Below are 56,226 nucleotides of genomic sequence, written 5' to 3'. Positions count from 1 at the left end.
GTTCCTGATCTTTCACCTGATGCGCCCGAACGTGCTGCCGCTGGACGACCTGGGCCTGCTCAAGGGCATCAGCGTCAACTACTTCAGCGGCGAGCCGGTGTCGCGGGCCGAGGCGCGCGAACTGGGCGAAGGCTGGGCCCCCTACCGGTCGGTGGCCACCTGGTACCTGTGGCGCAGCCTGGACCCGCTGCCGGTCGACTATTGAGAACCCGTTGGGATTGGGCACAATCGCGCCCAAGGAGTGGCTGAATGAGCAAGCGACATTTCCTGGACTTCGAGCAACCGATCGCGGAGCTGGAATCCAAGATCGAGGAACTCCGCTTCGTGCAAAGCGAATCGGCGGTGGACATCTCCGAGGAGATCGACCGCCTGGACAAGAAGAGCCTGCAGCTCACGAAAGAGATCTACCAGCAGCTGACGCCCTGGCAGGTCACGCAGATCGCACGGCACCCGCAGCGCCCGTACACCCTGGACTACGTGAACGAGATGTTCACCGACTTCCAGGAACTGCATGGTGACCGCGCTTTTGCCGATGACCTGTCCATCGTCGGCGGCCTGGCGCGCTTCAATGGCCAGGCCTGCATGGTGCTGGGTCACCAGAAGGGCCGCGACACGAAGGAGCGCGCCGCGCGCAACTTCGGCATGTCGCGCCCCGAGGGCTACCGCAAGGCGCTGCGCCTGATGAAGCTGGCCGAGAAGTTCGGCCTGCCGGTCTTCACCTTCGTCGACACGCCGGGCGCCTATCCCGGCATCGGCGCCGAGGAACGCGGCCAATCCGAGGCGATCGGCCGCAACATCTTCGAGATGGCGCAGCTGGAGGTGCCGATCATCACCACCATCATCGGTGAAGGCGGCTCCGGCGGCGCGCTGGCCATCAGCGTGGCCGACCAGGTGCTGATGCTGCAGTTCTCGGTTTATTCGGTGATCTCACCGGAAGGCTGCGCGTCCATCCTCTGGAAGACCGCCGAGCGGGCCTCGGACGCCGCCGAGGCGCTGGGCATCACCGCGCACCGCCTGAAGGCGCTGGGTCTGGTCGACAAGATCGTCAGCGAACCGGTGGGCGGTGCCCACCGTGACCTCAAGCAGATGAGCTCGCAGCTCAAGCGCGGCCTGGTGGATGCGCTGCGCCAGGTGTCCGACCTGTCGGTGCCCGAGCTGCTGGAACGCCGCTACCAACGCCTCAAGTCCTACGGCCGCTTCACCGACACCACCGACCGCTGAGGGCCGTCCCGCCTGTGTGGCGGTGGCCCTGAGCGGCGGCCGCGACAGCACGGCGCTGTGCCACGCCACCGTGCGTGCCGCCCGGGCGCTGGGTCTGACGGTGGTGGCCCTGCATGTCCACCATGGCCTGCAAGCCGAGGCCGACGACTGGGTGCGCCACCTGGAGCGGCAATGCCGGCGCTGGCAGCGCGCCGGCTGGCCGCTGCGCCTGCGGGTGGCGCGGCTGACCGACCGTCCGCCCGCGGGGGCCAGCATCGAGGCCTGGGCGCGCCAGCGGCGTCACCAGGCCCTGGGCCGCATGGCCGCGGAAGAGGGCGCCACACTGCTGCTGCTGGCTCACCACGCACGCGACCAGGCCGAGACGGTCTGCCTGCAGGCCCTGCGCGGCGCCGGCCCGGCGGGCCTGGCGGCCATGCCTCGGAGCGTGGTGCGCGACGGCCTGACCTGGGCCCGCCCCTGGCTGGGCTGCTCTCCGCAGGCCATCGAGCACTACGTCAGGCGACACCGCCTGGGTCACATCGAGGACCCCAGCAACCGCGATCCGCGCTTCGAGCGCAACCGCCTGCGTCTGCAGGTGTGGCCTGCGCTGGTCCAGGCGTTTCCGGCGACGGAACAGGCCCTGGTTGACGTGGCGCGCCAGGCCTGGGAAGCGGCCGAACTGATCGACGAGATTGCTGCGGCCGACCTGGAGGCGGTGCGCCGTGCGCCCCACGGGCTGGCCCTTGCGGCCTGGCTGGCGCTCAGCCCGGCTCGGCGGCGGGCCAGCCTGCGCCGCTGGCTGAAGGAGCAAGGGGCCGGCCACGCCAGCGATCGCTTCGTCGACCGCCTGCTGGCGGAACTGCCGCAGACGCGCATCGGACGCTGGCCGGTCGACGACCCGCTGGAGTTGCGCCTCTATCGGGGCACGCTGAGTCTGTCCCGGCGCTCGTCCGCCAGCATCACTGCCTCGGACGCGCCAGTCTGGCCCGTGGCCATCGATCACCGCTGGTGTCCGTTGCCCGCCGGCCAAGGCTGGGTGCGGCTGCGGCCGGTGGAGGAGGGCGGTCTGCCCTGCTCACGCTTGGCCGGCAGCCACTGGCAGGCCCGCCAGGGCGGCGAGCGCTTCGCGCTGGGGCCCGGCCGACCGGCGCGCAGCCTGAAGAAGCAGTTCCAGACCCTGGGCATTCCCGCCTGGCAGCGCCAGGGACCCTTGTTGTGGTCCGGTGCACAACTGCTGTGGGTGCCCGGCCTGGGCGTGGAAGCGCAGGCCCGCGCTGCGGCGGGCGAGCCACAGCTGAGCCTGGAGTGGTCGGCGGACGAGCCGGATGCTGCAGCGCAGCAGCTAGAATAGGGGGTTTTTCGCCCGCCGCCGGCGTGCGCAGATCCCGCTTCGACCCACTCTTCCAATCCTTCCATGGCTTTGATCGTTCACAAGTACGGCGGCACGTCGATGGGCTCGACCGAGCGCATCCGCGGCGTCGCCAAACGCGTCGCCAAGTGGGCACGCGCCGGCCACCAGATGATCGTCGTTCCGTCGGCGATGAGCGGCGAAACCAACCGCCTGCTGGCCCTGGCCAAGGACGTGTCGCCAGCCCAGCAGACCGCGGCCATGCTGCGCGAACTGGACATGATCGCCTGCACGGGCGAACAGGTCTCGGTGGGTCTGCTGTCGCTGGCGCTGCAGGCCGAGGGCATGCAGGCCGTGAGCTACACCGGCTGGCAGGTGCCGGTGCGCACCGATTCGGCCTACACCAAAGCCCGCATCCAGAGCATCGACGACGCCCGCGTGCGCGCCGACCTGGCCGCCGGCCGCGTGGTGGTCATCACGGGTTTCCAGGGCGTGGACGAGGACAACAACGTCACCACGCTGGGCCGTGGCGGCTCGGACACCTCGGCCGTCGCGGTCGCCGCCGCGCTGAAGGCCGACGAGTGCCTGATCTACACCGATGTCGACGGCGTCTACACCACCGACCCGCGCATCGTGCCCGAGGCCAAGCGGCTGCACTCGATCAGCTTCGAGGAAATGCTGGAGATGGCCAGCCTGGGCTCCAAGGTGCTGCAGATCCGCTCGGTGGAGTTCGCCGGCAAGTACCGGGTGCCGCTGCGCGTGCTCTCCAGCTTCACGCCCTGGGACATCGACATCACTGAAGAGGCCGCATCCGGCACCCTGATCACCTTCGAGGAAGACGAAAAAATGGAACAAGCCGTTGTCTCGGGCATCGCCTTCAACCGCGACGAAGCCAAGGTCACCGTGCTGGGCGTGCCCGACAAGCCCGGCATCGCCTATTCGATCCTGGGCCAGGTGGCCGAGGCGAACATTGACGTCGACGTGATCATCCAGAACGTCTCGCACGACGGCAAGACCGACTTCTCGTTCACCGTGCACCGCAACGACTACCAGCGCACGCTGGACCTGCTCAAGACCAAGGTGCTGCCGGCCACCGGCGCCGCCGAGGTGCTGGGCGATGCCAAGATCTGCAAGGTGTCGATCGTCGGCATCGGCATGCGCAGCCACGCCGGCGTGGCCAGCACGATGTTCCGCGCGCTGAGCGAGGAGGGCATCAACATCCAGATGATCACCACCTCCGAGATCAAGACCTCGGTCGTGATCGACGAAAAGTACATGGAACTGGCCGTGCGCGCGCTGCACAAGGCCTTCGACCTGGACGCCTCGATCGAACCCACCGCCGAGAGCGCCGACTGAGGCCAATAATCAGGTTAGAATGCCAGCTTAGGTTGGAGACGTGACCGAGAGGCCGAAGGTGCTCCCCTGCTAAGGGAGTATGGGGTCAAAAAACTCCATCGAGGGTTCGAATCCCTCCGTCTCCGCCAACCAACGGCAAAGGCCCCGCATGAGTGATCGTGCGGGGCCTTTTTCCTGGGCGTGTCCTGGGCGTTCAGCCCGGAGGCGTGCAGGGACCTGGATCGGTGTCAGTCGGGGCCCGGCAGCCGGGCCCGCAGGTCCAGCAGTTCCTGGCGCACCGCGTCGGGGAAGCCGCGACGCCCGCCGCGGCGGTCGCACAGCAATTCGTCCAGGGCGGCAGCGGCCGCCACGGGATCGGGCCAGAGGGTGCTGAGCAGATTGGCCAGGCGCGGAAATCGCAGCGCCAGTTCGATCGGCCGGTCGTTGATCTCGAAGGACTGGATCCAGCGCACCGCACCGAAGGACAGCCGCAGGTCGCTGATCTCCAGCGCACGCCGTTGCCCGCTCGGCTCGTCCGGGCCGGGGTCTGTGGGCGTGTTGCCGCGGGAGGTGGAAGACAGGTGCACCGCCATGCTGGCGATGCTGCGCCGCTCGGCGGGGCAACGAAAAGCCCCTAGCTTGCGGCTCCCCCTAGATCGGCATCTGCGGCCGCTCCAAGAGTTTACATAATATACATTGTCGCGCTTATAGACGCGCGACGGAGTGGCGGCTCCAGGGTGGCCGATGCGCCACCCTCCAGGGCTGGCGCCCAGGCGGGCCGGCTCAGCTCAGCTCGTCCGCGTCGCAGGCCTCGGTGTCGTCCAACTCCACCGAGCGGTCGAACGCCGCCTGGTCGTCGATGACGATCTTCGGAATCAGGGGCTTGTCCAGCGGGCGGCAGACCCGGCGCTGCAGACGGTTCAGGCGCTCGGAGCGCTCGACCGCCTGGATGATGGCCTCGGGGTTCATCATCATGGTGAACGGGTTGCTGCGGGTCTGGGTGGAACGCATGGGACTCTCCTGGCGGGGGCCCCGTGGAACCGGAGCCGATGACCCAGACTGTAGAGAGGACCCTCGGCCGACAGTAGTCGGCGGCCCGACAAAGGGCTTGTCAGCGTTTGCCTGACAAGCGCGTCCGAAGCACGCCGTCGCCGGCGCTCAGCGCGCCGCGCCCGCCCGTTGGCGCTGCAGGCGCTCGAGCGTGGCGATCATCCAGTCGCGGTCGGCGCCGCGGGCGAAGTCCGCGGCATCCAGACCCAGGTTGTTGCGCGCGCCCAGGTCTGCGCCGCGCTCGACCAGCAGCATCACCGAGCGCTCCTCGCCGTAGCGTGCCGCCATCATCAGTGGCGTGCTGCCGTTGGCCGAACGCGCATTCACCGGTGCCCCCTTGTCCAGCAACAGGCGCACCGCGGCGACACTGGGGCCGGTGGCGGCGTAGTGCAAGGGCGACCAGCCCTCCTGGTGGATGGCCGCACCGCGGTCGATCAGACGCTGCATCCGGTCGATCTGGCCCTTCAGCGCCGCCATCATCAGCGGCGTTTCGCCCACCGCGTTGCGCTGGTCCAGCTGGATGCCGGGCCAGGCCAGCAGCAGATCGAACACCTGCGCGTTGTCCTCGCGCACCGCCAGGTACAGCGCGCACTGGCCCTGCTCGTTCAGCACATTGGGGTCCAGACCGCGCTGCAGCGCGGCTCGCACCCCGCTGACATTGTCGACATTCACGGCACGGAAGAAATCGACGTAGACATCGGCGCGCGCCGCGGGCGCGCCCAGCAGCAGCAGGGCCAGCGAACAGACGAGTCCGGCACGTCGCCAGGCGATCATGGATGCTCCTGCGGCAGCTGAACGCCAAACAGGCGCTCGAAGTTGCGGGCGCTGGCCTCGGCGATGGCCGCCACCTCGACGCCCCGCTCGCGGGCGATCTCGGCGGCCACATAGGGCACATAGGCCGGCGTGTTGGTCTTGCCGCGGTACGGCACCGGTGCCAGGTAGGGACTGTCGGTCTCGATCAGCAGACGATCCAGCGGCAGCATGCGGGCCACCTCGCGCAGCTCGCCCGCATTGCGGAAGGTCACGATGCCCGACAGCGACACGTGAAAGCCCAACTCCAGCGCCGAGCGGGCCACGGCCACGGTCTCGGTGAAGCAGTGGAACACCCCCCTCGCCCGCCCCTGCCCTTCCTCGCGCAGGATGGCCAGGGTGTCCTCGGAGGCACTGCGGGTGTGGATGATCAGCGGCAGGTCGGCGGCCAGCGCCGCCCGGATGTGCACCCGGAAGCGCTCGCGCTGCCAGGCCATGTCGGCGATGCTGCGGCCGTTCAGGCGGTAGTAGTCCAGCCCGGTCTCGCCGATCGCCACCACCCGCTCGTCACCGCGCGCCAGGCGCAGCAGCTCGTCGACGTCGGGCTCATGCACGTCCTCGTTGTCGGGGTGCACGCCCACGCTGGCCCACAGGTGCGGCGCGGTGTGCGCGATCGCGCTGACCTCGGGGAACTCCTCCACCGTGGTGCAGATGACCAGCGCCCCCCGCACCTGGGCTGCGCGCATGTCGCGCAGCACCTCGGGCAGGCGCTCGCGCAGCCCCGGAAAGCTCAGGTGGCAATGGGAATCGACAAACATGGGCAAGGGACGGGCTGCGCGCCGCGGCAGGCGCGGCTCAGATGGTCTGGGTCGGCTTGGACGAGGAGATCGAGGTGCCCAGCAGCTCCTCGATCTTCAGTTTCAGCAACCGGGTTTTCTCGTCCGAAGGGAATCGGACACCCACGCCCTGGGTGCGGCCACCGGGGGTGTTGGCCGGGGTGATCCAGCCCACCTTGCCGGCCACCGGGTAGCGCTGCGGGTCACCGGGCAGCGACAGCAGCAGATAGATGTCGTCACCCAGCTGGTACTCGCGGGTGGAGGGCACGAACAGGCCGCCTTCGCTGAACAGCGGAATGTAGGCGGCGTACAGCGCGCCTTTCTCGCGAAAGACGAGCTGGATCACGCTGGGGCGTGTGCCGGCGGCCGCTGCGGCGCGCGGTTCGTTGTCGCTCATGGGCGCAGTGTAGCCGGGCGCTGCGCTGCCGCACGGCGCGGGGACACGGCCGCCGCCGGGGCCAGCGCCGCCTGCCCCTGCAGCACCAGCGACTCGATCAGCAGACCGGCGTTCCAGGGGTGGTCCTGCTGACGCACCGCCTGGGCGAGCGCGCGCGACCAGGGCACCAGGGCCTCCAGCCGCAGCCGGGCAGGCAAGGCCTGGCGGTCGAAGTAGCGCGGCTCGCCGCCCACCGCCACCGCCATCGCGTCATGGCAGAGCTGCTGGAGCTGGCGCAAGGCGTCCGGCGGTGCCAGGGCGCTCAGGCTCTGGGCGTCGCCCTGGGCCACCTGGCGGGGCAGCGCGCGCCAGGCGTCAGCGCGCCAGCCCTGCTGCGCCGCCTGCCAGGCGCTCAGCGCCTGCCCTTGACAGGCGCGCAGCAGGTCGTCGGCGTCGTTCAGGCCCTGCTGCGACAGCCAGGCGCGCACCGGGGCATCTTCCGGGCTGGGCAGGCGCCAGCTCTGGCAGCGGCTGCGGATGGTGGGCAGCAGTTGGCCGGCGTCTTCGGTGCACAGCAGCAGGCGCAGACCGGCCGCCGGCTCTTCCAGCGTCTTGAGCAGGGCGTTGGCCGAGACCTCGTTCATCGCATCGGCCGGCGACAGCAGCAGCACCTTGCCGCGACCCCGGCCGCTGGTGGTGTGGCTCCAGTCGATCGCCTGGCGCACCTGCTCGACGCGGATGTCCTTGCTGGGCTTGCGCTTGCCGGCCTTGCCTTCGCCGTCGCCCTCCTCGCCGGCGGTCAGGCCCAGCGCCAGTTGCCAGGTCTCGGGCAGCACTGGCCGCAGGTCGGGGTGGGTCTGCTGGTCGGCCAGGTGGCAGCTGCCGCACTGGCCGCAGGGCCGCGGTCCGCCGGATTCACACAGCCAGGCGCGCGCCAGGCGCCAGCCCAGGGCCAGCAGGCCGTCGCCGAAGCGGCCTTGCAGGATCAGCGCATGGCCGCGCTGCTGCGCCAGCAACTGCGCCAGCGGGGCGTCCAGCCAGGGCATGGCCAGGGGTTCGAGGGTCATGTCAGCAGCGCTCAGCCAGGCAGGCCAGCACGGCCTGCCGGACCGTGTCGATCGGGTGGCCGGCGTCCAGGCGCACCAGGCGTGCCGGGGCTGCGGCGGCGCGGGCCGCGTAACCGCTGCGCACGCGGGCGAAGAAGTCGATGTCCTCACGCTCCAGGCGGTCGGCCTCGCGGGCCGCCGCGCGGCGCTGCGCGGCCACGTCGGGTGCCACATCGAACCACAGCGTCAGGTCCGGGTCCCTCCCCTGCTGCACCCAGGCCTCCAACTGGCCCAGCTGCGCCAGGTCGAAGCCCCGTCCGGCGCCCTGGTAGGCGAAGGTGGCGTCGGTGAAGCGGTCGCACAGCACGGTCTGGCCGGCGGCCAGCGCGGGCAGGATCACGCTGCGCAGGTGGTCGCGGCGGGCGGCAAACACCAGCAGCGCCTCGGTCAGGCCGTCCATGGGCCGGTGCAGGAACAGCTCGCGCAGCGACTCGGCCAGCGGCGTGCCGCCGGGTTCGCGCGTCAGGCGCACCTGGTGGCCGCGCTCGCGCAGCCACTCGGCGGCGGCCTCGATGTGCGAGGACTTGCCGGCGCCGTCGATGCCTTCGAAGGTGATGAATCGGGCGCCGCCACTCATGGGCTGCGCCGTCTCTGGAACTCGTTCACCGCGCGATTATGGTCGCTCAGTGAGTCGCTGAAGACGCTGCTGCCGTCGCCGCGCGCGACGAAGTACAGCGCCCGGCTGGCGGCGGGGCGGGCCACCGCCCGCAGCGAGGCCAGGCCCGGCATGGCGATCGGCGTGGGCGGCAGGCCGCGCCGGGTGTAGCTGTTGTAGGGCGTGTCGGTCTGCAGGTCGACCTTGCGCAGGTTGCCGTCAAAGCGCTCACCCAGGCCGTAAATCACGGTGGGATCGGACTGCAGAGGCATGCCGATGCGCAGGCGGTTGACGAAGACCGCCGCCACCATCGGCCGATCGGCCTCGCGACCGGTTTCCTTCTCGACCACCGAGGCCAGCACCAGCAGCTCCTCCGGGCTGGTCAGCGGCAGCTCGGGCATGCGTTCGGCCCAGGCGCTGTCCAGTCGGCGCTGCATTGCCTCGCGGGCGCGGCGCAGCACCGTCAGGTCGCTGACGCCGCGGCTGTAGACGTAGGTGTCCGGGAACAGCCGGCCTTCAGGCGAATCGGTGGCCAGGCCCAGCGCGGCGGCCACCTGGGCATCGCTCATGCCGGCGGTTTCCGGGCGCAGGTGTTCGGCCTGGGCCAGCGCCTGGCGCACCTGGCGCCAGTTCCAGCCCTCGATCAGGCGCACGGTCTGCATCGTCTGGTCGCCCCGGACCATCATCTCGAGCAGTTCACGCGGCGAGGTGGGCTGCTCAAGCGCATAGCTGCCGGCGCGGATGCGCCGCGCATCCCCCGAGCTGCGGAACCACCAGTACAGCGCCTGGGCATTCGTGTCGACGCCGGCGGCCACCCAGGCCTGGGCCACCTCGCGCGGCGAGGTGCCGGGCTCGATCGACACCTCCACCACGGCCTGCCGCAGCGCCAGCGGCTGGTGCAGCCACCAGGCCAGCGCCCCCCCGACGGCCAGCGCCACCAGGGCCAGTGCGGCCAGCAGATTACGGATCCATCTCATCAGGCGCGGGGCCTCGAATTCCAAGCCCGCCACCGGGCCATTTCGGGTGGCGATGATAATCGTCCGCATGAACGCGACGCCCACCTCCTCCGCCCCCGCCAACGGCGTTCAGCGCCTGGACGACTGGGCCCTGATCCACGCCAGCGGCGACGATGCCGGCAGCTTCCTGCAAGGGCAGCTGAGCAACGATGTGCTGGGCATGCAGCCGGGCGAAGCCCGCTGGGCCGGCTACTGCACCGCCAAGGGGCGGCTGATCGCCACCTTCCTGGTCGTGCGTCAGCCCGGCGGCGGCTACCTGCTGGCCTGCAGCGCCGACCTGCAGGCCGCCGTGCTCAAGCGCCTGCGGATGTTCGTGCTGCGCGCCAAATGCCAGCTGAGCGAACCGGCCTGGCGCGTCTGGGGGCTGCTGGGGGCCGCTGGCGTGCAAGCCGCAGGTGTGCCGCTGGAGCCGATGCGCGCCAGTGCCACCTCGAACGGCCTGGTGGTGCGGCTGCCCGACAGCCAGGGCCAGCCGCGCTGGCTGGCGGGCCTGTCCGAAGAGCATCCGCCGCTGGGCGAGCCCCTGCCGGCTGGCCTGTGGTCCTGGCTGGAGGTCTGCAGCGGCGTGCCCCGGGTGACGGCCGCGACCGCCGAGGCCTTTGTGCCGCAGATGGTGAACCTGGAACTGGTGGGCGGCGTGAGCTTCAAGAAGGGCTGCTACCCGGGCCAGGAGGTGGTGGCGCGCAGCCAGTACCGGGGCACGCTGAAGCGGCGCGCCCTGCTCTGGCACGGCGAAGCCCCGATGGCCGCCGGCCAGGAGGTGTTCTCGGCGGCCGATCCCGGCCAGCCCGCCGGCATGGTGGTGCTGGCCGCGCCGGCACCCACCGGCGGCTGGGACGCGCTGGTGGAGACCAAGCTCGACGCCGTGTCCGCCCCGCTGCACCACGGCGCGCCGGACGGCCCGGCGCTGGCCGCCCGCCCCCTGCCCTACGCGCTGCCGGCGGATGCCGCCTGATCGGGCCGGCCCGGTGCCCGGCACCGCCTGGTTCATCTACTATCGGGTGGCGCCGTCGCGCAGCGCCGAGTTGATGGCTGCGGCCCGCGGTCTGGTCGCCGAGGCCTGCGCCGCCTTCCCCGGGTTGCAGGGCCAGCTGATGCAGCGCCCGCTGCCCGACGCCGCGACCGGCGAGCTGACACTGATGGAGATCTACCACCTGCCCCCCGCGCTCAGCGCCCTGGACGAGGCCGCGCTGCGCGAGTGGCTGTCCCGCCGGGCCCAGGAACGCCTGGGCCACGCCCTGGCGGGCAGCCGCCACCTCGAGGTCTTCGTGCCATGTGCCTAGTGGCCCTGGCCCTGGACGCCCACCGGCGCTTCCCGCTGGTGCTGGCGGCCAACCGCGACGAGTTCTTCGAGCGCCCGGCCGCGCGCCTGGCCTGGTGGACACCGGAGGGCGGCGGCCCGGCGGTGCTCAGCGGGCGCGACCTGTCCGCCGGCGGCACCTGGCTGGGCCTGACTGCCGAGGGCCGCCTGGCCGTGGTCACCAATGTGCGCAAGCCGGTGGCGCCCGATCCGCAGGCGCCCTCGCGCGGTGGCATCGTGCTGCGCTGGCTGCGTGGCGACCAGCGGCCCGAGCAATTCTGGCCGTCGGTGGCGCTGTCGGGCCACCAGCCCTTCAACCTGCTGGCGGCCGATTTCCGCGAGGGCCTGAGCTTCTGGGCCAGCAGCGAGCAGGCCAGCCCGCGCCGCCTGGAGCGCGGCGTCGCCGGGCTCAGCAACGGGATGCTGGATGAGCCCTGGCCCAAGGTCCGGCGCCTGAAGGAGCGTATGCACGACGCGATCGACGTGGCGGCCTCGGTGGACGACCTGGCCAGCCGCCTGATGGCGGCCCTGGCCGATCGCCAGATCGCGCCCGACGATGAACTGCCCGACACCGGCATCGGCACCGAGCGCGAGCGCTGGTTGTCTTCGGCCTTCATCCGATCGCCCGATGGCCACTACGGCACCCGCTGCTCCACGCTGGTGATCACCGAGCGCCAGCCCAAGCACCTGGTCACCCATGTGTTCGAGCGCACCTTCACGTCGGGGCCCGGCCTGGCGCTGCTGCGCCACTCCACCTTGCACGACTGGCCGCCGAAGTACCGCCTGGACGATGACACCGAGCCTGAACGATCGGTGCGCGTGTCGCCGGTGGCCGAAGGCCAGCTGGCCGAACACCGGCCCGAGGCGGAACCCGTGCGCAAGCGCCGTGTGCGCAGCCTGCTGCGGCCGGCCGACAAGCTCTGAGCGCCGCGCGCGGGCCAGCGCCTGCGCCAGGTCGTTGGAGGCGCCCCTACAGCGGGCAGACCATCTCGATGTGGGCGATGCCCGCCTCCTCGAACTCCGGCCCGCGCGGCACGAAGCCGGCGCGCCGGTAGAAGCCCGCCGCGCTGGTCTGGGCATGCAGCAGCACCTCCCGGTCGCCGCGCTGGCGCGCCGCAGCCATCAGCGCATCCAGCACGTGGCGGCCGATCTGGCTGCCGCGCATCGGGCGCTGCACCGCCATGCGGCCGATCTTGGCCACGCCGGGCACGTGCTCCAGCAGCCGCCCGGTGGCCAGCGGCAGGCCGAAGCGGTTGAAGGCCACGGCATGCAGGCAGGCGGCATCGGCCGCGTCCCACTCCATGTCGGCGGGGATGCGCTGCTCCTGCACGAAGACCTGCTGGCGGATCGCACCGGCCTCGCGGCCCAGTTCGTCCCAGGTGCCCACGCGCACCTCGACCATCGCCTCGCCGGCCTCGAAGCCCTGCAGCACACGGCGCAGGTCGGGCGGCACCGGCAGCGACTTCTTCGCCACCGGGTCAGCGAAGACATAGACCAGCTCGCCGCTGACCAGCAACTCCTCGCCGCGGAACACGCCGCTGACCCAGCGCATCGACGAGTTGCCGATCTGCTCGCAGCGGATGCCGGTCTCGATCGCGTCGTCGTACTCGGCCGAGGCGTGGTACTCCAGCGTCGCCTTGCGCACGTACAGATCGCCGCCCAGGGCGTCCATGGTGGCGTGGTAGGGCAGCGCCAGCGCGCGCCAGTAGCCCGCCACCGCGGTGTCCATGTACATCAGGTAGTGGCCGTTGAAGACGATCTTCTGCAGGTCCACCTCGGCCCAGCGCACGCGCTGGCGGTCCAGAAAACGGAAATCGGCGCGTTTCATGCGTTCCAGGCCTTTCGCAGGGCATCGGCCGCCACCTGCTGGGCCTGGCCGGCCTCCTTCAGGATGCGGCCCATCTTGATGAAGTCATGGGTCAGGCCCCGGTACAGCTCCAGCTCGACCGGCACGCCGGCCAGACGCAGCCGGTCGGCGTAGGCCAGACCTTCATCGACCAGCGGGTCGCACTCGGCCAGCAGCACGCAGGCCGGGGCCACGCCGTCCACGTCGGGGGCCAGCAGCGGGGCGAAGCGCCAGTCGCTGCGGTGGTGGCGGTCGATGTAGTGGTCGAAGAACCAGGCGATGGCCGCCGCATCGAGCAGAAAGCCATTGGCGAACAGGGTGTGCGAGCCGGTGTCGGCATGCGCGGTGGTGCCGGGCGTGATCAGCAGTTGCAGGGCCAGCGGCAGGCCGGCGTCGCGGGCCTGCAGCGCCGCCACCGCGGCCAGCGTCCCGCCGGCGCTGTCGCCGCCGACGGCGATGCGGGTACCGTCCAGGCCCAGGCTGGCAGCGCCCTCGTCGATCAGCCAGCGCAGCGCGCTGACGCAGTCGTCCACCGCGGTGGGAAAGCGGTGCTCCGGCGCCAGCCGGTAGTCCAGCGACAGCACCGCGCCACCGCTGCGCAGCGCCAGCTGGCGGCACAGGCTGTCGTGGGTCTCCAGCCCGCCGATCACGAAGCCGCCACCATGCAGATACAGCAGCAGCGGCAACCGCTCGGTCGAGGGCGCATACAGGCGCGCGGCCAGCAGGGCCCCACCGGCGCCGGGCACCTGCAGATCCTCCACCCGCGGCAGCGGCGCGCGCGGCGGCTCCAGCACCTCGGCGCCAGCAACATAGGCACGCCGGGCGTCTTGCGGCGACAGCGTGTGGAAGGGCGGGCGCTTGGCGCGCTGGATCCGCTCCAGGATGCCGGCCATGGCCGGCGTCAGCAGGTGGGTACTCAAGGAAAGTCTCGGGGGCACGGGGGCGCAGGCCTGAGCATACTGTGCCCTCCTCCATCCCGAACTCCGTCATGGCCCGCATCCTGTACCTCACCCAGATCGACATCGACTTCGGCGTGGTCGCGCAACTGCCTGCCGAATGCGCGCGCATCGGCATCCGCCGCCCGCTGGTGGTCACCGACCCGGGTGTGCGCGCCGCCGGTGTGCTGGACCAGGCGCTGGCCGCGCTGGGCGAGGTGCCGCATGCGGTGTTCGACCGCACGCCGTCCAACCCCACCGAGGCGGCGGTCCGGGCGGCGGTGTCGCAGTACCGCGATGAAGGCTGCGACGGCCTGATTGCCGTGGGCGGCGGCTCAAGCATCGACCTGGCCAAGGGCGTGGCAATCGCCGCCACCCACGAGGGCCCGCTGAAGACCTACGCCACGATCGAGGGTGGCAGCCCGAAGATCACCGACCGCGTGGCGCCGCTGATCGCCGTGCCCACCACCGCCGGCACCGGTAGCGAGGTGGCACGCGGCGCCATCATCATCGTCGACGATGGCCGCAAGCTGGGCTTTCACAGCTGGCTGCTGCTGCCCAAGGCCGCACTGCTGGACCCGGCACTCACGCTGGGCCTGCCGCCCGCATTGACGGCTGCCACCGGCATGGACGCGCTGGCGCATTGCTTCGAAACCTTCATGGCCGCGGCGGTGAACCCGCCCGCGGATGGCATCGCGCTGGACGGCCTGGCACGTGGCTGGGCCCACATCGAGCGCGCCACCCGTGACGGCCAGGACCGCGAGGCGCGCTGGCAGATGATGAGCGCCAGCATGCAGGGCGCGATGGCCTTCCAGAAGGGCCTGGGCGCGGTGCACAGCCTGAGCCACAGCCTGGGCGGCGTGAACCCGCGCCTGCACCACGGCACGCTCAACGCGATGTTCCTGCCCGCCGTGATCCGCTTCAACGCGGGTGCCGACAGCATCCAGCGCGAGCGGCGTCTGCAGCGCATGGCGCAGGCCATCGGCCTGCCGGGCTGTGACAGCCAGGGCACCGAGCTGGCCGAGGCCGTGCGCGAACTGAACGCCCGGCTGGGCCTGCCCAGCGGTCTGGGCGCGCTGGGCGTGACACCGGAGTTGTTCGACCGCGTGATCACTGGCGCGATGGCCGACCATTGCCACGGCACCAACCCGCGTGTGGCCACGGCCGACGAGTACCGCGAGATGCTGCACGCCTCGCTGTGAGTCGCCCATGAAAAAAGCCCGGCCGCTGGTGGCGGCCGGGCCCGGGTGCGCCTGCGGTCGGCAGGCGACTTCAATCGATCAGTGGAACTGCTCTTCCTCGGTCGAGCCGGTCAGCGCTTTGACGCTGGACGAGCCGCCCTGGATGACGGTGGTCACGTCGTCGAAGTAGCCGGCGCCGACTTCCTGCTGGTGCGACACGAAGGTGTAGCCGCGGTCGCGGGCCGCGAATTCCGGCTCCTGCACCTGGTTCACGTAGTGCTTCATGCCTTCGCCGCGGGCGTAGTCGTGGGCGAACTGGAAGGTGTTGTACCAGTTGATGTGGATGCCGGCCAGCGTGATGAACTGGTACTTGTAGCCCAGCGCCGAGAGGTCTTCCTGGAACGAGGCGATCTGCTTGTCGTCCAGGTTCTTCTTCCAGTTGAACGAGGGCGAGCAGTTGTAGCTCAGCAGCTTGCCCGGGCAGGCGGCGTGCACGGCCTGCGCGAACTCGCGGGCGAAGCCGATGTCGGGCACGCCGGTCTCGCACCACACCAGGTCGGCGTAGGGCGCGTAGGCCACGCCACGGCTGATGGCCTGCTCCAGACCGTTCTTCACGCGGTAGAAGCCTTCCTGGGTGCGCTCGCCGGTCAGGAAGGGCTTGTCGTTGGCGTCGTGGTCGCTGGTGATCAGGTTGGCGGCCTCGGCGTCGGTGCGGGCCAGCACGATGGTCGGCACGCCCATGACGTCGGCGGCGAAGCGCGCGGCGATCAGCTTCTCGATGGCTTCCTGGGTCGGGACCAGCACCTTGCCGCCCATGTGGCCGCACTTCTTGACAGCGGCCAGTTGGTCTTCGAAGTGCACGCCGGCAGCGCCCGCGGCGATCATGTTCTTCATCAGCTCGAAGGCGTTGAGCACGCCGCCGAAACCGGCTTCCGCGTCAGCGACGATCGGCAGGAAGTAGTCGACGAACTGCTCGTCGCCCGGGTTGATGCCACGGCTCCACTGGATCTCGTCGGCACGCTTGAAGGTGTTGTTGATGCGGCGGACCATGGTGGGCACCGAGTCGTACGCGTAGAGCGACTGGTCGGGGTACATGGTTTCGCTGGTGTTGCCATCGGCGGCGACCTGCCAGCCCGACAGGTACACGGCCTCCAGGCCGGCCTTGGCCTGCTGCATCGCCTGACCGGCGGTGATCGCGCCGAAGGCATTGACGTAGCCCTTCTTGGCGCCGCCGTTGACCTTCTCCCACAGCTTCTCGGCACCACGCTGGGCCAGCGTGTACTCGGGCTGCAGGCTGCCGCGCAGGCGCACCACGTCAGCCGCGCTGTAGCCGCGCTTGACGAGCTTCCAGCGGGGGTTCTCGGCCCAGTCCTTTTCGAGGGCGGCGATCTGTTGTTCGCGGGTCAGTCGGGTCATCAATGCTCTCCTGGCAAGGGGGAAGTGAGGATCAAGATGGGCGTTAGCTTAACCCGAGCCACAGACCTGCGAACACTTGTGTCTTATATAAGACTACTTTTTCATCTCAATAAAAACAACAACTTATCCATCATCTTCCGCAGTGTGAAAGCCAATTTTTCGAAATGAGAAATTTTGCGGCATCGCAGCATCGCTGCATTTCACATGGCGCAACCGTCATTTCGTCATGGTAAACACGCATCCCCGCTCCGCCCACCAGGCGCTGCCTACACTTCCACCCCTTCCCCGACACGGCGGACACCCCGCCCAGCGTTCATGACCGGATTCGCCTACCTGGCGCAGACCAGCTTCCTGCGCTGCCCGAGCACCCATGCCGCGCCCGCAGCGCCTTTCGCAGTGGCCGGCCTGGCCTGGGACGGCAGCGTGACCAACCGACCCGGCGCCCGCTTCGCACCGGCAGCCATCCGCCAGGCCAGCCACACGCTGTGCGACGGCACCCATCCGCTGTTCGGGCTGGACCTCGACGGCGTGCTGGCCGACGCGGGCGACCTGCCGCTGCCCAACACCAGCCTGGAGGGCATGCGCGCCGCGCTGATGCCGCAGTTGCCGGCGCTGCTGCAGCGCCACCGCATGGCCTGGCTGGGGGGCGACCACTCGGTCACGCTGCCGCTGCTGCGCGCCTACCGTGCGCACCTGGGCCAGCCGCTGGGGGTGGTCCACTTCGATGCCCATTGCGACACCTGGGAAGACCATTTCGGCGAACCCAGCGGCCATGGCACCTGGGTCTGGGAAGCCATCCAGGAAGGCCTGGTCGATCCTGTCTGCTTCACCCAGATCGGCATCCGGTCGGCCGCGGTGCCGGAGGCGCGCGACTATGTCCGCACCCAGGGCGGTCAGATCTTCACCGCCCGCGACCTGCGGGGCCAGGACGGTCCGGCGGCGCTGGCGCCCGTGGTCCAGGCCATCCGGCGGCGCTGGGAGGCGCAGGGCCGCCCGCCGCTGTACCTGAGCCTGGACATCGACTGCCTGGATCCGGCCTTCGCCCCGGGCACCGGCACGCCCGAACCGGGCGGCCTGAGCAGCAGCCAGTTGCTGACCCTGGTCGAGGAGCTGTGTGCGCTGCCCTTTGTCGGCATGGACTGCGTCGAGGTGGCGCCGCCCTACGACCACGCCGAGCTGAGCAGCCTCGCCGCCGCCCATGCGGTGTGGACCTGGTTGTGCGGGCAGCGGCGCCTGGCCGGGCTGTAGTTCAGACGACCCAGGCTGGTGCCGCGCTGCGCTGCGCTGGTGCAGCCCACGCACCAGGGCGGCGCGGCGCACGACAGCCCCCAGGGCCTTTGACATCGGACAAGGGCGACGCCCGGACAGACCCGAAGAATGGGCCATCGCAACGTCGCCGGAGGATCCCACCATGGCCCAGGCCCTGACCCCCGAACTGCAGCGCCAGCTGCAGGCCCGCCTCGCTCCGTTCGAGGCGCTTGATGCCTGCCATGCCCGGGTGATCGAACACCTGCAGGTGCTCAACCGCCTGATCGACCACCTGGAGCGGCACAGCGTCGACCCGGCGGCGCGCCAGATGGCCGGCGCGGTGATGCGCTTCTTCGAGACCGAGGCGCACGAGCACCACCGCGACGAGGAGCGCACCGTGTTCCCGCCGCTGCTCAGCGGCCAGGATCTGGAGCTGGTGCGCCACGTCCAGCGCCTGCAGCTGGACCACGGCTGGCTGGAGGAAGACTGGCGCGAGCTGGCGCTGCAGCTCTCTGCGGTGGCCGATGGCTACAGTTGGTACGACCTGGACGCCCTGCGCGCCGGGGTCGAGGTCTTCACCGCCCTCTACCACGACCACATCGCGCTGGAGGAGTCGCTGATCTACCCGCAGGCCCGCCTGGCCCTGTCGGAAGAGGTGGACGGTCTGGGCCGGCGCCTGGCCGAGCAGCGCCGCGCCTTCATCGGCTGAGGCCGACCGGCGGCTGCCGCGCCAGGCCCTCCCGGTCGTGTGAACGGGCCCTACAGCGGCAGCGCGGTGGTCTTCTTCACGGTGCGCAGCACCAGCATCGAGTTCGACCGCTCCACGCCCGGCAGGCGCATCAGCACCTGGGTGTGGAAGCGCTCCAGGTCTTCCGCATCCCGGTAGGTGAAGCGGATCATGTAGTCGTTCGAGCCGGTCAGGTAGTAGCAGTCCAGGATCTGCGGCTCGTCGCGCACCGCCTGCTCGAAGGCTTCCAGCAGGCTGTTGGTCATCGACTCCAGGTTGATGATCGTGAAGCTGGTGCCGTGCTGGCCCACCGCCTTGGGGTTCAGCAGCGCCACCGTCTGGGCGATCACGCCCGCCTCCTCCAGCTGCTTCACGCGCCGCAGACAGGCCGACGGCGACAGGTGGACCCGCTGCGCCAGCTCCACATTGGAGAGCTTTCCGTTGTGCTGCAGCTGGGTCAGGATGGCCCGGTCAATCGCATCCAATTGCAGGCGGGGGGAGCTGTTTCGCATGATCGTGCAATCTTCGCACAGATCCTCGCATGAAATTGCGCCAGACCGGGTTCCTCCGGGGTCGGCGCGCAAGCACATTGCGCGTGCCGACGCCTACACTGCCTTCCAACGATTTTTCGGGGCAGCAGACTGATCGGCAATGATCTTGTTGGTCTGAAGCTTGCTCGATAGAGAACATCACCGCCAGAGGGCTTGCCTAGCGCATAACGTATGAGTTTCCTGAGCGTCGACCGCGATCTTGCCCGGCAGTCCTACTACGCTGCCACCGCCCCGCGCACCCAGACCTTTCCTGCCCTGCAGGGTGCGGTCGACTGTGATGTCGCCATCGTCGGCGGCGGTCTGGCCGGCCTGTGCGCGGCGCTGGACCTGGCCAAGCAGGGCCGGCAGGTGGTGCTGCTTGAGGCCCGCCAGGTGGGCTGGGGCGCCAGCGGCCGCAACGGTGGCCAGGCGATCCACGGTCTGGCCTGCGACCAGGAGACCATTGAAGCCCAGCTGGGTCTGGACGACGCCCGCCGTGTGTGGGACATGTCGCTCGAGGCCCTGGATCTGCTGCGCGAGCGCATCGCCCAGCACGGCATCGACTGCGACTGGCGCGATGGCTACCTGGGCGTGGCCACCTCGGCGGGCAAGGGCGCGGCGCTGACCGCCTGGGCCGAGCGCATGGCGCGTGTCTACGGTGCGCAGTTCACGCTGGTGGCCCCATCAGCCATTCAGGACTGGATCGCCAGCCCGCGCTACCACAGCGGTCTGCACGACCCGCGCTCCGGCCACCTGCATCCGCTGAAGTACGCACTGGGCATCGCCCGCGCCGCCGCCGCCGCGGGAGTACGCATCCACGAAGACAGCCCGGTCACCGCGCTGCAGCCCGGCGATGTCGTCCAGCTGAGCACCGCGCAAGGTCAGGTGCGGGCACGCCAGGTCCTGCTGGCCGGCAACGTCTACCTGCAGGGCGTGGCCCCGCAGCTGGAACAACGGATCATGCCGGTCGGCACCTACATCGTCTGCACCGAGACCCTGGACAGCGGTCTGGCCGACTCGCTGGTGCCCAGCCGCTCGGCGGTCTGCGACACCAACTTCGTGCTCGACTACTTCCGCACCACCAACGACCACCGCATGCTCTACGGCGGCCGCGTCAGCTACAGCACGATGACGCCGCCCAACCTGGCCGCCAGCATGCACCAGCGCATGGCCGGGACCTTCCCGCAACTGCGCGACGCGAAGATCGAGTTCGCCTGGGGCGGCTTTGTCGACATCACCATGAACCGCGCGCCCGATTTCGGCCGCCTGGGCAGCAACCTGTATTACCTGCAAGGCTTCTCGGGACACGGCCTGGCCTTGACCGGCCTGGCCGGCCGCCTGGTGGCCGAGGCGATGACCGGTGATGCCTCGCGCTTTGACGTCTTCGCCCGGCTCAAGCACCATCCCTTCCCGGGCGGTCGGCTGCTGCGCACGCCGGCCCTGGTGCTGGGCATGGCCTGGTACCGTCTGCGCGACCTGTTGGGATGAGCACGATGAACGACATGACCCTGCCCCCTGACAACCCTGCCGCCAAGCCGGTCGTGCTGGTGCCGGCCTGCAACCGCATGCTGGGCGAGCACCCGTTCCACATCGCCGGCAAGAAGTACATCGACGCGGTCCGCCTGGCCGGCGCCCTGCCGCTGGTGGTGCCGGCCGCCGAGGCCGCCGAGATCGACGCCCTGCTGGACATGGCCGATGGCGTGCTGCTGACCGGCTCGCCCAGCAACGTGCACCCCAGCCACTTCGGCGAGGAGGTCCATGACCCTTCGCTGCCGCTGGATCCGCTGCGCGACGGCTGGACCCTGCCGCTGATCCGCCGCGCACTGGCGCGTGGCATTCCGCTGTTCGGCATCTGCCGCGGTACCCAGGAAACCAATGTGGCCCTGGGTGGCTCGCTGCACCAGGCGGTGCATGAGGTGGACGGCCACGACGACCACCGCCCCCGCGAGGGCGCGCCCGCGGCCGAGGCCTATGGCGCCGCCCACCCGGTGACGGTGCAGCCGGGCGGCCACCTGGCTGGCCTGTTCGGCGCCGGCACGCAGTTCAGCGTCAACTCGGTCCATGGCCAGGCGGTCAATCGCCTGGCCGATGGGCTGCGCGTCGAAGCGCGTGCGCCCGACGGCCTGGTGGAAGCCTTCTCGGTGGCCAGCGCGCCGGGCTTCAGCCTGTGCGTGCAATGGCACCCCGAGTGGCTGGCCGCCGACAACCCGCAGTCGATCGCGATGCTGGGCGCCTTCGGCCAAGCCTGCCGAGCCTACCGCGACCGCCACCGGGCCCCTCAGCCAGCCCGCAACTGACGCTCTGAACACGCCGGGGCCCGCGCGGCCCGGCGCTCCCCCCAGCGGGGAGCACACCCAACCCGCGCGCGAAACCATCCAGGTGCCGACATGGCCAGCAAAGAACTCTTCAATTTCCACGAGCTTGAACATTGGCTCAATGAACACCGCGTCACCGAGATCGAGTGCCTTGTGCCCGACCTCACCGGCGTGGCCCGCGGCAAGATCCTGCCGCGCGAGAAATTCACCGAGGACCGCGGCATGCGGCTGCCCGAGGCCGTCGTGGCCATGGGCGTGACCGGCGAATTCCCCGAGGAAGGCCCCTACTACGACGTCATCAGCCCGATGGACCACGACATGCACCTGCGGCCCGATCCGGCCTCGGTGCGGCTGGTGCCCTGGGCCGTGGACCCCACCGCCCAGGTGATCCACGACTGCTACGACCGCGACGGCCAGCTGGTGCCCTTCGCGCCCCGCTCCGTGCTGCGCCGCGTCTGCGACCTGTTCGCCGCCGAGGGCTGGGACCCGGTGGTGGCGCCCGAGCTCGAGTTCTACCTCGTCGCCCGCAACACCGACCCCGACATGCCGCTGAAGCCGCCGATTGGCCGCAGCGGTCGCTCCGAGACCTCCCGCCAGGCCTACTCGATCGACGCGGTCAACGAGTTCGATCCGCTGTTCGAGGACGTCTACGACTACTGCGACAAGATGGAGCTCAACGTCGACACCCTGATCCACGAGATCGGTGCCGGCCAGATGGAGATCAACTTCTTCCACGCCCACCCGCTGGGCCTGGCCGACGAGGTCTTCTTCTTCAAGCGCACGGTGCGCGAAGCCGCGCTGCGCCACGACATGTTCGCCACCTTCATGGCCAAGCCGATCGCCGGTGAGCCGGGCAGCGCCATGCACATCCACCAGTCGGTGGTCAACAAGGCGACCGGCCGCAACATCTTCAGCAAGGAAGACGGCAGCCCCAGCGACGAGTTCTACTGGTACATCGGCGGCCTGCAGAAGTACATCCCGGCGGCCATGGCGCTGTTCGCGCCCTATGTGAACAGCTACCGCCGCCTCGCCCGCTTCACCGCCGCGCCGATCAACATCCAGTGGGGCACCGACAACCGCACCGTGGGCATCCGCAGCCCGCTGGCCTCGCCCCAGGCCCGGCGCATCGAGAACCGCGTGATCGGCGCCGACGCCAACCCCTACGTCGCGCTGGCCGCCACCCTGGCCTGCGGCTACCTGGGCATCAAGAACAAGGTCGCCCCCACGCCCGAGTGCAAGGGCGACGCCTACCTGGGCGAGTACCAGCTGCCGCGCAGCCTGGGCGAAGCGCTGAACCTGCTGCGCAACGAGAAGGACCTGGCCAGCGTGCTGGGCGAGTCCTTCGTCACCGTCTACACCGAGGTCAAGGAGATCGAGCACGCCGAGTTCATGAAGGTGATCTCGCCGTGGGAGCGCGAGCACCTCCTTCTGCACGTCTGACCTGCCGACCTGATTCGAGAGCAACACCATGCAAGACAACATCGTCATCCAGGCGCCCGCCGTGGCGACCAAGCGCAGCACCCGCGAGTGGCAGCAGGCCGACTCCAAGCACTTCCTGCACCCCTTCACCGACTTCGGCAGCCTGAGCAAGAAGGGCTCTCGGATCATCACCAAGGCCGAGGGCATCTACATCTGGGACAGCGAGGGCCACAAGATCCTCGACGCGATGAGCGGCCTGTGGTGCGTCAACGTCGGCTACGGCCAGCAGGCCCTGATCGACGCCGCCACGCGCCAGATGAAGGAGCTGCCCTTCTACAACGCCTTCTTCCAGACCGCCACGCCGCCGTCGATCGAACTGGCCGAGTTGCTGGCGCAGGTCTCGCCGCCCGGCTTCGAGCATGTGTTCTTCACCGGCTCGGGCTCCGAGGGCAACGACACCATCGTGCGCATGGTCCGCCGTTACTGGGACATCCTGGGCCAGCCCGAGCGCCACGTGATCATCAGCCGCAAGAACGGCTACCACGGCTCCACGATGGCCGGTGCCTCGCTGGGCGGCATGAGCTACATGCACGCCCAGGGCGGCCTGCCGATTCCCGGCATCGTCCACATCGACCAGCCCTACTGGTACGAGAACGGCCGCGACATGAGCCGCGCCGACTTCGGCAAGGTGGCCGCCAGCTGGCTGGAGGCCAAGATCCTGGAGGTCGGCCCCGAGAAAGTGGCCGCCTTCATCGGCGAGCCGGTGCAGGGCGCCGGCGGCGTGATCGTGCCGCCCGAGACCTACTGGCCCGAGATCCAGCGCATCTGCGACCAGTACGGCATCCTGCTGGTCTCCGACGAGGTGATCTGCGGTTTCGGCCGCACCGGCAACTGGTTCGGCAGCCAGACCATGGGCTCAAAGCCCGACCTGATGACCTTCGCCAAGGGCGTGACCTCGGGCTACATCCCGCTGGGCGGCGTGATGGTGGGCGACCGCGTGGCCAAGGTGCTGATCGAACAGGGCGGCGACTTCAACCACGGCTTCACCTACTCGGGTCATCCGGTGGCGGCGGCGGTGGCGGTGGCCAACATCAAGCTGATCCAGCAACTGGGCCTGGTCGAGCATGTGCGCGACAACGTGGGCCCGTATCTTGCTGAGCAGTTCGAGTCGCTGCGGGATCACCCGCTGGTGGGCGATGTCGATCACTGCGGGATGATGGCGGGATTGCTGCTGGTCAAGGACAAGGCGAAGGGCACGCTCTTCCCGTCGGAGCTGGAAGTGGGCATGGTCTGCCGCGGCCACTGCTTCGGTAACGGCCTGATCATGCGTGCCGTCGGCGACCGCATGATCATTGCACCGCCGCTGGTCATGTCGCGCGCGCAGATCGACGAGCTGATGGCCCTGGTGCGCAAGTGCCTGGACCTGACGCTGGCCGACGCCACCCGCCAGGGCTGGCTGTGAGCGTGGTCGGGTGCCGCCCCCGTGGTGGACGCCCGACAGCCCTCGCAACCCCCGTTGCAGCCTTGGTCAACCGCCACCTAGACTCGTCCGCTGAATGGGCGCGATCCGCCAGCCTCCGCTGAGGACCGCCACTGTCACTCCCCTACCCCAAGCCACCCCGGAGGTCTCACCACCATGAAGTTCAGATCCGTCCGCTCGGTCCTCGCCCTGGCCAGCGCCAGCCTGCTGCTCGCAGCCGGTCAGGCCTTCGCACAGGAAGAGGAGAAGGTCCTCAACATCTACAACTGGTCCGACTACATCGCCGAAGACACGATCAAGAACTTCGAGAAGGAAACCGGCATCAAGGTCCGGTACGACAACTTCGACAACAATGAGATCGTCCACGCCAAGCTGGTGGCGGGCAAGACCGGCTACGACATCGTCGTGCCCTCGTCCAACTGGGCCAAGCTGCAGATCGACGGCGGCCTGCTGCGCAAGCTCGACAAGAGCCAGATCCCCAACTGGAAGAACCTGGACCCGGCGGTGCTCAAGCAGCTGCAGGCCATGGACCCGACCAATGACTACCTGGTCGACTGGCTCTGGGGCTTCACCACCGTGGGCATCAACGTCGACAAGGTCAAGGCGGCGCTGGGCAGCACGCCCATGCCCGAGAACGCCTGGGACCTGGTCTTCAAGCCCGAGTACATCTCGAAGATGAAGTCCTGCGGCGTATCCTTCCTGGACTCGGCCTCCGAGATCGTGCCGGCCGCGCTGCACTACCTGGGCAAGCCCTCGTTCAGCAAGAACCCGTCCGACTACGCCGCGGCGGCGCAGCTGCTGAAGTCGGTGCGCCCCAGCGTCACCCTGTTCAGCTCCTCGGGCTACATCAACGACATGGCCAACGGCTCGATCTGCCTGGCGCTGGGCTGGTCGGGTGACATCAACATCGCCCGTCAGCGCGCGATCGATGGCAAGACCGGCCAGAACATCCAGGCCCTGATCCCGAAGACCGGCGGTCTGCTGTTCTTCGACGTGATGGTCATCCCCGCCGATGCGGCGCACCCGGGCAATGCCCACAAGTGGATCAACTACGTGCTGCGCCCCGAGGTGCATGCGCAGCTGACCAACAAGGTGTTCTACGCCAACCCGAACAAGGAATCGAAGAAGTTCGTGAAGCCTGAAGTGGCGTCGAACCCGACCGTGTTCCTGTCGGACGAGGACATGAAGAAGATGGTGCCGCCGGACTCGTTGAACAACGACCTGCGCCGGCTGATGACGCGCACCTTCACCTCGTTCAAGACCGGCCTCTGAGGCCTCGCGACCGGAACACCATGAGTCCCTCTCCCGCCAGCAACAGCGCCGACGCCCACTTCCTCCAGATCCAGGATGTGGTCAAGGACTTCAGCGGCTACAAGGCCGTCAACCATGTCAGCCTCGACATCGCCAAGGGCGAGATCTTCGCCCTGCTCGGCTCGTCGGGCTGCGGGAAGACCACGCTGCTGCGCATGCTGGCGGGTTTCGAGACCCCCACCTCCGGTCGCATCATCCTCAACGGCCAGGACCTGGCCGGGCTGCCGCCGTATGAGCGGCCGCTGAACATGATGTTCCAGTCCTACGCGCTGTTCCCGCACCTGACGGTGTGGGACAACATCGCCTTCGGGCTGCGGCGCGACGGCCTGCCCAAGGACGAGGTGGCCGCGCGGGTGGATGCCATGCTCAAGCTGGTGCAGCTGGGCAAGTTCGCCAAGCGCAAGCCGCACCAGCTCTCGGGCGGTCAGCAGCAGCGCGTGGCGCTGGCGCGCAGCCTGGCCAAGCAGCCGCAGCTGCTGCTGCTGGACGAGCCCCTGGGGGCGCTGGACAAGAAGCTGCGCGAGCAGACCCAGATCGAGCTGGTCAACATCATCGAGCAGGTCGGCGTGACCTGCGTGATGGTGACCCATGACCAGGAAGAGGCGATGACCATGGCCTCGCGCGTGGCGGTGATGAGTGAAGGCCGCTTCCTGCAGGTGGGCTCGCCCTCCGAGGTCTACGAGACCCCGCAGACCCGATTCGTGGCCGACTTCATCGGCAACGTCAACCTCATGGAAGGCACGCTGGACGAGGACTACGCCGACCACGTGGTCATCGGCTGCGACGACTGCAAGCACTTCGTCGGCCACGGCATCACCGGCACCCAGGGCATGCCGGTCACGGTGGCGCTGCGGCCCGAGAAGATCCACCTGTCCCGCCACAAGCCGGCCGATGACTACAACACCGTGCGGGGCACGATCGAGGAGATGTCCTACTTCGGCAGCTTCACCGTCTACCGCGTCAAGCTGGCCAGTGGCGCCATGCTCAAGGTCAGCCAGGCCAACACCGTGCGCCAGCGCGACGACGAGCTGACCTGGGGCGACAGCGTCTGGGCGCACTGGTCGCGCTCGGCCCACGTGGTGCTGACCCAATGAGGACGCAGCCATGAAAGCCCTGGTCCGGCGCCTGCAGCGCCTGTTCACCGGCCGCACCGGCGTCATCGCCCTGCCCTACGGCTGGCTGCTGCTGTTCTTCCTGTTCCCCTTCCTGATCCTGGCCAAGATCAGCGTCTCCGAGATGGAGACGGTGACCTTCAAGGACGTGCTGACCTGGAAGGAAGGGGTGCTCGCGCTGACGCTGAAGTTCACCAACTACCAGTTCATCGCCAGCGACGACCTCTACTTCCTGACCTACATCGCCAGCCTGAAGTACGCGGCGGTGACCACCCTGCTGTGCCTGCTGATCGGCTACCCGTTCGCCTACTTCATGGCGCGCGCCAAGCCCACGATCCAGCCCACCCTGCTGATGCTGGTGATGCTGCCCTTCTGGACCAGCTTCCTGCTGCGGGTGTACTCCTGGAAGGCCCTGCTGTCTGAACACGGCTGGGTGTCCGACCTGCTGATCGTCACCGGCGTGGACCAGTTGCTGGTGGCCGGCGGCCTGATCAGCGCGCCAGGCAAGTTCATGAACACGCCGTTCTCGCTGGTGCTGGGCATGACCTACACCTACCTGCCCTTCATGATCCTGCCGCTGTACTCCAACCTGGCCAAGATGGACCTGCGCCTGCTGGAAGCCGCGGCCGACCTGGGCGCCACGCCCTGGCAGGGCTTCTGGCGCATCACGGTGCCACTGTCCAAGGCCGGCATCATCGCCGGCTCGATGCTGGTCTTCATTCCCTGCGTCGGCGAGTTCGTGATCCCCGAGCTGCTGGGCGGCCCTGAAACACTGATGATCGGCCGCGTGGTCTGGGACGAGTTCTTCTCGAACAACGACTGGCCGATGGCTTCCAGCGTGGCCGTGGTGATGATCCTGCTGATCATCGTGCCACTGGCCATCTTCAACAAGTACCAGGCCGAAGCGCAGGAGAACCGCTGACATGCGCTTGACCCCCAACTTCAACCGCCGCTTCGGCAAGGGCTGGCTGGCCGGTGGCTACCTGTTCCTGTACCTGCCGATCATCGCCCTGATCCTGTACTCCTTCAACGACTCGCCGGTGGCCAACGTCTGGCGCGGCTTCACGCTGAAGTGGTATGCGGCCCTGCTGGACGACCAGGAGATGCTCACCGGCCTGTGGCTGTCGGTGAAGATCGCCTTCTTCACCGCCTGCGGCTCGGTCGTGCTGGGCACCTTCGCGGCCTTCGCGCTGGTCAAGTACAAGCGCTTCTTCGGCCGCACCGTGTTCTCGGGCATGGTCAATGCGCCGCTGGTGATGCCCGAGGTGGTGGTGGGCCTGTCGCTGCTGCTGATGATGGTGTCGGTGCAGCGCGCGCTGGGCTTCCCGGAGCGCGGCGCGCTGACCATCTGGATGGGCCACCTGCTGCTGGGCATGGCCTACGCCACGGTGGTGGTGCAGGCCCGGCTGCAGGAGCTCAACCCGCAGCTCGAGGAAGCCGCGATGGACCTGGGTGCGCGTCCGCGCCAGGTCTTCTTCCTGGTCACGCTGCCGATGATCGCCCAGTCGCTGATGTCGGCCTGGCTGCTTACTTTCACCCTGTCGCTCGACGACGTCGTGCTGTCGGCCTTCCTGTCCGGCCCCGGCTCCACGACGATGCCGCTCGTCATCTTCTCCCGGGCCCGTCTGGGCCTGAACCCCAGCGTCAACGCGATCGCCACGCTGATCGTGCTGGTCGTTGCCATCGGCACCGTGCTCGCGAGCTACGCGATCGCCAATGCCGAGCGCAAGCGCCAGCGCGAGATGGCCGAAGCGGCCCGCCACTGAACACCACCACAGAGACAACCCCAGCCAGAAGGAACCCTCCATGAGCTTGTTGCTGCGTCCGACCCTCCTCGCCCTGGCCGTGTCCGCCGCATTCCCGGTGGCCGCGCAGTCCAATGAAGAGCTGCTCAAGGAGCTGCGCGCCCTGAAGGAGCGCGTGGCCCACCTCGAGAAGAAGCTTGACGGCGCCGCCGCCACCAAGCCCCAGTGGGGCATGACGCCTGAGCAGGCCGCCGAGTTCAACCGCATCGCGGTCAAGACCGAGGCCATCCAGGACAACTTCACCGACCAGGGCTACAAGGGCCTGAAGATCTCGGGCTACATCGAGCCCACCTTCGTCTACAACCAGCGCCAGAACCGCGCCGGCGTGCAGTTCCTGAACCAGCAGGGCGACGGCTACAACTACGACACCTCCTACATGGGTGCCGCGGTGCTGGACCTGACCAAGGAAACCGACAGCGGCGTGATCTGGAAGCTCACGCTGGCGCCCAACCGCGGCACCGGCGCGGTCGTCGATGGCCAATCGATCGTCCAGGAAGCCACGGTGTCGATCCCGCTGGGCGACCTGCAGACCCGCCTGCTGGTGGGCCAGATCGCCGACTGGTCGGGCTACGAGTACCAGCAGCCCACGCTGAACCCGCTGACCTCGCACAACCTGCTGTATGACTTCACGCTGCCCACCAACTACACCGGTGTCGGCATGGACATCAAGGACGGCAAGTGGTGGATCCGCTGGGCCTTGGGCAACGTCAACAAGACCATCAAGGACAGCGGCGACAAGCGGCCGGTGATCGCCGCGCGCGTCGACTACGCCAAGGGCGAGTTCGCCGGCTGGGGCGCCGCCGCACTGGTGGGCCGGGCCACCAACTTCAACACCGGCTTGCCGTCGATGGCCCAGCTGCTCGAAGTCGATGGCTACTTCACCCGCGGCGACATCACGCTGCAGGGCCAGGCCAGCTTCGGCCGCCAGAAGGGCGCCGCCACCAACGGGGGTGACAGCCAGTGGTGGGGCCTGTCCGGCCTGGCCGGCTACCTGTTCGACCCGCGCCTGCAGGGCCTGATCCGCGCCGACTACATCCGCAACACCAAGAACGGTGGCGGCCTGTTCGGCTACACCGGCTTCGTGGACGCCAACGACAACCCGACCACCTTCGACGGCCGCAACGGCATCGGCGCCAACCCCGCCGATCCCAACCGTGGCGCCAACCGCTGGGCGGTCACCACCGGTCTGAAGTACCTGTTCGACACCAGCACCACGCTGAAGCTGGAGTACCGCCTCGACGGTGCTGACCGCGCGGTGTTCGAAGACGTCAAGACCGGCGCCCTCAAGAAGACCAACAACATGCTGGCGGCATCGGTGGTGGTCGCTTTCTGACCCTGCCCCTGCCGGCCGCGCGGGCTGACCGGTTCGCGCGGCCGTTTCGTTTCCAGAACCGAGACTTCCCATGAGCACGATCGACTGGGCGGCGCGCGCCGCCGACCTCCGGCCCGATGGCCGCGCGCTGATCGACGGCAAGCGCGTCGACGCCGCCGACGGCCAGACCTTCGCCAAGCATTCCCCGATCGACAACCGGCTGCTCGGTGCGGTGGCACGCGGCCAGGCCGCCGACATCGACGCCGCGGTGCTGGCCGCCCGCGCCGCGTTCGACGACCGCCGCTGGGCCGGCAAGGCGCCGGCCGTGCGCAAGAAGATCCTGCAGCGCTTTGCCGACAAGATCCTGGCGGCCAAGGAAGAGCTGGCGCTGCTCGAAACCCTGGACATGGGCAAGCCCATCCAGTATTCGCTGTCGGTCGACGTGCCTTCCACCGCCCGCTGCATCGCCTGGTACGCCGAGGCGGTGGACAAGATCTACGACGAGATCGCCCCCACGCCCGACAGCGCGCTGGCCCTGATCACCCGCGAAGCCATGGGCGTGATCGGCGCGATCGTGCCCTGGAACTACCCGATGATCATGGCCGCCTGGAAGCTGGGCCCGGCGCTGGCGGCCGGCAACTCGGTGGTGCTCAAGCCCAGCGAGAAGAGCCCCTACACCGCGCTGCGCCTGGCCGAACTGGCGATCGAGGCCGGCATTCCGCCGGGCGTCTTCAACGTCGTGCCTGGCTTCGGTCACGAGGCCGGCGAAGCGCTGGCGCTGCACATGGAGGTCGACGCGATCGGCTTCACCGGCTCCACCCGCGTGGGCCGGCGCATGCTGGACTACGCCGGCCGCTCCAACCTCAAGCGGGTCTACAACGAGCTGGGCGGCAAGTCGGCCTTCGTGGTCTTCGACGACTTCAAGGACCTGGCCCGCGCCGCCCGCACCGTGGCCGGCAGCATGTTCTTCAACCAGGGCGAAAGCTGCAACGCACCGTCGCGCGTGCTGGTGCAGGCCTCGGTGGCGGACGAGTTCGTCCGGCTGGTCGCCGCCGAGGCGCCCAAGTACGCCCCGGGCGACCCGCTGAACCCGGCCACCGAGCTGGGCGCGCTGGTCGACGAGACCCAGCTCAAGACCGTGCTGGGCTACATCGATGCCGGCCACGCCGAAGGGGGCCGCTGCGTCACCGGCGGGCGCCAGGCCCGCGCCGAGACCGGCGGCTACTACGTCGAGCCCACCGTGTTCGACGGCATCCGCAACGACATGAAGATCGCCCGCGAGGAGATCTTCGGCCCGGTGATGAGCGTGATCCGCTTCCAGGACGAGGCCGAGGCCCTGGCGCTGGCCAACGGCTCGGCCTACGGCCTGCAGGCCAGCGTCTGGAGCGACAACATCAACCGCGCCCACCGCGTGGCGCGCGGCCTGCGGGCCGGCACGGTGCATGTCAACCAGTACGACGAGGACGACATCACCGTGCCCTTCGGCGGCTACAAGCAGAGCGGCAACGGCCGCGACAAGTCGCTGCACGCCTTCGACAAGTACACCGAGCTGAAGACCACCTGGATCCGCATTGACTGACGCCCGAACCGACGTGGCCACCCTGCGCGAGCAGCTTGCCGCGCAGGGCGTGCACACCCTGCTCGCCCAGTTCACCGACCTGCACGGGGTGGCCAAGGGCAAATACGTGCCGCTGCACCAGCTGGGCGAGCTGCTCGCCACCGGCGCCGGCTTCGCCGGCCCGTCGATCTGGGGCACCGACCTGCCGCGCACCGGCGCGCGCGCCGAGTACTACGCGCGCGGCGACCAGCGCCGCATCACCCCCATGCCCTGGCAGCCGGGCTATGCGCGGGTGGTCTGCGACGGCTTCGTTGCCGGTCAGCCCTTCGACGCCTGCCCGCGCCACGTCCTGCGCCGGGCCACCGCCCGCCTGGCCGAGCGCGGCTGGACGCTGAAGACCGGCATCGAGCCCGAGTTCTTCCTGCTGCGCCGAGAAGGCGGCCGCTTCGTGCCGGTGGACGACCACGACCGGCTGGACAAGCCCAGCTACGACCTGAAGTCGCTGCCGCGCCAGGCCGGCTTCCTGCACGCGCTGCGCGGCGTGCTGGAGGCCTGGGGCCTGACCGTGCTGCAGATCGACCACGAGGATGCCCATGGCCAGTACGAGCTGAACTTCGCCTTCGATGAGGCGCTGGCCAGTGCCGACCACCTGATGGGCTTCAAGCTGGCCGCCCATGCGCTGGCCGAGGCGCACGGCATGGTTTTCTCGATGATGCCCAAGCCCTTCGCCAACCAGCCGGGCAGCGGCCTGCACTTCCATGTGTCGCTGTGGGATGCGGCCGGCGAGTGCCTGTTCAAGCCCCATGAGGCCGGTGAGGACCTGTCGGTGCTGGGTCGCCACTTCGCCGCCGGCGTGCTGGCGCACGCGCCGGCGCTGTGTGCGCTGGCCGCCCCCACGGTCAACAGCTACAAGCGACTGGTGGTGGGCGAAAGCCTGTCGGGCACCAGCTGGGCGCCGGCCTACATCGCCCATGGGCCCAACAACCGCTCGGCGCTGGTGCGCACCCTGCCCGGCCGCTTCGAGTGGCGCGTGCCCGATGCCAGCGCCAACCCCTATCTGGCCACGGCCGCGCTGATCGCCGCCGGCCTGGACGGCATCGACCGCCAACCGGCGCTGCCCCCGGTCTGTACCGACGACCTGTTCCAGCTCGATCTGCCGGCGCTGCGGGCACGTGGCATTGGCCTGCTGCCGCAGTCGCTGGGTGAGGCCGTGGACGCCCTCGAGGCCGACCCGGTGGTCTGCCAGGCCCTGGGCGAGACGCTGTCACGGGCCTTCATCCGGCTCAAGCGGGCCGAGTGGATCAGCTACGCCCGCCATGTCAGCGACTGGGAACTGCAGCGCTATGCCGCTGCCTTCTAGCGGCACTCAGGACAGGGCTGCATCCAGGCAGCCAACGCGGGGCGCGTTGCGCCGCCGCGACCTGCTGCTGGGCGCCGCGGCCTGGTCGGTAGGTGCCGCGGCCCAGGCGGCGCCGGAAGTGATCCGCCTGGGGCAGTCGGTGCCGATCAGCGGGCCGGCGCAGCACCTGGGCATCGAGGTCCAGCGCGGCCTGCAGCTGGCGGTGGATGCCGCCAACGCCACTGGGGTGCTGCCGGGCCGACGCCTCGAGCTGGTGTCGCTGGACGACCAGTACGAACCCGCGCTGGCGCTGGAGAACACCCGCACGCTGATCCAGCAGGACCAGGTGCTGGCGCTGGTGGGCTATGTGGGCACCGAGTCCACCCAGCGCAGCCTGCCGGTGGCGGTTCAGGCGGGCGTGCCGATGATCGCGCCGCTGACCGGCGCCGAATCCCTTCGCAAACAGCCCTCGCGCTGGCTGTACCACCTGCGCCCCGGCCTCAGCGCCGAACTGGGACTGATCGTGCGAACGCTGGCCACGATGGGCTGGCAGCACCTGGCCGTGGTCCAGCAGGCGGATGCCGACGGTGACGCGGGCCTGGACGCCCTGCGCGCGGTGCTCAGCCAGGCGGGCCTGCCGGCACCGCTGACGATCGCCCGCATCGAGCGCAACTCCACGGGCCAGGTGGCCTTGGAGCAGCGCGACGTGCTGCAGGTGAGCCAGCAGATCCTGGCCGCCCGACCGCAGGCCGTGCTCTTCCTGTGCGCCTATGCACCCACCGCGGCCATCCTGAAGCGGCTGCGGCTGGGCGGCTTTGCCGGCGGCGCCTATGCCACCAGCCTGGCCAGCTCCAGCGCGCTGGGGCCGCTGCTGGGGCCCCAGGTGGCCGGGCTCAACATCACCCAGGTCGTGCCCTCGCCGGGGGACGTGTCGCGCCCCGTGGTGGCGGCCTACCGCCAGCGCCTGGGCAGCACCGCGCCCGAGCATGTGTCGCTGGAGGCCTGGATCGTCGGCCAGCTGGTGATCGAAGCCCTGCGCCGCACGCCGCCGCGCGGCAGCCGCCAGGCCTTCATGACCGCGCTGGAATCACTGGGCGGCTGGGACCCGGGCGGCTTCGTGCTGCAGTGGGATCCGCTGAAGCGCCAGGCCTCGTCGCAGGTGGCGCTGACGGTGCTGGACGCACAGGGGCGCCCGCAGCGATGAGCACACGCCGGGTGCCCTGGCTGGCCTACGCCAGCCTGGCGGCCAGCATGGCGCTGGTGGGCAGCTATGTCGGCCTGTCACGCCTGCTGGTGGCGGTGCTGCCGGTCTTCCTGCTGGCCTGGCTGCGCTTTGGCATCGCCGCGCTGGCGATGCTGACCTGGCTGCGCCGCGCGCCGGGCGAGCCGCCGCTGGGCCGCCACGAGCGCTGGCTGCTGTTCTGGGAAAGCTTCCTGGGCAACTTCCTGTTCTCGATCTGCATGCTGTTCGGTGTGGCCGCCACCTCGGCGGTGGCGGCGGGTGTGGTGATGGCCGCCATCCCGGCGCTGGTGGCACTGCTGTCCTGGCTGTTCCTGGGCGAGCAGATCGGGCGCCGCGTGGGCCTGGGCATTGGCTGCGCCGTGGCTGGCGTGGCGTGGCTGGCCCTGGCCGGCGCCTCATCGACCGCCGCCGAGGCGCCCTGGTGGGGCTACGCGCTGCTGCTGGCGGCGGCGGTCTGCGAGGCCTGCTACGTGGTGATCGGCAAGCGGCTGACGGCGGGGGTGTCGCCACGCCGCATCAGCGCCTTGATCAACCTCTGGGGCCTGGTGCTGGTGACGCCGCTGGGCCTGTGGCAGGCCCTGTCCTTCGACTTCGCCGCGGTGGCCCTGCCGACCTGGACCCTGCTGGTGTTCTACGCCTTGGCGGCCAGCGTGGTCACGGTCTGGCTGTGGATGCGCGGGCTGCGCGAGGTGCCGGCACCGCGCGCCGGTGTGTTCTCGGTGCTGCTGCCGCTCAGCGCCACCGCGGTGGGCGTGCTCTTCCTGGGCGAATCGCTGGGTCTGGCCCAGGTGGGCGCGCTGGCGCTGGCGCTGGCCGGTCTGCTGCTGGCCACCTGGCCGGCCCGCGCCTGATCAGACGAAGCCCAGGCTGCGTCGGCTCCCGAAGTTCACCAGGTTGGGCAGCACGCCGCCCAGGTCGGCGTCGGCCACGCCGAACCAGCCCAGCAAGGTGGCGGCGTACTGGTCGACCGAGCTGCTCGGGATCCAGCGGCCCTGCAGCTCCCAGGCGTCCAGCCCCACGTCGTCCGGGCCGCCCAGTTGCAGCGTCGGGTAGGTGCCGTAGGTCTGCCCGCCACGCACCGCACCGCCCAGCACCAGCTGGTGGTTGCCCCAGGCATGGTCGGTGCCCCGCGTCTCGTTGGGCGCGAAGGTGCGGCCGAAGTCGCTCTGGGTGAAGGTGGTCACCTGCGTCGCCAGGCCCAGCGCCACCAGGGCGTTCTGGAAGCAGGACAAGGCCAGCGCCAGATCGCCCAGCAGCGCCGCATGCGTGCCCTCGGTGGCGCTGCCGCCGACCTGGTTCAGGTGGTTGTCGAAGCCCCCCATCTGGGCAAAGAACATCTGCCGGTTGCCCTGCACCACCGCGTTCGCGGCGATGAGCTTGGCGGCCTGGTAGAGCTGCGGCCCCAGCTGTCCCTGCACCGCGCCGCCGTTGATCAGCGGCGCGAACGCGGTGTCGATCTGCGGGATCGCGTCGGCATCGCCCGGGCGGATGCCCACGAGGCCGGCCAGGCGGCCCGACACATCGAAGGCGCTGCGCTGCTGGGTGGCGAAGGCGCTGCCCAGTTCCAGCGCCTGGGGCGCCGCATACAGCGCATCGATCGCCGCCTTGCGCAGCCGGTTGGGCTCCCACGTCTGGTCCTCGGGCCGCAGGCCGTAGGCGCCGAAACCGGCCCCCGGACCCGGCAGCACCAGCGGCATGCGCAGGTCCTCGACACCGAAGTGGCCGTTGCCCCCCAGCGAGATCACCGGGTTGACCGTGGCCAGCAGCTGCGAGGCCCGGCCGCCCCAGCCGGTGCGGGTTTGAGAATCGGTGGTGCCGGTCTCCCACTGGATCTGCTGGTCGGAGTGCGAGAACAGGCTCTCCGGCACGGTCTCCGAGCCCTCGGGCGCGTCGCGGTACTGTTGCTTGGTCAGCGGCTCGTGCAGCGGCCCCAGGTTGAACACCGGCGCCAGCCGGCCGCTGTTCCAGTGCGCCGCCAGCGGTGCCATGGCCGGGTGCAGCCCATAGTCGCTGCCCGACAGCGCCACCAGGCTGCTGCGGGGCAATGCCAGCGGGCCGCGCACGGCGGCGTAGGCGTCGTGCCGGGCGGTGTCGGTAGGCACGACCATGTTCATGCCGTCATTGCCGCCGTACAGCACGATGCAGACCAGGGCCTTGTAATCGGCCGCCCAGGCCGAGCGCGGCGCCAGCAGCAGGTTGGCCAGGCTGCCGGTGCCCAGGGCCGCGGCCAGGGCGCTGCCGGCGCCCAGGAAGCGGCGACGGCTGGTGTGATGGGTGTGCGTCATCGTGCGGCCCTCCTCAGCGCTGCACCTGGTAGTCGGGCGAAGCCAGCAGCAGGTAGGCCGCGGTGGCCACCCGGCGTTCCCGCCAACGGTCCTTGTCAACGTCGCTGGTCCAGAAGGACACGGCGTCGATCACCTTCTTGCGCGGCTCCTTCGCCAGCGTGCGCCCCAGCAGCAGCCCGCTGATGCGGTCCACCAGGGTGGCGGCGCCGCCGGCCATGGGCGTGAAGGCACTCAGGTCGACCGCGGTGCCCAGCGCATCCGGGATGCCCGGATTGGGCGCCGAGCCGCCCCAGTCGAACAGCCATGTCAGCACGTTCAGCCGCTCCAGCGCGCCATTGGTGTTGTGGATGCCGAACTCGGGGCCGACCCGGCCGGTGCCCGGCACCGGATAGTCCGGTGGGTAGAAGCCGAACACCGACGGCGACATGAACATCTGCTGGTGCAGCGTGTCGCCCCACCACCAGTTGAAGGGCTCGCCATCGGTGTGGCCGTTGAAGGCCCGCAGTGCACCGGTGAACAGCAGGGCCGGTGCGCGCAGGTGACCGGCGCGCGGTGCATCCGGGGCCTCGTTGCGCGCCAGCGGATCGAGCAGCACGGCAGCCACCGTGGCCGACAGGTCGCCCTTGTGGGAGGTGCCGAAGACATGCTCGCCGCTGCCGTCGGTGTAGGTGAAGCGACCGGTCTCGAACGCCGCCGCGACGCGGCCCACATAGGCGGGCTCGGGGTCGCTCGACACCAGGTGCTGGATCAGGCGGCGCGCCACGAACGGGGCCAGGTTGGGGTGGCGCATCAGGCTGTCGAGCACCAGCTCCAGTGCCGCCGGCGCCGGCGTCTGCGCGGCGATGCTGACCTTGGACAGCAGGCTGCGCGAGCGGCGGTCGCGCAGGCGGGGCGCCTCGACCATCTCGCCACCGTAGTACACGCAGTTGGCCCCCTGCGGCCAGCAGCCCCAGGGGCTGGCGCCACCGGCCGGGTAGGTCCAGCCGGTCAGGGCATAGGCGTAGTTGCGCACCATGGTGTTGTCGTACACCGGCTTGCAGCGGCCACCCTTGAGCGTGCCGTCGGCCTCGAGCTTGCAGGTGCCCAGCGAGAACAGCTGCAGCAGCTCGCGCGCGAAGTTCTCGTTCGGCGCGAAGCGGTCGTTGTTGACGTGGTCCAGGTAGTCGCCCATCACCGGCGACAGGATCACCTGCCGCAGCAGCTTGCGGTAGTTGTCGAAGGCCAGCGACAGCAGGTTGTTCTGGTAGATCCGCAGCCCATAGGTCCCCGACACCTCGTGGCCGCTGACCACCAGGAAATGCGACAGCGCCATCGCCACCCGCTGGCGCAGCTGGTCGGGCTGACCCACGGCGTTGCGGTAGAAATCCCAGACCAGCGGCTCGGTGGAATAGAAGTCGCGCCAGCAGTTCGGGTTGTCCTTCTGCGCACCGGCGTCGCAGAAGGGCACCGTGCTGGCGCGCGTGTGGATGCGGTCATTGCCGCCGCGCTGGTAGCGCGAGACGTCCAGCGCCATCTGCTGCTCGATCCAGGGGGCCGCGCCAGCGGCCTGGATCTCGGCCACCAGGGCCTCGCTGGGGCCGAAACTGGCCTGGTGGGCCAGACGCACCGCATCGGCGGCGCTGGTGCTGCTGGTGCCCTGCGGACTCACCGATTGCCGGGTGGCCTTGTCGGCCGCCGCGGCCGCTGTGGCCGCCTCGTCCTGGGGCTGGCTGCCGCCGCAACCGGCGAGGGCCAGTACGCTGGCCAGACCCATCCAGGGCAGCCATCTCGCTGTCATGCGGGTGTTCATGCGCTCCTCCCAACGAGCCAATGCAGGCGGCATGGTGCCTTCTGCGCCCGGGTCGCACTGTAACGGTGGGTAGCCAGGTGTCAGCGCGCGGGCGCCATGTCACGCAGTTGTTGCCACACCGCCTGGGCGGGCTGGCTCTTGAGGCGGTGGTCGCTCCAGACCTGGCGCCAGCGGCGGGCCCCGGGCAGGCCGTTGCGCAAGCCCAGCATGTGGCGGGCGATGTGCGACCAGGGCACGCCGCTGCGGGCCATGTAGGCCACCAGGGCGGCCTCGACCTGGTCGCGGTCCTGGGCCGGGTTGTCCGGCGCGCCCAGGAAGCGCTGGTCCCAGTCGGCCATCAGCCAGGGCTGGTGGTAGGCCTCGCGGCCGACCATCACGCCATCGACCTGAGCCAGGTGCGCGGCGATCTGCTCGTGGGTCTGCACGCCCCCATTGAGCACCACCGTCAGGTGGGGGAAGTCGCGCTTGAGCCGGTAGACGAACTCGTAGCGCAGCGGCGGCACCTCGCGGTTTTCCTTGGGCGACAGGCCCTGCAGCCAGGCGTTGCGGGCGTGGACGATGAACACCTCGCAGCCCGCCTCGGCCAGGGTGCCGACGAAGTCACGCACGAAGTCGTAGGACTCGGTGCGGTCGACACCGATGCGGTGCTTGACCGTGACCGGGATGCGCTGCACCGCGTCACGCATCGCCTTCACGCCGTCGGCCACCAGCCGCGGCTCGTTCATCAGGCAGGCGCCAAAGGCACCGCGCTGCACCCGTTCGCTGGGGCAGCCGCAGTTGAGGTTGACCTCGTCGTAGCCCCAGCGCTCGGCCAGCCGGGCGCAGGCGGCCAGGTCCTCGGGCTCACTGCCGCCCAGTTGCAGCGCGAGCGGGTGCTCTTCGGGGTTGAAGTCCAGGTGACGCGCCTGGTCGCCATGCAGCAGGGCCCCGGTGGTGACCATCTCGGTGTACAGCCGGGTGCGCCGGGTGATCAGGCGGTGGAAGTAGCGGCAGTGCCGGTCGGTCCAGTCCAGCATTGGCGCGACCGACAGGCGCCACGGCGACAGCGACGCATCCATCACTTGCGGGCCTTGCGGCGCTGGCGCGCGCGTTCCTCGCGGATGGCCGCGCGCTCCTCGCGGCGGCGGGCGTCCTCGGCCTCGCCCTCGGCGATCCAGGTGGCGATCTGCGCCGGGGTCTCCAGTGTCAGCCGGCCCAGCGCGCCGCTGCGGAAGTCGTTGAGCACCACCTCGGCGGCCTTCTGCAGGTCGACCACGCCGCCACTGCGCACGGCACCGCGGAAGCGGCCAATGCGCTCCAGCAGGTCCTCGGCGGGCACGCCGTCGACCTCGGCCTGGCGCCAGCGCGCCGCGATCAGGGCGGCATAGCCCGCCTCGACCAGCGATTCCAGCAGTTCCAGCGCCACCTCCTGCTCGTCGTAGGCATTGCGGCCCACGGCGCCGCTGGCGGCCAGGTGGAAGCCACAGCGCGGCGCGATGATCTTGGGCCAGAGCATGCCCGGCGTGTCGAACAGGTAGGCGTCCTCGGCGAGCGTGATGCGCTGCTCGTTCTTGGTGATGCCGGCCTCGTCGCCGGTCTTGGCGGCCTTTCGGCCGGCCAGGGTGTTGACCAGCGTGGACTTGCCCACGTTGGGCACCCCGCAGATCAGGATGCGCAGCGGCCGGTCCATGCCGCCGCGTTGCGGCGCCAGTTCCCGGCAGGCGGCCACCAGGCGCTGGGCCGGCGCGCGCTCGCTGGCGTCCAGGCCGATGGCGCGGGTCTGCGGCTGGGCGTTGTAATGCGCCAGCCAGTCGGCGGTGCGGCTGGCATCGGCCAGATCCTGCTTGTTCAGCACCTTCAGGCCAGGTCGGCGCGCCGTCAGTTCGGCCAGCAGCGGGTTGGCACTGGAGCCCGGCAGGCGCGCGTCCAGCAGCTCGATGACCACATCGATGCCGGCCTTCATGCGCTCGGCAATCGCCTTGCGCGTGGCATGCATGTGGCCGGGGAACCACTGGACGCTCATCGGGCGGCTCCTGCGCGCGCCGCATTGGCGGCGATGCCTGCCGCCCAGCGCGGCATCAGCGGCAGCGGGAAGTCATGGCCCATGCCGGGGATGATGTCCAGCGTCGCCCCCGGCAGGTGCCGGGCCAGGTGCTCCGCGGCCGCCACCGGCACCAGCGGATCGGCATCGCCATGGATGATGTGGACCGGGGCGATGATGCGCGCCAGCAGGCTGGTGCGGTCGCCGTCGGCCATCACCGCGGCCATCTGGCGTGCCGTGCCCTGCGGCCGCCAGGCACGCTGCACCTGGCGCTGCCAATGGGCCAGGAAGGCCATCGGCTCGGGCGCGTAGGCGGGGCTGCCCAGCACGCCGAAGCTGCGCACCATGTGCTGCGCCAGCTGGTCGATTGCCGGCCCGTCGGGCCGTGCGGCCAGCGCCGCCAGGGCCTGCGGTGTCGGGGCCGGCAGGCCGCGCGCGCCGGCGGTGGTCATCACCAGCGTGAGGCTGGCCACGCGCTCGGGGTGCGCGGCGGCCAGCCGCTGGGCGATCATGCCGCCCATCGACGCGCCCACCACATGAGTGCAGCGCACGCCCATGGCGTCGAGCACGCCCAGCGCATCGCGCACCATGTCGCTCAATGTGTAGGCCAGGCCGCCGCTCATCGCCGCGCTGTCGAAGCCCTGCGACAGACCGGCATCCCGGTTGTCAAAGCGCAGCACGCGCCAGCCACGGCCGACCAGCTCATCGACCAGGGCCTGCGGCCAGTCGGTGAGCTGCATGCCCAGGCCCTGGATCAGCAGCACCACCGGTGCCGACATCGGCCCCTGGTCATCCACCTCAATGGCCACGCCGTGCGCGCTGATCTGCATGGCCGTCCTCAGTCCAGCGCCCGCAGCGGATGCACGTGCGCGGGCCAGGGGCTGTCGAAGAACGGCGCCACCATCTCGGGGGTGACGTCGGCGATGTGCGGCGGGTTCCAGCGCGGTGCGTGGTCCTTGTCCACCGCCAGCGCGCGGATGCCCTCGACGGTTTCGCTGGCGGTGCCGGGGCGCAGCCAGAAGCAGTGGCGCACCAGGTCGCGCTCCAGGCGCAGATCCTCGGCCAGCGTCATCTGGCGCGCGCGGCGCACCTGTTCCAGCGTGACGGCCATCATCAGCGGCGAGCGCTTGGCCAGGGCCTGGCGTGTGCTGTGGGCGAAGGCGCCGCCGGCGGCCTGCAGCGCGGCGTCGATGCCGGCCAGAGAGTCGCGGCTGAAGCAGGCGTCGATCTCGGCGCGGTGGGCGTCCAGCGGGGCGGCGCCCACCGGCGTGCCGAAGTGGCGCACCGCGGCCAGCACGCCATCGGCGGTGGCGTCCTTCAGCGAGGCCAGCGCATCGATCAGCTCGGCCTGTCGCGCCGACTCGACGCGGAGGTCGGCCAGGCCGGCGGCGATTGCATCCTCGGCGCCCAGCACCTGGCCGGTCAGCGCCAGGTATTCGCCCAGGTGCCCAGGGCAGCGGGCCAGGAACCAGCCCCCGCCGACGTCGGGGAACAGACCGATGTGGGTCTCGGGCATGGCCAGCTTGCTGTGCTCGGTGACCACGCGCAGCGCCGCGCCCTGGCTGATGCCCATGCCGCCACCCATGCAGATGCCGTCCATCAGCGCGATGTACGGCTTGGGGTAGCGGTGGATCAGGTGGTTGAGGGCGTACTCCTCGGTGAAGAAGTCCTCCAGCCGCGGGTCACCTGCCAGCGCAGCCTGGTGGAAGAAGCGGATGTCGCCCCCGGCGCAAAAGGCCGGCGGCTTGCCCTCGCGGCCGGCGCCGCGCACCACCACGCCGGCCACGGCGGGGTCGGTGCGCCAGTCCAGCAGCACCTGGGTCAGGTCGCGCACCATGGCCAGCGACAGCGCATTCAGCGCACCGGCGCGGTTCAGCGTGATCAGGCCGATCGCGCCGCGGCGCTCGGCCAGCACATGGCCGTCGCTCGAGACGGCGTGGGAAGGTTGCGTGCTCATGGGCAGGATTTTCTCAGGCCTGGGCGCGCTGGCGCAGCGCCAGGGCCTCGTTGCCGGCCAGCGCCAGCAGCACCAGGGTGCCACCACCGATCACCGCCGGCGTGGGCGACTCGGCGGTGCCCAGCCAGGTCCAGGTGACGCCAAACAGGATTTCCAGCAAGCCCAGCAGCGCCGCCTCGGGCGCCTTCAGCACCCGGCCGGCGGCCACCGCCAGCACGCAGGGAATGGCCAGTTGCACCACGCCCAGCATCACCAGCAGACCGATGTCATGGCCCGAGGCGGTGAGCGGCCAGGCCGGCGGCAGCGTCAGCAGCGCCGAAGCGAGGGAGCCCAGCAGCACCGCCGGCGTCATGTCGCGGTGCTCATCGGGGTGGGCCTGGGCGTTGTGCTGCAGCAGCGTCCACATGGTGCCGCCGGCCAGCGGCACGGTCAGCGCCACCAGCGTGCCCAGCAGGTCGCGGTGGCTGCCGCCAGCCACCTGGGAGCCGTACATCCAGCCGATGCCGACACCGGCCAGCACGATGGCCACCCAGGTGCGCACCGGCAGCCGGTGCTTCAGCCAGACCCGGCTGATCAGCGCGGTCACCAGCGGCGCCAGCGACATCGTCACCAGCACATTGGCCACGGTGGTCAGCGTCATCGCCAGCATGAAGGAGGTGAACATCACCGTCCAGCAGGCGGCCGACAACCACAGCAGCCGCCCTCCTCCACGCACCTCGGCCCACAGCGTGGCCAGCCCTTTCTGCCAGCCCAGCAGCACGGCCAGCGCCAGCGCGTTGGCAGCGCTGCGCCAGAAGGTGACCTCGAACGAGGCGGCGGCTTCCAGGTGGCGCGTGACGACGCCGGCGATGCTCCACAGCAGCGTGACGATCAGCATCGTCAGCACCGCCTGGCGGTGCGTCATGCGCTCTCGCGCGCGGCGCGCTTGCGGTCGTGTTCGCTGAGGTGGCGCTTGCGCACGCGGATGCTCTTGGGCGTGATCTCGACCAGTTCGTCGTCGTCGATGAACTCGACGCCGTACTCCAGCGTCAGCTCGATCGGCGGCGTGATCTTGATCGCGTCTTCCTTGCCGCTGACGCGGAAGTTGGTCAGCTGCTTGGTGCGGGTGGCGTTGACCACCAGGTCGTTCTCGCGGCTGTGGATGCCGACGATCATGCCCTCGTACACCGGGTCGTTGGGCTTGACGAACATGCGGCCGCGGTCATCGAGCTTGCCCAGCGCGTAGGTGAAGATCTCACCGGCGTCCATGCTGATCAGCACGCCGTTCTTGCGGCCGGCGATCTCGCCCTTGTGCGGCTCGTAGCCGTCGAAGATGTTGCTGATCAGGCCCGAGCCGCGGGTCAGGTTCAGGAACTCGTTGGAGAAGCCGATCAGGCCGCGCGCCGGGATGCGGTACTCCAGGCGCACGCGGCCGCGGCCATCGGGTTCCATGTTGACCAGCTCGCCCTTGCGCTCGCCCAGCGCCTGCATCACGCCGCCCTGGTGGGTTTCCTCGACGTCGGCGGTGACCAGCTCGATCGGCTCGTGGCGCACGCCGTCGATGTCGTGAAAGACCACGCGCGGCTTGCTGACCGCCAGTTCGTAGCCCTCGCGGCGCATGTTCTCCAGCAGGATGGTCAGGTGCAGTTCGCCTCGGCCGGACACTTCGAAGACGCCGTCCTCGTCGGTCTCGGACACGCGCAGCGCGACGTTGCTTTGCAGCTCCTTCTGCAGCCGGTCCCAGATCTGGCGGCTGGTGACGTACTTGCCTTCGCGGCCGGCCAGCGGGCTGGTGTTGACGCAGAAGTTCATCGTCAGCGTCGGCTCGTCGATCTTCAGCATCGGCAGCGGCGCCGGGTTGGCCGGGTCGGTGATGGTCACGCCGATGCCCAGGTCCTCGATGCCGTTGATCAGCACGATGTCGCCCGGGCCGGCCTCGGTGGCCTGCTGGCGCTCCAGGCCCTGGAAGGTCTGGACCTGGTTGACGCGGCCCTTGTAGGACTTGCCGTCCGGACCTTCCATGACCAGCACATCCTGCGCGGGGCGCAGCGTGCCGGCGTTGATGCGGCCCACGCCGATGCGGCCGACGAAGGTGGAGTAGTCCAGCGCCGAGATCTGCAGTTGCAGCGGCGCGGCCGGGTCGCCCTGGTGGGCGGGCACGTGCTTCAGGATGGTGTCGAACAGCGGGCCCATCGAGGTGCCCCAGGCCTCGCCGGCCGGGCCTTCCTCGAGTGAGGACCAGCCATTGATGCCCGAGGCATAGACCACCGGGAAATCGAGCTGCTCATCGGTGGCGCCCAGCTTGTCGAACAGGTCGAAGGCGGCGTTGATCACCTTGTCGCAGTTGGCGCCCGGCTTGTCGACCTTGTTGACCACGACGATCGGGCGCAGGCCCAGCGCCAGCGCCTTCTTGGTGACGAAACGGGTCTGCGGCATCGGGCCCTCCTGGGCATCGATCAGCAGCAGCACGCCGTCGACCATCGACAGGGCCCGTTCGACCTCGCCGCCGAAGTCGGCGTGGCCCGGGGTGTCGACGATGTTGATGTGGGTGTCGTTCCAGCGCACCGCACAGTTCTTGGCCAGGATGGTGATGCCACGCTCGCGCTCGATGGCATTGCTGTCCATCACCGTGTCGACGACCTTCTCGTGCTCGGCGAAGGTGCCGCTCTGGCGCAGCAGTTGGTCGACCATGGTGGTCTTGCCATGGTCGACGTGGGCGATGATGGCGATGTTGCGGATCTGACGGCTCATGAGGGGCCTCGGTTTCTCAGGATTGCAGCAGGGCCTGGACCTCTGGGGGGCTCAACAGGCGGTCGGCGATGAGTTCGCCGGCGGTGATGTGGGCGCTGCCCAGAAAGGCAGCGGGTTCGGGGCCGTAGACGCGCACGGCGTCGGCATCGGCCAGCGCGGTGCGGCGACGCAGGCCTTGCAGGAATCGGGCCGCCTCGGGCGCCGGCAGGCGCACCTCGGGGCGGTCGGAGAGCAGGCTGTCGGGGCGGCGCAGGCAGGCGTCGCGCTCAGGCTCGGTCATCTCGGCCAGGCGCTCCAGGGTGACGGCGTCGGCCAGGGCCAGGCCGCCGCTGGCGGTACGGCGCAGCGCCGACAGGTGGGCGCCGCAGCCCAGCGCCTCGCCGATGTCCTCGGCCAGCGTGCGGATGTAGGTGCCCTTGGAGCAGCGCACGTCCAGCACCAGGGTGTGCTGCTCGGGCGTCCAGGCGAGGATGTCGATCGCATGGATCGTGACCTGGCGCGGCGTGCGCTCGACCTCGATGCCGGCGCGGGCGTACTCGTACAGCGCCTTGCCGTCCTTCTTCAGTGCCGAGTGCATCGGTGGCACCTGGGCGATCGGGCCGGTGAAGCGGGCGCAGGCGGTTTGGATCGCCGCCAGGTCCACGGCCACCGGGCGCTCGCGCAGCACCTCGCCTTCCAGGTCGCCGCCGGCGCGGGTCTGGCCCAGGCGCAGCGTGGCGGTGTAGCGTTTGTCGGCGTCCAGGCTGGCCTGCGAGAACTTGGTGGCCGCGCCAAAGCACAGCGGCAGCAGGCCGCTGGCCAGCAGGTCCAGCGTGCCGGTGTGGCCGGCCTTCTCGGCCCGCATCAGGCGCTTGGCTTTCTGCAGCGCGTCGTTGCTGGACAGGCCCACCGGCTTGTCCAGCAGCAGCACGCCATGCAGGGCACGGCGCGGCACGCGGGGACGCAAGGGCGCGTTCACAGGCTCACTCGTCCTTGGCGCGGGTGGCATTGGCGCGCTGGATCAGCGCATTGAGTTCGGCCGCCCGCTCGGTGGTCTGGTCGAACTTGAAATGCAGCGTCGGCACGGTGTGGATCTGCAGGCGCTTGAACAGGCCGTTGCGCACGAAGCCGGCCGCCTCGTTCAAGGCCTCTTCGGTGGCCTCGGGGCTGCCCACCAGCAGCGTGAAGCGCACCGTGGCGTGGGCGTAGTCGGGCGTGACGTCGACGCCGCTGATCGTGACCATGCCGATGCGCGGATCCTTGAGCTCGCGGATGAGCTCGGCCACGTCGCGCTGGATCTGGTCAGCGACGCGGAAACTGCGATTGGGAATGCTGCGCTTGTGTCGCATGGGATGCTCCTGACCATCGGTCGCCTCAAGCAAAAACCCCGCCGCAGGCGGCGGGGTTGAACGCGGGGCGTCCTGTCCGCCGGCTTACAGCGTGCGGGCGATCTCCTTGATTTCGTAGATCTCCAGCACGTCGCCTTCGTGGATGTCGTTGTAGTTGCGCAGCTTGATACCGCACTCGAAGCCTTCCTTGACTTCCTTCACGTCATCCTTCTCGCGACGCACCGATTCCACCTCGCCGGTGTAGATGACGATGTTGTCGCGCAGCAGACGGAACTTGGCGTTGCGGCGGACCAGGCCCGAGGTGACCATCGAGCCGGCCACGGTGCCGATCTTCGAGGCCACGAAGACCTTGCGGATCTCCGCCGTACCCAGCGCCTCTTCCTTCTGCTCCGGCGCCAGCATGCCGCCCATCGCCGCCTTCACCTCGTCCACGGCGTCGTAGATGATGTTGTAGTAGCGGATGTCCACGCCGTTGTGCTCGGCCACCTTGCGTGCATTGGCGTCCGCACGGGTGTTGAAGCCGATGATGATGGCCTTGGAGGCGACCGCCAGGTTGACGTCCGACTCGCTGATGCCGCCGACCGCCGCGTGGACGATCTGCACCTTGACCTCTGCGGTGGACAGCTTCAGCAGCGACTGGGTGAGTGCCTCCTGCGAGCCCTGCACGTCCGCCTTGATGATCAGGGGCAGTGCCTGCGCCGCTTCCTGGCCCATCTCGTTCATGATGGTCTGCAGCTTGGCGGCCTGCTGCTTGGCCAGCTTGACGTCGCGGTACTTGCCCTGTCGGAAGGTGGCGATCTCACGGGCGCGGCGCTCGTCGGCCAGCACCATGAAGTCGTCACCGGCCAGCGGGACCTCGGTCAGGCCCTGGATCTCGACAGGAATCGACGGGCCGGCCGCCTCGGTGGGCTTGCCATCCTCGTCCAGCATGGCCCGCACGCGGCCGTAGCTCGAACCCACCAGGACCACGTCGCCCTTCTTCAGCGTGCCGGATTGCACCAGCACGGTGGCGACCGGGCCGCGACCCTTGTCCAGGCGCGCTTCGACGACCAGGCCCTTGGCGGCCGCGTCCACAGGCGCGGTGAGCTCCAGCACCTCGGCCTGCAGCAGCACCTGCTCCAGCAGTTCGTCAATGCCCTGGCCGGTCTTGGACGACACGCCCACGAAGGGGCTCTCGCCACCGAAGTCTTCCGGCACGACCTGCTCGGCCACCAGTTCGCTCTTGACGCGCTCGACGTTGGCCTCGGGCTTGTCGATCTTGGTCATCGCCACCACGATCGGCACCTTGGCGTCACGGGCGTGGGAGATGGCCTCCTTGGTCTGCGGCATCACGCCGTCGTCGGCGGCACAGACCAGGATGACGATGTCGGTGGCCTTGGCACCGCGGGCACGCATGGCCGAGAAGGCCTCGTGACCCGGGGTGTCGAGGAAGGTGACGACACCGCGCGGCGTCTCGACGTGGTAGGCGCCGATGTGCTGCGTGATGCCGCCGGCCTCGCCCGCGGCCACCCGGCTGCGGCGGATGTAGTCCAGCAGCGAGGTCTTGCCGTGGTCGACGTGGCCCATGACGGTGACCACCGGCGCGCGCGGCAGCGCTTCGCCATCGGTGGCGGCGTGTTCTTCCTCGAGGAAGGCGTCCGGATCATCCAGCTTGGCGGCAAACGCCTTGTGGCCCATTTCCTCGACCACGATCATGGCCGTTTCCTGGTCCAGCTGCTGGTTGATGGTGACCATCTGGCCCAGCTGCATCAGCTTCTTGATGACCTCGCTGGCCTTGACCGACATCTTGTGAGCCAGGTCGGCCACCGAGATGGTCTCGGGGATGTGCACTTCCTGGGTCTGCGGCTCGGAAGGCATCTGGAAGTTGCTGCCGCGGTCGCCATCGCGGCTGTCGCCGCGGCGGCCGCCACGCGGGGCCTTCCAGCCGGCGCGACCGGCGTTGGTGTCGGGTCGGCCCTTGCCGGCCGGCGTGCCGCGCTTCTTGTCCTCGGCCCAGCTCGACGACAGCTTCTCGGACTTGACCGACTTCTTGTCACCCGGTTTGCCAGCGGTGGCGGTGGTCGTGGTGCCCGGGGCGCCCGGCGCGGCCTTGGCCTTGTGGATGGTGCCCTTGATGCCTTCCTTGTTGGCCGCAGCCACCGGCTCGACCGGCTTGGGCTCCTCCTTCTTGGCGACCATGACCTTCGCCTTGCGATTCATCATCTCGCGAATCTTGGCGGCTTCGTCCTCGGCGGCCTGCTTGCGCTTGGCCAGATCGGCCAGGCGCTTCTGCTCCTCGGCGTCCGCCGAGTTGCCCTTGACCAGACGCACGGTCGGCTTGGCCGGCTCGGCAGGCGCCGGTGCCGGCACCGGGGCGGGCGCAGGGGCAGGTGCCGGCGTGGTCACGGCGGCGGCGCTCTGCTGGGCCGCAGCGGCCGCGGCGGCCTGGGCGGCGGCCTCGGCAGCGGCGGCGGCCTCGGCGGCAGCGCGCGCGGCGGCAGCCTCGGCGGCGGCGCGTTCGGCGGCCTCGCGTTCCAGGCGCTCTCGCTCCTCGCGCTGGCGGCGTTGCTCGGCCAGCGCTTCTTCCTGCTGGCGGATCAGCTCGACCTGGGCGCGGGCTTCCTCCTCGCGGCGGGCGAGTTCGGCGGCCTCCTGGGCGGCGGCGTCCTCGACCGGCGCGCCGGGCAGGTCATCGCGCTTGACGAAGGTGCGCTTCTTGCGAACCTCGACCTGGATCGTGCGGGCCTTGCCGGAGGCGTCGGCCTGCTTGATCTCGGAGGTCGACTTGCGGGTCAGCGTGATCTTCTTGCGCTCGCCGCTGGCGGTGCCATGCGAGGTGCGCAGGAAGTCGAGCAGGCGCTCCTTGTCGACTTCGGTCAGGGCGTCGTCGGCCGACTGCTTTGCCACGCCAGCCGACTGCAACTGCTCCAACAGCGTCGCGGCGGGCCGATTCAGTTCGGCTGCGAGTTGGGCGACGGTGGTCACTGCCATGCTTGTTGTTCCTTGAATTCTGGGGCCGGGTTCGGTAGGCGTGGTGCGGGGCGCGGCGGGTTCAGGCGTTGAACCAGTGTTCGCGCGCCTTCATGATCAGCGCCTTGGCCTGGGCCTCGTCGACCCCGGTCATCTCAGTCAGCTCGTCCACGGCCAGATCGGCCAGGTCGTCACGGGTGTGCACGCCGCCATCGGCCAGGCGGGCGATCAGGTCGGGGTTCAGTCCTTCCAGGTCGCGCAGATCCTGCGACACCTCGTCGACCTTCTCCTCGCGGGCGATTTCCATGGTCAGCAGCGCATCCTTGGCACGGGTGCGCAGCTCGGCCACGGTGTCCTCGTCGAAGCCCTCGATCTCGAGCATCTCCTGCAGCGGCACATAGGCCACTTCCTCGAGGCTGGTGAAGCCTTCCTGGATCAGCAGCTCGGCCACTTCCTCGTCGACGTCGAGCTTGTCGACGAAGAGCTTGCGCACCGAGTCGCTTTCCTCGGCCTGCTTGGCGGCCGATTCCTCGGCCGTCATGATGTTGATGCGCCAGCCGGTCAGCTCCGAGGCCAGACGCACGTTCTGGCCGCCGCGGCCGATGGCGATCGCGAGGTTCTCCTCGTCAACCACCACATCCATCGCGTGGCGCTCCTCGTCCACCACGATCGACTGCACATTGGCCGGGGCCAGCGCACCGATGACGAACTGGGCCGGGTCGTCGGACCACAGCACGATGTCGACGCGCTCGCCGGCCAGCTCGTTGGTGACGGCGGTCACGCGCGAGCCGCGCACGCCCACGCAGGTGCCGATCGGGTCGACCCGCTTGTCGTGCGAGACCACCGCGATCTTGGCGCGGCTGCCCGAGTCGCGGGCGCAGCTCTTGATCTCCAGCAGGCCCTGCTCGATCTCGGGCACTTCCTGGGCGAACAGCTCGACCATGAAGCCCGGCGCCGAGCGCGACAGCATGATCTGCGGGCCGCGGGCCTGGGTGTCGACGCCGAGGATGAAGGCACGCACGCGGTCGCCGGTGCGCAGGTTCTCCTTGGAGATCATCTCGCTGCGCTTGAGGCGGCCCTCAACGCGGCCCGACTCGACGATCACGTCGCCCTTGTCCAGGCGCTTGACGGTGCCGACCATGATCTTCTCGCCGCGCGAGAGGAAATCATTCAGCAGCTGCTCGCGCTCGGCGTCACGGATCTTCTGCAGGATCACCTGCTTGGCGGCCTGGGCACCGATACGGCCGATGGGCACGGACTCGATCGAGGTCTCGATGTAGTCGCCCTCTTCCAGCTCGGCAATCTGCTCGCGGGCTTCCGAGAGCAGCTCTTCGGCATCGGGATTCTGCAGACCGGCGGCATCAGGCACGACCAGCCAGCGGCGGAAGGTCTCGTAGTCGCCGGTCTCGCGGTCGACGGTGACACGGATGTCCACCTCGCCCCCGTGGAGCTTCTTGGTCGCGGAGGCCAGCGCGGCTTCCACCGCACCGAAGACGACCTCACGATCCACGCTCTTTTCGCGCGAGATCGCGTCCACCAACATCAGCATTTCGCGGTTCATTCTTGTTGACCTCCGTCAGTCGTATCGGCTGGCGCTGCGGGCGCCGGGGCCGCCTTGCGGCGCCCCTTGAAATCAAGCACCGGCACCAGCCGGGCCTCGCGGATTTCATCGAAGCTGAAGTCGAGCGCCTGCTCGACCTTGCCTTCGGTGAACACCAGGCGCCAGCCTTCGCCCGCATCGGCGGCCAGCAGCGTGCCCTGGTACTTCTTGCGGCCCTGGAAGGGCAGCTTGAGGGTGATCTGGACCAGCTGGCCGGTGAAACGCGCGAAATGCGCCGGCGTCTTCAACGGCCGGTCCAGCCCCGGCGAGGAGACCTCGAGCCGGGCGTAGTCGACGTTTTCCACCTCCAGCAGGTACTGCAGCTGGCGGGTCACCGCCTCGCAGTCCTCCACCGTGACGAATTCGTGCTCGCCGGTGGGATAGCTCTGGCCCGGGATGCGATCAATGGTGACGCGCAGCAAGCCCCCTGCCGAACGCTCCACGCCGACAAGTTCATACTGCAGTCCGGTCACTGTCTTCTCGACAGCTTGCATCCAGTTCATCAGGGCCAGCAATCCTTTCCGTTCGCCCCGCACGGCTGGCAGACCCTTTGCCCACCCGCCGCCGGACACTCTCCGCCCGCCACCTGCGCCCTCCGGTATGCTGTGCCACACAGCCACCCGGACAGCCCACTTGGTGCTCAAGCAAAAAAAATGGGCTGGAAGAATCCGCCCACCCGTGCAAATCTAGCGAAAGTCGGATTGTAGCCTGAGCTTTTGACCGCTTCAAGACGCCTGCACCGATTCGCGCATGCCATGCCAGAATCGCGGGCTTGAGAACACCGATTTCGGAGCCACCATGGGATTTCTTGCCGGCAAACGTCTCTTGATCACCGGCCTGCTGAACAACCGCTCCATCGCCTACGGCATCGCCAAGGCCTGCCACCGCGAAGGCGCGGAACTCGCCTTCAGCTACCAGGGCGAGCGGTTCAAGGAACGCATCACCGACTTCGCCAAGGAATTCGGCTCGGACCTGATCGTCGAGATGGACGTGGCCAGTGATGAGCAGATCGCCCAGGCCTTCGCCACGCTGGGCGAGCGCTGGGGCCAGTTCGACGGCTTCGTCCACGCCATCGCCTTCGCGCCGCGCGAGTCGATCGGCGGTGATTTCCTCAATGGCCTGTCGCGCGACGCCTTCCGCGTGGCCCACGAGATCTCGGCCTACAGTTTCCCGGCCATGGCCAAGGCGGCGCTGCCGCTGCTGCGCCCCAAGGCCTCGCTGGTGACCATGTCCTACCTGGGCGCCGCACGCCGTGTGCCGGATTACAACACCATGGGCCTGGCCAAGGCCTCGCTGGAGGCGTCGGTGCGCTACCTGGCGTACTCGCTGGGCGACAAGGACATCCGCGTCAATGGGGTGTCGGCCGGCCCGATCAAGACCCTGGCCGCCTCAGGCATTGCCAACTTCGGCAAGAAGCTCAGCCAGTTCGCCGAGCACGCGCCACTGCACCGCAACATCACGATCGACGAGGTGGGCAATGCCACCGCCTTCCTGCTGTCCGACCTGGCCGGCGGCGTGAACGCCGAGATCCTGTATGTCGACGGTGGCTTCAGCCACATGACGCCGGGCGGCGGCGAAGGCGAGTGAGCCAGCCGCGCCGGGTCAGCGCAGCACCACGCTGACCCGCTCACCGCGCCCCAGGCGGGGCGCCGCGTTCTTCAGCGCCAGTTCGCTGCGGGCGAGGGCCGCGCTCAGCGGCTCGTCCAGCGGGGCACTGCTGGCGCCGACATGCACCGAGATCGGGATCAGGCTGCCCTGCGGGCCCTCGCGCAGCTCGGTGGCCTGGGCCACGGCGCGCAGGCGCTCGCCGATCATGCGCAGGTCGCGCGGATCCAGCGGTGGCAACACCACCATGAAGGCGCCGGCCGCCCAGCGGCCAATCAGGTCGCCCTGGCGGATGCCCCGCCGCAGCGCCATCGACAGCGCCCGCACCGCGGACTCGGCCACCGTCACGCCATGCTGCGCCACCAGGGCCGGCGTGTCGTCGAACTCGATCAGCAGCAGGCCCATCGGGCGGGTGGCGTCGCGCTGCCGTGCCCGCACCTGCAGCGCCAGCGCCTGGGCCAGCAGGCCCTCACGGTCCGGCAGGCCGGTCAGCGCATCAGTGGCCAGCAGGCCGGCGGCTTCGTCAACCCCGCGTCGCCACCAGCGGCGCCACCAGGCCGAGGCCGGTCGGGCCAGGGGGTTGTCGAGTGCGGTGGTCCAGCGAGCGGCTTTCATGCGGGCGTTGCCTGGCCCACCCGTGGCAGGCCTGTGAGGCCTGCTATCGGCCGTTCAGCGGCCGGCTTGAGCCTCAGCGCACGCAGTCGACGAAGTAATACATCCGGCCATCGGGCCCCTGCTCGGCCACCAGACCATGCACGTCGGCGCCGAAGCCCGGGAACTGGGCATTGAACTCGCGCGTGAAGCGCAGGTAGTCGACCACCTTGCGGTTGAAGCGCTCGCCCGGGATGACCAGCGGTATGCCCGGCGGGTACGGCGTCAGCATGGCGGTGGTCACACGGCCTTCGAGCTGGTCGACTTCGACGCGCTCGGTGTTGCGGTGGGCGATGCAGGCGTAGGCGTCGCTGGGCTTCATCGCCGGCTCCAGCTCGGTCAGGTAGACCTCGGTGGTCAGGCGGGCGATGTCGCCCCGGGCATAGGCCTCATGCACGCTCTGGCACAGATCACGCAGGCCCATGCGCTCGTAGCGCGGATTGGCCTGGCAGAACTCCGGCATGATGCGCCACAGCGGCTGGTTGCGGTCGTAGTCGTCCTTGAACTGCTGCAGCGCGGTCAGCAGCGTGTTCCAGCGGCCCTTGGTGATGCCGATGGTGAACATGATGAAGAACGAGTACAGGCCGGTCTTCTCGACCACCACGCCGTGCTCGGCCAGGAACTTGGTGACGATGCTGGCCGGGATGCCTGTGTCGGCAAAACGTCCGTCGACATCCAGCCCGGGCGTGATCAGCGTGGACTTGATCGGGTCCAGCATGTTGAAGCCCTCGGCCAGCTTGCCGAAGCCGTGCCAGGTCTCGTTGGCATGCAGCAGCCAGTCTTCGGGCCGGCCGATGCCCTCTTCGGTCAGGCGGTCCGGGCCCCAGACCTGGAACCACCAGTCCTGGCCGTACTCCGCGTCGACCTTGCGCATCGCGCGGCGGAAGTCCAGCGCCTCGCGCAGGCTTTCCTCGACCAGCGCGGTGCCGCCCGGCGGCTCCATCATCGACGCCGCGACATCGCAGCTGGCAATGATCGCGTACTGCGGCGAGGTCGACGTGTGCATCAGGTAGGCCTCGTTGAAGAGGTGCCTGTCCAGCTTCTGCTCCTGCGCGTCCTGCACCAGCACCTGGGAGGCCTGGCTGATGCCGGCCAGCAGCTTGTGGGTGGACTGCGTGGCATACACCAGCGCCTGCTTGGGGCGCGGGCGCCCCTTGCCCATGGCGTGGAAGGTGCCGTAGAACTTGTGGAAGGCGGCGTGCGGCAGCCAGGCCTCGTCGAAGTGCAGCGTGTCCACCCAGCCGTCGAGCTTGGCCTTGATGGTCTCGGTGTTGTAGAGCACGCCGTCGTAGGTGCTCTGGGTGACCGTCAGGATGCGCGGCTTGACCTTCTTGGCGTCCACGCCCTTGAGCAGCGGATGCCGGGCGATCTTCTTCTGGATCGAGGTCTTGCTGAACTCGCTCTCGGGGATCGGGCCGATGATGCCGTAGTGGTTGCGCGTGGGCGTCAGGAACACCGGCACCGCACCGGTCATGATGATCGAGTGCAGGATGGATTTGTGGCAGTTGCGGTCCACCAGCACCACGTCGCCGGGCGCCACCGTGTGGTGCCAGACCATCTTGTTGCTGGTGCTGGTGCCGTTGGTGACGAAGAAGCAGTGGTCGGCATTGAAGATGCGCGCCGCGTTCTTCTCGCTGGCCGCCACCGGGCCGGTGTGGTCCAGCAGCTGCCCGAGCTCTTCCACGGCATTGCACACATCGGCGCGCAGCATGTTCTCGCCGAAGAACTGGTGGAACATCCGGCCGATCGGGCTCTTCAGGAAAGCCACGCCGCCCGAATGGCCCGGGCAGTGCCACGAATACGAGCCATCCTGCGCGTAGTCCATCAGCGCGCGGAAGAACGGCGGCGCCAGGCCATCCAGGTAGCTCTTGGCCTCGCGGATGATGTGGCGCGCCACGAACTCCGGCGTGTCCTCGAACATGTGGATGAAGCCGTGCAGCTCGCGCAGGATGTCGTTCGGGATGTGCTGGCTGGTGCGGGTCTCGCCGTACAGATAGATCGGGATGTCGGCGTTGCGAAAGCGGATCTCGCTGATGAACTTGCGCAGGTTCAGCACCGCCGGGTCCAGTTCGGGGCCAGGGGTGAACTCCTCGTCGTCGATCGACAGGATGAAGGCGCTGGCCCGGCTTTGCTGCTGGGCGAACTGGCTCAGGTCCCCATAGCTGGTGACGCCCACCACCTCGAAGCCCTCTTTCTCGATCGCCTCGGCCAGCGCCCGGATGCCCAGACCCGAGGTGTTCTCGGAGCGGAAGTCCTCGTCGATGATGACGATCGGGAAGTTGAAGCGCTGCATGGGCTCGTCCGGTGGGCCAGGGGAAAACGCGAAGCGCGAAGTGTAGGGCCGATCGATGACGATCCCGAGCGGCCAGCCGTCGATCCTGGGCTAGAATGCGCGGCTGTCCCTGCGGAGGGATGGATGAGTGGTTTAAGTCGCACGCCTGGAAAGCGTGTGTGGGTTAATAGCCCACCGCGGGTTCGAATCCCGCTCCCTCCGCCAGTCACGGCCATCAAGGCCTGCCATGGGGGCCGCCGCCGCACTGTCCACGCTCCCGAACCCGGTTGAGCACCAGAGTTGGACAGTGACCACGCCAGCGTGGTGCGCGGCCACGAAGCGGCTCAAGGAGAGCTGATTTCCCGCACAGCGTCAATCCCACATCGGGAAAGCCAGGAGGCCTGCCCGTCGGGGGTCAGACGACGTACAAACGGGGCTTGGCAATGTTGTTCGGTGCCCTGCCAGACCTGCTACCCGCGGGTTCGGGCCCGTTGTCCTCTCACGGCCGACCCTCAACGGCCAAGCAAGCGGAGATCAGCATGGAATACAAGTTCAAGTCCCTGGCCCTGGCGGCCGCCCTGGCCCTGTCGGGCGTCGCGATGGCCGGCCCGGTCAAGAGCGCTGGCGGCAAGACCGCTGTCCTGCCGGTGACGGCCCAGGCGGTGCTTTACTCGCAACTGGCGAACGATGCCGCCAACGCGATCACCTCGCAGGACTTCGAGTCCACCTTCGACGCCTATGACAACCGCGCTGCTGACGACTTCAGCGTACCGGCCGGCCAGAAGTGGAAGGTCTCGGAAGTGTTCGCCCCTGGCGCGTACTTCAACGGCACCGGCCCGCTGGTGTCGGCCAATGTGACCTTCTACAAGGACAAGGGCGGCAAGCCGGGCAAGGTCGTGGCTGACTTCCCGCTGGTGCCGGTGACCAACGACGCCTCTGGCTCGATCACCGTCACGCTGCCGACCGCCGTCACGCTGAAGGAAGGCACCTACTGGGTCTCGGTGCAGGGCCAGATGGACTTCTTCGTGGGCGGCCAGTGGGGCTGGGAAATCAACACCGCGCCCACCGGCTACAACGCCATGTGGCAGAACCCGGGCGGCGGTTTCGGCACCGGCTGCGACAAGTACTCCGACATGAACACCTGTCTGGGTCAAGCCGCCGGCGACATGATGTTCGAGCTGCGTGGCAAGGCGAAGGCCGTCACCCAGTGATGGCTGGCTGAGCTGAACGCAAAAAGGGGCGCCTCGCGGCGCCCCTTTTTTCATGGTGGTGACCCGAAGGATCAGCGCACCACGGCGATCTGGTCGCGGTTGCCACCCTTGTAGGTGTACAGCGTCAGCGCGCCGTTCTT

52 protein-coding genes and 2 tRNA genes (1 of these 54 only partly in view) are annotated in these 56,226 nt (G+C 69.3%); 27 read left to right on the top strand and 27 right to left on the bottom strand.

Translation table 11 applies throughout. The features are described from left to right. The 5 genes from KAK07_RS03240 to KAK07_RS03220 form a co-directional block, all read left to right on the top strand. Positions 1–205: the 3' portion of a DNA-3-methyladenine glycosylase family protein gene (locus tag KAK07_RS03240; protein WP_375141211.1), read on the top strand. Its footprint begins 560 nt before the window's first position; 205 of the gene's 765 nt are visible here — the last part of the coding sequence; its start codon lies beyond the left edge, outside the window; its stop codon occupies positions 203–205. A 44-nt stretch (positions 206–249) separates the two neighbouring features. Then, positions 250–1,221: an acetyl-CoA carboxylase carboxyltransferase subunit alpha gene (locus tag KAK07_RS03235; protein ID WP_210859089.1), complete on the top strand. Its 972-nt coding sequence runs from the start codon at positions 250–252 to the stop codon at positions 1,219–1,221. Then, positions 1,118–2,551: a tRNA lysidine(34) synthetase TilS gene (gene tilS, locus KAK07_RS03230; protein ID WP_210859087.1), complete on the top strand. Its 1,434-nt coding sequence runs from the start codon at positions 1,118–1,120 to the stop codon at positions 2,549–2,551. Before KAK07_RS03235 ends, tilS begins: the two co-directional genes overlap by 104 nt. A 63-nt stretch (positions 2,552–2,614) precedes the next feature. Next, positions 2,615–3,904 carry an aspartate kinase gene (locus KAK07_RS03225; protein ID WP_210859085.1) on the top strand — a complete coding sequence of 430 codons (1,290 nt, stop codon included), beginning with the start codon at positions 2,615–2,617 and terminating at the stop codon, positions 3,902–3,904. Between the two features lie 34 nt (positions 3,905–3,938). Further along, positions 3,939–4,032: transfer RNA gene (locus KAK07_RS03220), tRNA-Ser, on the top strand. Between the two features lie 99 nt (positions 4,033–4,131). On the opposite strand, the gene KAK07_RS03215 is transcribed toward KAK07_RS03220, so the two are convergent. The 8 genes from KAK07_RS03215 to mltG form a co-directional block, all read right to left on the bottom strand. Further along, the gene (locus tag KAK07_RS03215) at positions 4,132–4,476 is read right to left on the bottom strand and encodes a hypothetical protein (RefSeq protein WP_210859083.1); all 345 of its coding nucleotides are present in this window, start codon (positions 4,474–4,476) and stop codon (positions 4,132–4,134) included. Between the two features lie 190 nt (positions 4,477–4,666). Continuing rightward, a complete protein-coding gene (locus KAK07_RS03210) occupies positions 4,667–4,894 on the bottom strand; it encodes a hypothetical protein (protein ID WP_210853980.1) in 228 nt (75 codons plus the stop codon). A gap of 147 nt (positions 4,895–5,041) precedes the next feature. Beyond that, positions 5,042–5,707 (bottom strand): ankyrin repeat domain-containing protein, encoded by a 666-nt coding sequence (locus KAK07_RS03205; RefSeq protein WP_210859081.1) that lies wholly within the window; start codon positions 5,705–5,707, stop codon positions 5,042–5,044. Next, positions 5,704–6,501 carry a TatD family hydrolase gene (locus KAK07_RS03200; RefSeq protein WP_210859079.1) on the bottom strand — a complete coding sequence of 266 codons (798 nt, stop codon included), beginning with the start codon at positions 6,499–6,501 and terminating at the stop codon, positions 5,704–5,706. The genes KAK07_RS03205 and KAK07_RS03200 overlap by 4 nt, the downstream gene beginning before the upstream one ends. Before the next feature lie 37 nt (positions 6,502–6,538). Then, positions 6,539–6,916, bottom strand: coding sequence for a PilZ domain-containing protein (locus KAK07_RS03195; RefSeq protein WP_210853983.1), 378 nt, complete (start codon positions 6,914–6,916; stop codon positions 6,539–6,541). Then, positions 6,913–7,962 carry a DNA polymerase III delta subunit-related protein gene (locus KAK07_RS03190; RefSeq protein WP_210859077.1) on the bottom strand — a complete coding sequence of 350 codons (1,050 nt, stop codon included), beginning with the start codon at positions 7,960–7,962 and terminating at the stop codon, positions 6,913–6,915. The genes KAK07_RS03195 and KAK07_RS03190 overlap by 4 nt, the downstream gene beginning before the upstream one ends. Before the next feature lies 1 nt (position 7,963). Next, positions 7,964–8,578, bottom strand: coding sequence for a dTMP kinase (tmk, locus tag KAK07_RS03185; protein WP_210853985.1), 615 nt, complete (start codon positions 8,576–8,578; stop codon positions 7,964–7,966). Next, entirely contained in the window at positions 8,575–9,573 is a 999-nt protein-coding gene (gene mltG, locus KAK07_RS03180; RefSeq protein WP_210853986.1) for an endolytic transglycosylase MltG, read from the bottom strand. Before mltG ends, tmk begins: the two co-directional genes overlap by 4 nt. A 67-nt stretch (positions 9,574–9,640) precedes the next feature. On the opposite strand from mltG, the gene ygfZ reads away from it, so the two are divergent. Genes ygfZ through KAK07_RS03165 form a run of 3 tightly spaced genes read left to right on the top strand, consistent with a single transcriptional unit; the run spans position 9,641 to position 11,836 of the window. Continuing rightward, positions 9,641–10,567: a CAF17-like 4Fe-4S cluster assembly/insertion protein YgfZ gene (gene ygfZ / locus KAK07_RS03175; RefSeq protein WP_210859075.1), complete on the top strand. Its 927-nt coding sequence runs from the start codon at positions 9,641–9,643 to the stop codon at positions 10,565–10,567. After that, entirely contained in the window at positions 10,557–10,895 is a 339-nt protein-coding gene (locus KAK07_RS03170) for a DUF4936 family protein (RefSeq protein WP_210859072.1), read from the top strand. The genes ygfZ and KAK07_RS03170 overlap by 11 nt, the downstream gene beginning before the upstream one ends. Next, a complete protein-coding gene (locus KAK07_RS03165) occupies positions 10,886–11,836 on the top strand; it encodes an NRDE family protein (protein WP_210853989.1) in 951 nt (316 codons plus the stop codon). The genes KAK07_RS03170 and KAK07_RS03165 overlap by 10 nt, the downstream gene beginning before the upstream one ends. A 46-nt stretch (positions 11,837–11,882) precedes the next feature. Here the strand turns inward: KAK07_RS03165 and KAK07_RS03160 are convergent, their stop codons facing one another. After that, on the bottom strand, positions 11,883–12,740 hold the full coding sequence (locus KAK07_RS03160) for a YbgC/FadM family acyl-CoA thioesterase (protein ID WP_210859070.1): 858 nt from the start codon (positions 12,738–12,740) through the stop codon (positions 11,883–11,885). Beyond that, positions 12,737–13,651 (bottom strand): alpha/beta hydrolase, encoded by a 915-nt coding sequence (locus tag KAK07_RS03155; protein ID WP_210854034.1) that lies wholly within the window; start codon positions 13,649–13,651, stop codon positions 12,737–12,739. The genes KAK07_RS03160 and KAK07_RS03155 overlap by 4 nt, the downstream gene beginning before the upstream one ends. A gap of 95 nt (positions 13,652–13,746) precedes the next feature. On the opposite strand from KAK07_RS03155, the gene gbd reads away from it, so the two are divergent. After that, a complete protein-coding gene (gene gbd / locus KAK07_RS03150; RefSeq protein WP_210853991.1) occupies positions 13,747–14,895 on the top strand; it encodes a 4-hydroxybutyrate dehydrogenase in 1,149 nt (382 codons plus the stop codon). Between the two features lie 78 nt (positions 14,896–14,973). Here gbd and aceA read toward each other — a convergent pair whose 3' ends face one another. Next, the gene (gene aceA / locus KAK07_RS03145) at positions 14,974–16,290 is read right to left on the bottom strand and encodes an isocitrate lyase (protein ID WP_210802064.1); all 1,317 of its coding nucleotides are present in this window, start codon (positions 16,288–16,290) and stop codon (positions 14,974–14,976) included. A gap of 315 nt (positions 16,291–16,605) precedes the next feature. Between aceA and speB the strand changes: the two genes are divergently transcribed. Further along, positions 16,606–17,538: an agmatinase gene (gene speB, locus KAK07_RS03140; RefSeq protein WP_210859069.1), complete on the top strand. Its 933-nt coding sequence runs from the start codon at positions 16,606–16,608 to the stop codon at positions 17,536–17,538. Positions 17,539–17,701: 163 nt separating this feature from the next. Then, a complete protein-coding gene (locus KAK07_RS03135; RefSeq protein ID WP_210853993.1) occupies positions 17,702–18,247 on the top strand; it encodes a hemerythrin domain-containing protein in 546 nt (181 codons plus the stop codon). A 50-nt stretch (positions 18,248–18,297) separates the two neighbouring features. Here the strand turns inward: KAK07_RS03135 and KAK07_RS03130 are convergent, their stop codons facing one another. After that, positions 18,298–18,777 (bottom strand): Lrp/AsnC family transcriptional regulator, encoded by a 480-nt coding sequence (locus tag KAK07_RS03130; RefSeq protein ID WP_210859068.1) that lies wholly within the window; start codon positions 18,775–18,777, stop codon positions 18,298–18,300. Between the two features lie 210 nt (positions 18,778–18,987). Here KAK07_RS03130 and KAK07_RS03125 point away from each other — a divergent pair, with 210 nt between their 5' ends. The 13 genes from KAK07_RS03125 to KAK07_RS03065 all read left to right on the top strand — a co-directional run bounded on the left by KAK07_RS03125 (position 18,988) and on the right by KAK07_RS03065 (position 34,540). Beyond that, on the top strand, positions 18,988–20,283 hold the full coding sequence (locus KAK07_RS03125) for an NAD(P)/FAD-dependent oxidoreductase (protein WP_210853995.1): 1,296 nt from the start codon (positions 18,988–18,990) through the stop codon (positions 20,281–20,283). 14 nt (positions 20,284–20,297) lie between these two features. Beyond that, on the top strand, positions 20,298–21,092 hold the full coding sequence (locus KAK07_RS03120; protein WP_210853996.1) for a gamma-glutamyl-gamma-aminobutyrate hydrolase family protein: 795 nt from the start codon (positions 20,298–20,300) through the stop codon (positions 21,090–21,092). 90 nt (positions 21,093–21,182) lie between these two features. Further along, positions 21,183–22,550 (top strand): glutamine synthetase family protein, encoded by a 1,368-nt coding sequence (locus KAK07_RS03115; RefSeq protein WP_210853997.1) that lies wholly within the window; start codon positions 21,183–21,185, stop codon positions 22,548–22,550. Positions 22,551–22,578: 28 nt separating this feature from the next. Beyond that, complete coding sequence (locus tag KAK07_RS03110; protein WP_210859067.1) at positions 22,579–23,991, top strand: aspartate aminotransferase family protein; 1,413 nt, start codon at positions 22,579–22,581, stop codon at positions 23,989–23,991. Positions 23,992–24,165: 174 nt separating this feature from the next. Continuing rightward, on the top strand, positions 24,166–25,281 hold the full coding sequence (locus tag KAK07_RS03105; RefSeq protein ID WP_210853999.1) for a polyamine ABC transporter substrate-binding protein: 1,116 nt from the start codon (positions 24,166–24,168) through the stop codon (positions 25,279–25,281). A gap of 20 nt (positions 25,282–25,301) precedes the next feature. Next, entirely contained in the window at positions 25,302–26,414 is a 1,113-nt protein-coding gene (locus KAK07_RS03100) for an ABC transporter ATP-binding protein (protein WP_210854000.1), read from the top strand. Between the two features lie 10 nt (positions 26,415–26,424). Next, on the top strand, positions 26,425–27,354 hold the full coding sequence (locus KAK07_RS03095) for an ABC transporter permease (protein WP_210854001.1): 930 nt from the start codon (positions 26,425–26,427) through the stop codon (positions 27,352–27,354). A 1-nt stretch (position 27,355) separates the two neighbouring features. Further along, positions 27,356–28,198 carry an ABC transporter permease gene (locus tag KAK07_RS03090; protein WP_210854002.1) on the top strand — a complete coding sequence of 281 codons (843 nt, stop codon included), beginning with the start codon at positions 27,356–27,358 and terminating at the stop codon, positions 28,196–28,198. A gap of 40 nt (positions 28,199–28,238) precedes the next feature. Further along, complete coding sequence (locus KAK07_RS03085; RefSeq protein ID WP_210854003.1) at positions 28,239–29,570, top strand: DUF3138 family protein; 1,332 nt, start codon at positions 28,239–28,241, stop codon at positions 29,568–29,570. A gap of 70 nt (positions 29,571–29,640) precedes the next feature. Further along, a complete protein-coding gene (locus KAK07_RS03080) occupies positions 29,641–31,128 on the top strand; it encodes an aldehyde dehydrogenase (protein WP_210854004.1) in 1,488 nt (495 codons plus the stop codon). Beyond that, a complete protein-coding gene (glnT, locus tag KAK07_RS03075; protein ID WP_247661080.1) occupies positions 31,121–32,467 on the top strand; it encodes a type III glutamate--ammonia ligase in 1,347 nt (448 codons plus the stop codon). The genes KAK07_RS03080 and glnT overlap by 8 nt, the downstream gene beginning before the upstream one ends. A gap of 46 nt (positions 32,468–32,513) precedes the next feature. Then, positions 32,514–33,650, top strand: a complete 1,137-nt coding sequence (locus tag KAK07_RS03070) for an ABC transporter substrate-binding protein (RefSeq protein ID WP_210854005.1) — start codon at positions 32,514–32,516, stop codon at positions 33,648–33,650. Beyond that, complete coding sequence (locus KAK07_RS03065) at positions 33,647–34,540, top strand: DMT family transporter (RefSeq protein ID WP_210854006.1); 894 nt, start codon at positions 33,647–33,649, stop codon at positions 34,538–34,540. The genes KAK07_RS03070 and KAK07_RS03065 overlap by 4 nt, the downstream gene beginning before the upstream one ends. On the opposite strand, the gene KAK07_RS03060 is transcribed toward KAK07_RS03065, so the two are convergent. The 13 genes from KAK07_RS03060 to rimP all read right to left on the bottom strand — a co-directional run bounded on the left by KAK07_RS03060 (position 34,541) and on the right by rimP (position 50,850). Beyond that, a complete protein-coding gene (locus tag KAK07_RS03060; protein ID WP_210859066.1) occupies positions 34,541–35,974 on the bottom strand; it encodes a DUF1501 domain-containing protein in 1,434 nt (477 codons plus the stop codon). A gap of 13 nt (positions 35,975–35,987) precedes the next feature. Beyond that, the gene (locus KAK07_RS03055; RefSeq protein WP_210854008.1) at positions 35,988–37,763 is read right to left on the bottom strand and encodes a DUF1800 family protein; all 1,776 of its coding nucleotides are present in this window, start codon (positions 37,761–37,763) and stop codon (positions 35,988–35,990) included. 80 nt (positions 37,764–37,843) lie between these two features. Next, a complete protein-coding gene (dusA, locus tag KAK07_RS03050) occupies positions 37,844–38,821 on the bottom strand; it encodes a tRNA dihydrouridine(20/20a) synthase DusA (protein ID WP_210854009.1) in 978 nt (325 codons plus the stop codon). Further along, on the bottom strand, positions 38,821–39,765 hold the full coding sequence (gene ylqF, locus KAK07_RS03045) for a ribosome biogenesis GTPase YlqF (RefSeq protein ID WP_210854010.1): 945 nt from the start codon (positions 39,763–39,765) through the stop codon (positions 38,821–38,823). The genes dusA and ylqF overlap by 1 nt, the downstream gene beginning before the upstream one ends. Continuing rightward, on the bottom strand, positions 39,762–40,613 hold the full coding sequence (locus tag KAK07_RS03040) for an alpha/beta fold hydrolase (RefSeq protein ID WP_210854011.1): 852 nt from the start codon (positions 40,611–40,613) through the stop codon (positions 39,762–39,764). The genes ylqF and KAK07_RS03040 overlap by 4 nt, the downstream gene beginning before the upstream one ends. A gap of 8 nt (positions 40,614–40,621) precedes the next feature. Further along, a complete protein-coding gene (locus tag KAK07_RS03035; RefSeq protein ID WP_210854012.1) occupies positions 40,622–41,740 on the bottom strand; it encodes an enoyl-CoA hydratase/isomerase family protein in 1,119 nt (372 codons plus the stop codon). A 13-nt stretch (positions 41,741–41,753) separates the two neighbouring features. Then, on the bottom strand, positions 41,754–42,644 hold the full coding sequence (locus tag KAK07_RS03030; protein ID WP_210854013.1) for a DMT family transporter: 891 nt from the start codon (positions 42,642–42,644) through the stop codon (positions 41,754–41,756). Then, entirely contained in the window at positions 42,641–44,470 is a 1,830-nt protein-coding gene (typA, locus tag KAK07_RS03025) for a translational GTPase TypA (protein WP_210854014.1), read from the bottom strand. The genes KAK07_RS03030 and typA overlap by 4 nt, the downstream gene beginning before the upstream one ends. A 16-nt stretch (positions 44,471–44,486) precedes the next feature. After that, complete coding sequence (gene truB, locus KAK07_RS03020; RefSeq protein WP_210859065.1) at positions 44,487–45,458, bottom strand: tRNA pseudouridine(55) synthase TruB; 972 nt, start codon at positions 45,456–45,458, stop codon at positions 44,487–44,489. Then, complete coding sequence (gene rbfA / locus KAK07_RS03015; RefSeq protein ID WP_210802039.1) at positions 45,433–45,798, bottom strand: 30S ribosome-binding factor RbfA; 366 nt, start codon at positions 45,796–45,798, stop codon at positions 45,433–45,435. The genes truB and rbfA overlap by 26 nt, the downstream gene beginning before the upstream one ends. A gap of 84 nt (positions 45,799–45,882) precedes the next feature. Next, positions 45,883–48,768 carry a translation initiation factor IF-2 gene (gene infB, locus KAK07_RS03010; protein ID WP_210854016.1) on the bottom strand — a complete coding sequence of 962 codons (2,886 nt, stop codon included), beginning with the start codon at positions 48,766–48,768 and terminating at the stop codon, positions 45,883–45,885. Positions 48,769–48,829: 61 nt separating this feature from the next. Next, complete coding sequence (nusA, locus tag KAK07_RS03005; protein ID WP_210854017.1) at positions 48,830–50,308, bottom strand: transcription termination factor NusA; 1,479 nt, start codon at positions 50,306–50,308, stop codon at positions 48,830–48,832. After that, positions 50,305–50,850, bottom strand: coding sequence for a ribosome maturation factor RimP (rimP, locus tag KAK07_RS03000; protein ID WP_210859064.1), 546 nt, complete (start codon positions 50,848–50,850; stop codon positions 50,305–50,307). The genes nusA and rimP overlap by 4 nt, the downstream gene beginning before the upstream one ends. Positions 50,851–51,145: 295 nt before the next feature. Here rimP and fabI point away from each other — a divergent pair, with 295 nt between their 5' ends. After that, positions 51,146–51,934, top strand: coding sequence for an enoyl-ACP reductase FabI (gene fabI / locus KAK07_RS02995; RefSeq protein WP_210854019.1), 789 nt, complete (start codon positions 51,146–51,148; stop codon positions 51,932–51,934). Positions 51,935–51,949: 15 nt separating this feature from the next. Here fabI and KAK07_RS02990 read toward each other — a convergent pair whose 3' ends face one another. After that, on the bottom strand, positions 51,950–52,567 hold the full coding sequence (locus KAK07_RS02990) for a diguanylate cyclase domain-containing protein (RefSeq protein WP_210859062.1): 618 nt from the start codon (positions 52,565–52,567) through the stop codon (positions 51,950–51,952). Between the two features lie 73 nt (positions 52,568–52,640). Continuing rightward, positions 52,641–54,896 carry an arginine/lysine/ornithine decarboxylase gene (locus KAK07_RS02985; RefSeq protein ID WP_210854021.1) on the bottom strand — a complete coding sequence of 752 codons (2,256 nt, stop codon included), beginning with the start codon at positions 54,894–54,896 and terminating at the stop codon, positions 52,641–52,643. 113 nt (positions 54,897–55,009) lie between these two features. Between KAK07_RS02985 and KAK07_RS02980 the strand changes: the two genes are divergently transcribed. Continuing rightward, positions 55,010–55,100, top strand: a tRNA-Ser gene (locus tag KAK07_RS02980). Between the two features lie 314 nt (positions 55,101–55,414). Beyond that, a complete protein-coding gene (locus KAK07_RS02975) occupies positions 55,415–56,086 on the top strand; it encodes a choice-of-anchor R domain-containing protein (protein WP_210854022.1) in 672 nt (223 codons plus the stop codon). Positions 56,087–56,226 lie beyond the last annotated feature (140 nt).

The sequence above is a fragment of the Ideonella alba genome (assembly GCF_018069875.1).
Lineage (GTDB): Bacteria > Pseudomonadota > Gammaproteobacteria > Burkholderiales > Burkholderiaceae_C > Ideonella > Ideonella alba.
This window is presented reverse-complemented; position numbering and strand designations above follow the sequence as displayed.

Coding starts and splice junctions, on each gene's coding strand:
- KAK07_RS03210 (WP_210853980.1), bottom strand. CDS start 4,894: ATGCGTTCCACCCAGACCCGCAGCAACCCGTTCACCATGATGATGAAC.
- rbfA (WP_210802039.1), bottom strand. CDS start 45,798: ATGCGACACAAGCGCAGCATTCCCAATCGCAGTTTCCGCGTCGCTGAC.
- KAK07_RS02975 (WP_210854022.1), top strand. CDS start 55,415: ATGGAATACAAGTTCAAGTCCCTGGCCCTGGCGGCCGCCCTGGCCCTG.
- aceA (WP_210802064.1), bottom strand. CDS start 16,290: ATGACCCGACTGACCCGCGAACAACAGATCGCCGCCCTCGAAAAGGAC.
- KAK07_RS03065 (WP_210854006.1), top strand. CDS start 33,647: ATGAGCACACGCCGGGTGCCCTGGCTGGCCTACGCCAGCCTGGCGGCC.
- KAK07_RS03060 (WP_210859066.1), bottom strand. CDS start 35,974: ATGACGCACACCCATCACACCAGCCGTCGCCGCTTCCTGGGCGCCGGC.
- KAK07_RS03090 (WP_210854002.1), top strand. CDS start 27,356: ATGCGCTTGACCCCCAACTTCAACCGCCGCTTCGGCAAGGGCTGGCTG.
- tilS (WP_210859087.1), top strand. CDS start 1,118: ATGCGCTGCGCCAGGTGTCCGACCTGTCGGTGCCCGAGCTGCTGGAAC.
- KAK07_RS03115 (WP_210853997.1), top strand. CDS start 21,183: ATGGCCAGCAAAGAACTCTTCAATTTCCACGAGCTTGAACATTGGCTC.
- KAK07_RS03095 (WP_210854001.1), top strand. CDS start 26,425: ATGAAAGCCCTGGTCCGGCGCCTGCAGCGCCTGTTCACCGGCCGCACC.
- KAK07_RS03135 (WP_210853993.1), top strand. CDS start 17,702: ATGGCCCAGGCCCTGACCCCCGAACTGCAGCGCCAGCTGCAGGCCCGC.
- KAK07_RS03200 (WP_210859079.1), bottom strand. CDS start 6,501: ATGTTTGTCGATTCCCATTGCCACCTGAGCTTTCCGGGGCTGCGCGAG.
- KAK07_RS03170 (WP_210859072.1), top strand. CDS start 10,557: ATGCCGCCTGATCGGGCCGGCCCGGTGCCCGGCACCGCCTGGTTCATC.
- KAK07_RS03110 (WP_210859067.1), top strand. CDS start 22,579: ATGCAAGACAACATCGTCATCCAGGCGCCCGCCGTGGCGACCAAGCGC.
- KAK07_RS03225 (WP_210859085.1), top strand. CDS start 2,615: ATGGCTTTGATCGTTCACAAGTACGGCGGCACGTCGATGGGCTCGACC.
- speB (WP_210859069.1), top strand. CDS start 16,606: ATGACCGGATTCGCCTACCTGGCGCAGACCAGCTTCCTGCGCTGCCCG.
- KAK07_RS03215 (WP_210859083.1), bottom strand. CDS start 4,476: ATGGCGGTGCACCTGTCTTCCACCTCCCGCGGCAACACGCCCACAGAC.
- KAK07_RS03120 (WP_210853996.1), top strand. CDS start 20,298: ATGACCCTGCCCCCTGACAACCCTGCCGCCAAGCCGGTCGTGCTGGTG.
- KAK07_RS03205 (WP_210859081.1), bottom strand. CDS start 5,707: ATGATCGCCTGGCGACGTGCCGGACTCGTCTGTTCGCTGGCCCTGCTG.
- fabI (WP_210854019.1), top strand. CDS start 51,146: ATGGGATTTCTTGCCGGCAAACGTCTCTTGATCACCGGCCTGCTGAAC.
- KAK07_RS03165 (WP_210853989.1), top strand. CDS start 10,886: ATGTGCCTAGTGGCCCTGGCCCTGGACGCCCACCGGCGCTTCCCGCTG.
- KAK07_RS03035 (WP_210854012.1), bottom strand. CDS start 41,740: ATGAGCACGCAACCTTCCCACGCCGTCTCGAGCGACGGCCATGTGCTG.
- KAK07_RS03030 (WP_210854013.1), bottom strand. CDS start 42,644: ATGACGCACCGCCAGGCGGTGCTGACGATGCTGATCGTCACGCTGCTG.
- typA (WP_210854014.1), bottom strand. CDS start 44,470: ATGAGCCGTCAGATCCGCAACATCGCCATCATCGCCCACGTCGACCAT.
- KAK07_RS03100 (WP_210854000.1), top strand. CDS start 25,302: ATGAGTCCCTCTCCCGCCAGCAACAGCGCCGACGCCCACTTCCTCCAG.
- KAK07_RS02985 (WP_210854021.1), bottom strand. CDS start 54,896: ATGCAGCGCTTCAACTTCCCGATCGTCATCATCGACGAGGACTTCCGC.
- infB (WP_210854016.1), bottom strand. CDS start 48,768: ATGGCAGTGACCACCGTCGCCCAACTCGCAGCCGAACTGAATCGGCCC.
- KAK07_RS03055 (WP_210854008.1), bottom strand. CDS start 37,763: ATGAACACCCGCATGACAGCGAGATGGCTGCCCTGGATGGGTCTGGCC.
- ylqF (WP_210854010.1), bottom strand. CDS start 39,765: ATGAGCGTCCAGTGGTTCCCCGGCCACATGCATGCCACGCGCAAGGCG.
- KAK07_RS03195 (WP_210853983.1), bottom strand. CDS start 6,916: ATGAGCGACAACGAACCGCGCGCCGCAGCGGCCGCCGGCACACGCCCC.
- KAK07_RS03130 (WP_210859068.1), bottom strand. CDS start 18,777: ATGCGAAACAGCTCCCCCCGCCTGCAATTGGATGCGATTGACCGGGCC.
- ygfZ (WP_210859075.1), top strand. CDS start 9,641: ATGAACGCGACGCCCACCTCCTCCGCCCCCGCCAACGGCGTTCAGCGC.
- tmk (WP_210853985.1), bottom strand. CDS start 8,578: ATGAGTGGCGGCGCCCGATTCATCACCTTCGAAGGCATCGACGGCGCC.
- KAK07_RS02990 (WP_210859062.1), bottom strand. CDS start 52,567: ATGAAAGCCGCTCGCTGGACCACCGCACTCGACAACCCCCTGGCCCGA.
- KAK07_RS03085 (WP_210854003.1), top strand. CDS start 28,239: ATGAGCTTGTTGCTGCGTCCGACCCTCCTCGCCCTGGCCGTGTCCGCC.
- rimP (WP_210859064.1), bottom strand. CDS start 50,850: ATGAACTGGATGCAAGCTGTCGAGAAGACAGTGACCGGACTGCAGTAT.
- KAK07_RS03040 (WP_210854011.1), bottom strand. CDS start 40,613: ATGCAGATCAGCGCGCACGGCGTGGCCATTGAGGTGGATGACCAGGGG.
- truB (WP_210859065.1), bottom strand. CDS start 45,458: ATGCCACCCGCGCCAAGGACGAGTGAGCCTGTGAACGCGCCCTTGCGT.
- KAK07_RS03235 (WP_210859089.1), top strand. CDS start 250: ATGAGCAAGCGACATTTCCTGGACTTCGAGCAACCGATCGCGGAGCTG.
- KAK07_RS03155 (WP_210854034.1), bottom strand. CDS start 13,651: ATGGCCGGCATCCTGGAGCGGATCCAGCGCGCCAAGCGCCCGCCCTTC.
- KAK07_RS03190 (WP_210859077.1), bottom strand. CDS start 7,962: ATGACCCTCGAACCCCTGGCCATGCCCTGGCTGGACGCCCCGCTGGCG.
- KAK07_RS03160 (WP_210859070.1), bottom strand. CDS start 12,740: ATGAAACGCGCCGATTTCCGTTTTCTGGACCGCCAGCGCGTGCGCTGG.
- mltG (WP_210853986.1), bottom strand. CDS start 9,573: ATGAGATGGATCCGTAATCTGCTGGCCGCACTGGCCCTGGTGGCGCTG.
- KAK07_RS03080 (WP_210854004.1), top strand. CDS start 29,641: ATGAGCACGATCGACTGGGCGGCGCGCGCCGCCGACCTCCGGCCCGAT.
- KAK07_RS03105 (WP_210853999.1), top strand. CDS start 24,166: ATGAAGTTCAGATCCGTCCGCTCGGTCCTCGCCCTGGCCAGCGCCAGC.
- KAK07_RS03125 (WP_210853995.1), top strand. CDS start 18,988: ATGAGTTTCCTGAGCGTCGACCGCGATCTTGCCCGGCAGTCCTACTAC.
- dusA (WP_210854009.1), bottom strand. CDS start 38,821: ATGGATGCGTCGCTGTCGCCGTGGCGCCTGTCGGTCGCGCCAATGCTG.
- gbd (WP_210853991.1), top strand. CDS start 13,747: ATGGCCCGCATCCTGTACCTCACCCAGATCGACATCGACTTCGGCGTG.
- nusA (WP_210854017.1), bottom strand. CDS start 50,308: ATGAACCGCGAAATGCTGATGTTGGTGGACGCGATCTCGCGCGAAAAG.